The organism is Nonlabens ponticola (assembly GCF_003966335.1).
In the GTDB taxonomy this organism is placed as follows: domain Bacteria; phylum Bacteroidota; class Bacteroidia; order Flavobacteriales; family Flavobacteriaceae; genus Nonlabens; species Nonlabens ponticola.
Window position 1 is genome coordinate 2,284,019 of sequence record NZ_CP034549.1, and the last position, 57,671, is coordinate 2,341,689.

The 57,671-nt window shown below is 39.9% G+C and carries 53 protein-coding genes and 2 tRNA genes (2 of these 55 running past the window's edge); 33 read left to right on the plus strand and 22 right to left on the minus strand.

Annotation, left to right across the window (positions count from 1 at the left end):
- From EJ995_RS10415 to EJ995_RS10435, 5 genes are all read right to left on the minus strand, one after another.
- Positions 1 to 107, minus strand: the start of a protein-coding gene (locus EJ995_RS10415) for a SixA phosphatase family protein (RefSeq protein ID WP_126448259.1). The gene continues 379 nt to the left of window position 1, outside the view; the window shows 107 of its 486 coding nt (coding positions 1-107); it begins with the start codon at positions 105 to 107; its stop codon lies off the left edge, out of view.
- Positions 104 to 748: a pyridoxamine 5'-phosphate oxidase gene (gene pdxH / locus EJ995_RS10420; RefSeq protein WP_126448261.1), complete on the minus strand. Its 645-nt coding sequence runs from the start codon at positions 746 to 748 to the stop codon at positions 104 to 106. Before pdxH ends, EJ995_RS10415 begins: the two co-directional genes overlap by 4 nt.
- Before the next feature lie 233 nt (positions 749 to 981).
- A tRNA-Pro gene (locus tag EJ995_RS10425) sits at positions 982 to 1,056 on the minus strand.
- Between the two features lie 75 nt (positions 1,057 to 1,131).
- A tRNA-Ser gene (locus EJ995_RS10430) sits at positions 1,132 to 1,215 on the minus strand.
- An 89-nt stretch (positions 1,216 to 1,304) separates the two neighbouring features.
- Positions 1,305 to 3,350 (minus strand): HD family phosphohydrolase, encoded by a 2,046-nt coding sequence (locus EJ995_RS10435; RefSeq protein ID WP_126448263.1) that lies wholly within the window; start codon positions 3,348 to 3,350, stop codon positions 1,305 to 1,307.
- A 120-nt stretch (positions 3,351 to 3,470) separates the two neighbouring features.
- Here EJ995_RS10435 and EJ995_RS10440 point away from each other — a divergent pair, with 120 nt between their 5' ends.
- Together EJ995_RS10440 and EJ995_RS10445 are read left to right on the plus strand one after the other, a co-directional pair.
- On the plus strand, positions 3,471 to 4,646 hold the full coding sequence (locus tag EJ995_RS10440) for a thiolase family protein (RefSeq protein WP_126448265.1): 1,176 nt from the start codon (positions 3,471 to 3,473) through the stop codon (positions 4,644 to 4,646).
- A gap of 9 nt (positions 4,647 to 4,655) precedes the next feature.
- Positions 4,656 to 5,411: a C40 family peptidase gene (locus EJ995_RS10445; RefSeq protein WP_126448267.1), complete on the plus strand. Its 756-nt coding sequence runs from the start codon at positions 4,656 to 4,658 to the stop codon at positions 5,409 to 5,411.
- 61 nt (positions 5,412 to 5,472) lie between these two features.
- Here the strand turns inward: EJ995_RS10445 and EJ995_RS10450 are convergent, their stop codons facing one another.
- Both EJ995_RS10450 and gyrA read right to left on the minus strand, forming a co-directional pair.
- Positions 5,473 to 6,648: a tetratricopeptide repeat protein gene (locus tag EJ995_RS10450; protein WP_126448269.1), complete on the minus strand. Its 1,176-nt coding sequence runs from the start codon at positions 6,646 to 6,648 to the stop codon at positions 5,473 to 5,475.
- A 12-nt stretch (positions 6,649 to 6,660) separates the two neighbouring features.
- Complete coding sequence (gene gyrA, locus EJ995_RS10455) at positions 6,661 to 9,180, minus strand: DNA gyrase subunit A (protein WP_126448271.1); 2,520 nt, start codon at positions 9,178 to 9,180, stop codon at positions 6,661 to 6,663.
- A 266-nt stretch (positions 9,181 to 9,446) separates the two neighbouring features.
- Here gyrA and EJ995_RS10460 point away from each other — a divergent pair, with 266 nt between their 5' ends.
- From EJ995_RS10460 to EJ995_RS10470, 3 genes are all read left to right on the plus strand, one after another.
- Positions 9,447 to 11,996 (plus strand): ATP-dependent Clp protease ATP-binding subunit, encoded by a 2,550-nt coding sequence (locus EJ995_RS10460; RefSeq protein ID WP_126448273.1) that lies wholly within the window; start codon positions 9,447 to 9,449, stop codon positions 11,994 to 11,996.
- Positions 11,997 to 12,187: 191 nt separating this feature from the next.
- A complete protein-coding gene (locus EJ995_RS10465; RefSeq protein WP_126448275.1) occupies positions 12,188 to 12,580 on the plus strand; it encodes a hypothetical protein in 393 nt (130 codons plus the stop codon).
- A 33-nt stretch (positions 12,581 to 12,613) separates the two neighbouring features.
- On the plus strand, positions 12,614 to 13,006 hold the full coding sequence (locus tag EJ995_RS10470; RefSeq protein WP_126448277.1) for a hypothetical protein: 393 nt from the start codon (positions 12,614 to 12,616) through the stop codon (positions 13,004 to 13,006).
- A gap of 48 nt (positions 13,007 to 13,054) precedes the next feature.
- Here EJ995_RS10470 and EJ995_RS10475 read toward each other — a convergent pair whose 3' ends face one another.
- Positions 13,055 to 14,584 (minus strand): NAD(P)H-hydrate dehydratase, encoded by a 1,530-nt coding sequence (locus tag EJ995_RS10475; RefSeq protein ID WP_126448279.1) that lies wholly within the window; start codon positions 14,582 to 14,584, stop codon positions 13,055 to 13,057.
- Positions 14,585 to 14,718: 134 nt separating this feature from the next.
- Between EJ995_RS10475 and gcvT the strand changes: the two genes are divergently transcribed.
- Both gcvT and EJ995_RS10485 read left to right on the plus strand, forming a co-directional pair.
- On the plus strand, positions 14,719 to 15,804 hold the full coding sequence (gene gcvT / locus EJ995_RS10480; protein ID WP_126448280.1) for a glycine cleavage system aminomethyltransferase GcvT: 1,086 nt from the start codon (positions 14,719 to 14,721) through the stop codon (positions 15,802 to 15,804).
- A gap of 3 nt (positions 15,805 to 15,807) precedes the next feature.
- The gene (locus EJ995_RS10485) at positions 15,808 to 16,623 is read left to right on the plus strand and encodes a sugar nucleotide-binding protein (protein ID WP_126448282.1); all 816 of its coding nucleotides are present in this window, start codon (positions 15,808 to 15,810) and stop codon (positions 16,621 to 16,623) included.
- On the opposite strand, the gene EJ995_RS10490 is transcribed toward EJ995_RS10485, so the two are convergent.
- The 3 genes from EJ995_RS10490 to EJ995_RS10500 all read right to left on the minus strand — a co-directional run bounded on the left by EJ995_RS10490 (position 16,620) and on the right by EJ995_RS10500 (position 20,048).
- Complete coding sequence (locus tag EJ995_RS10490) at positions 16,620 to 18,827, minus strand: PAS domain-containing sensor histidine kinase (RefSeq protein ID WP_126448284.1); 2,208 nt, start codon at positions 18,825 to 18,827, stop codon at positions 16,620 to 16,622. The genes EJ995_RS10485 and EJ995_RS10490 overlap by 4 nt on opposite strands.
- A gap of 71 nt (positions 18,828 to 18,898) precedes the next feature.
- Entirely contained in the window at positions 18,899 to 19,741 is an 843-nt protein-coding gene (locus EJ995_RS10495) for a 1,4-dihydroxy-2-naphthoyl-CoA synthase (protein WP_126448286.1), read from the minus strand.
- Positions 19,742 to 19,772: 31 nt separating this feature from the next.
- Entirely contained in the window at positions 19,773 to 20,048 is a 276-nt protein-coding gene (locus EJ995_RS10500; RefSeq protein WP_126448288.1) for a hypothetical protein, read from the minus strand.
- Positions 20,049 to 20,178: 130 nt separating this feature from the next.
- Here EJ995_RS10500 and EJ995_RS10505 point away from each other — a divergent pair, with 130 nt between their 5' ends.
- The 5 genes from EJ995_RS10505 (at position 20,179) to EJ995_RS10525 (ending at position 25,071) form a co-directional block, all read left to right on the plus strand.
- Positions 20,179 to 20,580, plus strand: coding sequence for a DUF2452 domain-containing protein (locus EJ995_RS10505; RefSeq protein ID WP_126448290.1), 402 nt, complete (start codon positions 20,179 to 20,181; stop codon positions 20,578 to 20,580).
- Between the two features lie 296 nt (positions 20,581 to 20,876).
- Positions 20,877 to 21,236 carry a BlaI/MecI/CopY family transcriptional regulator gene (locus EJ995_RS10510; RefSeq protein WP_126448292.1) on the plus strand — a complete coding sequence of 120 codons (360 nt, stop codon included), beginning with the start codon at positions 20,877 to 20,879 and terminating at the stop codon, positions 21,234 to 21,236.
- A 2-nt stretch (positions 21,237 to 21,238) separates the two neighbouring features.
- Positions 21,239 to 23,014 (plus strand): M56 family metallopeptidase, encoded by a 1,776-nt coding sequence (locus EJ995_RS10515; RefSeq protein ID WP_126448294.1) that lies wholly within the window; start codon positions 21,239 to 21,241, stop codon positions 23,012 to 23,014.
- Positions 23,015 to 23,431: 417 nt separating this feature from the next.
- Positions 23,432 to 24,628 (plus strand): PQQ-dependent sugar dehydrogenase, encoded by a 1,197-nt coding sequence (locus tag EJ995_RS10520; protein WP_126448296.1) that lies wholly within the window; start codon positions 23,432 to 23,434, stop codon positions 24,626 to 24,628.
- On the plus strand, positions 24,625 to 25,071 hold the full coding sequence (locus EJ995_RS10525; protein WP_126448299.1) for a c-type cytochrome: 447 nt from the start codon (positions 24,625 to 24,627) through the stop codon (positions 25,069 to 25,071). The genes EJ995_RS10520 and EJ995_RS10525 overlap by 4 nt, the downstream gene beginning before the upstream one ends.
- Positions 25,072 to 25,334: 263 nt before the next feature.
- Here the strand turns inward: EJ995_RS10525 and EJ995_RS10530 are convergent, their stop codons facing one another.
- The 4 genes from EJ995_RS10530 to EJ995_RS10545 form a co-directional block, all read right to left on the minus strand.
- A complete protein-coding gene (locus EJ995_RS10530; RefSeq protein ID WP_126448301.1) occupies positions 25,335 to 25,673 on the minus strand; it encodes a DUF2853 family protein in 339 nt (112 codons plus the stop codon).
- A 64-nt stretch (positions 25,674 to 25,737) separates the two neighbouring features.
- Positions 25,738 to 27,408: a 2-succinyl-5-enolpyruvyl-6-hydroxy-3-cyclohexene-1-carboxylic-acid synthase gene (menD, locus tag EJ995_RS10535; protein ID WP_126448303.1), complete on the minus strand. Its 1,671-nt coding sequence runs from the start codon at positions 27,406 to 27,408 to the stop codon at positions 25,738 to 25,740.
- A gap of 314 nt (positions 27,409 to 27,722) precedes the next feature.
- Positions 27,723 to 28,760 (minus strand): isochorismate synthase, encoded by a 1,038-nt coding sequence (locus tag EJ995_RS10540; protein WP_126448305.1) that lies wholly within the window; start codon positions 28,758 to 28,760, stop codon positions 27,723 to 27,725.
- 11 nt (positions 28,761 to 28,771) lie between these two features.
- The gene (locus EJ995_RS10545) at positions 28,772 to 29,191 is read right to left on the minus strand and encodes a hotdog fold thioesterase (protein WP_126448307.1); all 420 of its coding nucleotides are present in this window, start codon (positions 29,189 to 29,191) and stop codon (positions 28,772 to 28,774) included.
- Positions 29,192 to 29,227: 36 nt separating this feature from the next.
- Between EJ995_RS10545 and EJ995_RS10550 the strand changes: the two genes are divergently transcribed.
- From EJ995_RS10550 to EJ995_RS10565, 4 genes are read left to right on the plus strand one after another with little or no spacing between them, the layout of a single operon-like run.
- Positions 29,228 to 29,872: an alpha/beta hydrolase gene (locus EJ995_RS10550; protein ID WP_126448310.1), complete on the plus strand. Its 645-nt coding sequence runs from the start codon at positions 29,228 to 29,230 to the stop codon at positions 29,870 to 29,872.
- Complete coding sequence (locus EJ995_RS10555; protein WP_126448312.1) at positions 29,872 to 30,453, plus strand: non-canonical purine NTP diphosphatase; 582 nt, start codon at positions 29,872 to 29,874, stop codon at positions 30,451 to 30,453. Before EJ995_RS10550 ends, EJ995_RS10555 begins: the two co-directional genes overlap by 1 nt.
- A 47-nt stretch (positions 30,454 to 30,500) precedes the next feature.
- Positions 30,501 to 31,283: a carboxypeptidase-like regulatory domain-containing protein gene (locus EJ995_RS10560; RefSeq protein WP_126448314.1), complete on the plus strand. Its 783-nt coding sequence runs from the start codon at positions 30,501 to 30,503 to the stop codon at positions 31,281 to 31,283.
- A 15-nt stretch (positions 31,284 to 31,298) separates the two neighbouring features.
- A complete protein-coding gene (locus tag EJ995_RS10565; protein WP_126448316.1) occupies positions 31,299 to 32,375 on the plus strand; it encodes a M28 family metallopeptidase in 1,077 nt (358 codons plus the stop codon).
- A 122-nt stretch (positions 32,376 to 32,497) separates the two neighbouring features.
- On the opposite strand, the gene EJ995_RS10570 is transcribed toward EJ995_RS10565, so the two are convergent.
- Positions 32,498 to 34,012, minus strand: a complete 1,515-nt coding sequence (locus tag EJ995_RS10570; protein ID WP_126448318.1) for a DEAD/DEAH box helicase — start codon at positions 34,010 to 34,012, stop codon at positions 32,498 to 32,500.
- Positions 34,013 to 34,165: 153 nt separating this feature from the next.
- On the opposite strand from EJ995_RS10570, the gene EJ995_RS10575 reads away from it, so the two are divergent.
- Complete coding sequence (locus EJ995_RS10575; protein WP_126448320.1) at positions 34,166 to 34,780, plus strand: YqaA family protein; 615 nt, start codon at positions 34,166 to 34,168, stop codon at positions 34,778 to 34,780.
- A gap of 207 nt (positions 34,781 to 34,987) precedes the next feature.
- Here EJ995_RS10575 and EJ995_RS10580 read toward each other — a convergent pair whose 3' ends face one another.
- From EJ995_RS10580 to EJ995_RS10590, 3 genes are all read right to left on the minus strand, one after another.
- The gene (locus EJ995_RS10580) at positions 34,988 to 35,860 is read right to left on the minus strand and encodes an OmpA/MotB family protein (protein ID WP_126448322.1); all 873 of its coding nucleotides are present in this window, start codon (positions 35,858 to 35,860) and stop codon (positions 34,988 to 34,990) included.
- A gap of 82 nt (positions 35,861 to 35,942) precedes the next feature.
- Positions 35,943 to 36,947 (minus strand): glycosyltransferase family 2 protein, encoded by a 1,005-nt coding sequence (locus tag EJ995_RS10585; protein WP_126448324.1) that lies wholly within the window; start codon positions 36,945 to 36,947, stop codon positions 35,943 to 35,945.
- Positions 36,944 to 37,390, minus strand: a complete 447-nt coding sequence (locus tag EJ995_RS10590; RefSeq protein ID WP_126448326.1) for a type I restriction enzyme HsdR N-terminal domain-containing protein — start codon at positions 37,388 to 37,390, stop codon at positions 36,944 to 36,946. The genes EJ995_RS10585 and EJ995_RS10590 overlap by 4 nt, the downstream gene beginning before the upstream one ends.
- Positions 37,391 to 37,423: 33 nt before the next feature.
- Here EJ995_RS10590 and holA point away from each other — a divergent pair, with 33 nt between their 5' ends.
- From holA to EJ995_RS10605, 3 genes are all read left to right on the plus strand, one after another.
- Positions 37,424 to 38,431, plus strand: coding sequence for a DNA polymerase III subunit delta (holA, locus tag EJ995_RS10595; RefSeq protein ID WP_126448328.1), 1,008 nt, complete (start codon positions 37,424 to 37,426; stop codon positions 38,429 to 38,431).
- Positions 38,428 to 39,435, plus strand: a complete 1,008-nt coding sequence (gene menA / locus EJ995_RS10600; protein ID WP_126448330.1) for a 1,4-dihydroxy-2-naphthoate octaprenyltransferase — start codon at positions 38,428 to 38,430, stop codon at positions 39,433 to 39,435. Before holA ends, menA begins: the two co-directional genes overlap by 4 nt.
- Before the next feature lie 180 nt (positions 39,436 to 39,615).
- Positions 39,616 to 39,819, plus strand: coding sequence for a hypothetical protein (locus tag EJ995_RS10605; protein WP_126448332.1), 204 nt, complete (start codon positions 39,616 to 39,618; stop codon positions 39,817 to 39,819).
- A 250-nt stretch (positions 39,820 to 40,069) separates the two neighbouring features.
- Here EJ995_RS10605 and EJ995_RS10610 read toward each other — a convergent pair whose 3' ends face one another.
- On the minus strand, positions 40,070 to 41,008 hold the full coding sequence (locus tag EJ995_RS10610) for a hydrogen peroxide-inducible genes activator (protein WP_126448334.1): 939 nt from the start codon (positions 41,006 to 41,008) through the stop codon (positions 40,070 to 40,072).
- Positions 41,009 to 41,163: 155 nt separating this feature from the next.
- Here EJ995_RS10610 and tpx point away from each other — a divergent pair, with 155 nt between their 5' ends.
- The 13 genes from tpx (at position 41,164) to EJ995_RS10675 (ending at position 54,884) form a co-directional block, all read left to right on the plus strand.
- On the plus strand, positions 41,164 to 41,664 hold the full coding sequence (gene tpx / locus EJ995_RS10615) for a thiol peroxidase (protein WP_126448336.1): 501 nt from the start codon (positions 41,164 to 41,166) through the stop codon (positions 41,662 to 41,664).
- 1 nt (position 41,665) lies between these two features.
- Positions 41,666 to 42,043, plus strand: coding sequence for a diacylglycerol kinase family protein (locus EJ995_RS10620; RefSeq protein WP_126448338.1), 378 nt, complete (start codon positions 41,666 to 41,668; stop codon positions 42,041 to 42,043).
- A 74-nt stretch (positions 42,044 to 42,117) separates the two neighbouring features.
- The gene (locus EJ995_RS10625; protein WP_126448340.1) at positions 42,118 to 44,529 is read left to right on the plus strand and encodes an FtsK/SpoIIIE family DNA translocase; all 2,412 of its coding nucleotides are present in this window, start codon (positions 42,118 to 42,120) and stop codon (positions 44,527 to 44,529) included.
- A gap of 7 nt (positions 44,530 to 44,536) precedes the next feature.
- Complete coding sequence (locus EJ995_RS10630; RefSeq protein ID WP_126448342.1) at positions 44,537 to 45,181, plus strand: LolA family protein; 645 nt, start codon at positions 44,537 to 44,539, stop codon at positions 45,179 to 45,181.
- Between the two features lie 70 nt (positions 45,182 to 45,251).
- Complete coding sequence (locus EJ995_RS10635) at positions 45,252 to 46,628, plus strand: LptF/LptG family permease (protein ID WP_241234630.1); 1,377 nt, start codon at positions 45,252 to 45,254, stop codon at positions 46,626 to 46,628.
- A gap of 34 nt (positions 46,629 to 46,662) precedes the next feature.
- Positions 46,663 to 47,808: a 3,4-dihydroxy-2-butanone-4-phosphate synthase gene (ribB, locus tag EJ995_RS10640; RefSeq protein ID WP_126448346.1), complete on the plus strand. Its 1,146-nt coding sequence runs from the start codon at positions 46,663 to 46,665 to the stop codon at positions 47,806 to 47,808.
- Positions 47,809 to 47,851: 43 nt separating this feature from the next.
- Positions 47,852 to 48,667: an N-acetylmuramic acid 6-phosphate etherase gene (murQ, locus tag EJ995_RS10645; protein ID WP_126448347.1), complete on the plus strand. Its 816-nt coding sequence runs from the start codon at positions 47,852 to 47,854 to the stop codon at positions 48,665 to 48,667.
- The gene (locus EJ995_RS10650) at positions 48,667 to 48,900 is read left to right on the plus strand and encodes a DUF6095 family protein (RefSeq protein ID WP_126448349.1); all 234 of its coding nucleotides are present in this window, start codon (positions 48,667 to 48,669) and stop codon (positions 48,898 to 48,900) included. Before murQ ends, EJ995_RS10650 begins: the two co-directional genes overlap by 1 nt.
- Entirely contained in the window at positions 48,900 to 49,703 is an 804-nt protein-coding gene (locus tag EJ995_RS10655; RefSeq protein WP_126448351.1) for a hypothetical protein, read from the plus strand. The genes EJ995_RS10650 and EJ995_RS10655 overlap by 1 nt, the downstream gene beginning before the upstream one ends.
- A gap of 78 nt (positions 49,704 to 49,781) precedes the next feature.
- Positions 49,782 to 51,473, plus strand: coding sequence for an OstA-like protein (locus EJ995_RS10660; RefSeq protein ID WP_241234631.1), 1,692 nt, complete (start codon positions 49,782 to 49,784; stop codon positions 51,471 to 51,473).
- Positions 51,470 to 52,651, plus strand: coding sequence for an aspartate aminotransferase family protein (locus tag EJ995_RS10665; RefSeq protein ID WP_126448353.1), 1,182 nt, complete (start codon positions 51,470 to 51,472; stop codon positions 52,649 to 52,651). Before EJ995_RS10660 ends, EJ995_RS10665 begins: the two co-directional genes overlap by 4 nt.
- A 113-nt stretch (positions 52,652 to 52,764) precedes the next feature.
- Positions 52,765 to 54,153, plus strand: a complete 1,389-nt coding sequence (locus tag EJ995_RS10670; protein WP_126448928.1) for a tetratricopeptide repeat protein — start codon at positions 52,765 to 52,767, stop codon at positions 54,151 to 54,153.
- Positions 54,154 to 54,209: 56 nt separating this feature from the next.
- Positions 54,210 to 54,884 carry a tyrosine-protein phosphatase gene (locus tag EJ995_RS10675; RefSeq protein ID WP_241234632.1) on the plus strand — a complete coding sequence of 225 codons (675 nt, stop codon included), beginning with the start codon at positions 54,210 to 54,212 and terminating at the stop codon, positions 54,882 to 54,884.
- Between the two features lie 6 nt (positions 54,885 to 54,890).
- On the opposite strand, the gene EJ995_RS10680 is transcribed toward EJ995_RS10675, so the two are convergent.
- Complete coding sequence (locus tag EJ995_RS10680) at positions 54,891 to 57,308, minus strand: GumC family protein (RefSeq protein WP_126448357.1); 2,418 nt, start codon at positions 57,306 to 57,308, stop codon at positions 54,891 to 54,893.
- Positions 57,308 to 57,671, minus strand: partial view of a polysaccharide biosynthesis/export family protein gene (locus tag EJ995_RS10685; protein ID WP_164549905.1) — the final stretch only. Its footprint extends 410 nt past the window's final position; only the last 364 of its 774 coding nucleotides appear in the window; its start codon lies off the right edge, out of view — the gene reads right to left on this strand; it ends in the stop codon at positions 57,308 to 57,310. Before EJ995_RS10685 ends, EJ995_RS10680 begins: the two co-directional genes overlap by 1 nt.

Genomic DNA, 57,671 nt, shown 5'->3' on the forward strand with positions numbered 1-57,671 from the left:
ATTAAATGACCATCTTCAACGCCGCGCTGTTGTAGGACACGATCGTAATCACGCACATTAAGATCCCAAGAAGACTTGCCATGACGTATGAGGATCAACTTCTTCATGGTGCCAATCTTTTTGCTTGCCATTGATTATCAACTTTTTCAAACAAGAATCTATCATGCAAACGATTGGGCCTACCCTGCCAGAATTCATAACTCACAGCTTTACATTCATATCCACCCCAAAAATCTGGTCGTGGAACATCAGTTCCCTCAAACTTTTTAGTATAAAATTGTTCAAGCGTTTCTAATTCTTCCCGAGAGCTAATGACAGAGCTTTGATGACTTGTCCATGCTCCTAGCTGACTTCCTCGTGGCCTCGAGTTAAAGTAATTAATGGACTGTTCATCTGGAACCTTGGCTGCCATGGCTTTTATAATAATCTGTCTCTCTAATGCGGGCCAGAAAAAATGGATAGCCACATGAGAGTTTGCATCAATCGCTTGTGCCTTTTCAGAGGTGTAATTTGTGTAAAAAACAAAACTGTCTTCTTGTTTTTCTTTAAGCAGGACAATTCGTGATTTAGGAAAACCATCGTCGCCTATCGTTACTATACCCATGGCATTTGCTTCTTCTATCTGATCATTAGAACGAGTTTCTTCAAACCATCGCTCGAACAATTCATATGGCTTACCGGGTAAACTACTTTCTAGAAGCGCGCTTTTTTCATAGGATTTGCGCAATTCATTCAATTGTTTCTCCATGATCAATCTTTACTGCAATTTAAGGATTTGGCTTTACAATTATACCGCTTGCAGTAATAGCCTTTACTAGAAAAAGAAAGATGTTCTAGGGCAGTATTAGTCGGTATCTCGCTTTCGCGAAAGCGGAATCAAGAAAAACAACTCTGCTATCGATTATCAGAAAACTCGAAAACTAAAAAAGCCTATCAAACAAGGTTTGATAGGCTTTATGACTCAATCCATACAGATTTTTGTCGGGGTGGCAGGATTCGAACCTGCGACCTCCTCGTCCCAAACGAGGCGCGATGACCGGGCTACGCTACACCCCGAATTTTATTATAATCAGTTCGGGTACTGAGTGAGTCTTTTCTGGTTAAAAACTTCTTCCTGAAAAGGTCTCTTTGCGGAGAGACAGGGATTCGAACCCTGGCGACGGTTGCCCGTCGACAGATTAGCAATCTGCTCCATTACCACTCTGGCACCTCTCCTAAATATTTAAAGAACTATGCTTATTTCTCAAAGCGGTTGCAAATGTAATCTATGTTTATGACCTGCCAAACATAAATTTATCTTTTTTCTATTCTGGATATTCAATGCGTAAATGATACATCCCAGCGAGCTTTTTCTTTATCACCGCCTTGAGCAACTCAATTTGTTTAAAAGTAATATCTGCATTTAAAAATTGTCCGGCTGCAATCTGGCTATCAATAATACTATCGACTAGTTTATCAATAGCAGCACTGGTAGGCGTTTTCAAACTTTTGGAAGCGGCCTCGACACTATCTGAAATCATTAGAATTGCCGTCTCAGGACTGAATGGTCGTGGGCCTGGATACTGATAGTCTGCGGTATCAATATCTGGGTTGATATTTTGAGCCTTTTTAAGAAAATAATATACCGTGTTGTCGCCGTGGTGTGTTCTTATAAAATCAATGATACGATCAGGTAACTTATACTTTTTGGCGATTTCTATACCATTAATGACATGATCAATGATGATCTCTGCACTTTCCTCAGGATCGAGATCATCGTGCGGATTGATTCCACTGCCTTGATTTTCGGTAAAGTAGGTTGGATTTCTCATCTTACCTATATCGTGATATAAGGCTCCTACCCTAACTAACATCGCATTTGCTCCTATTTCATTAGCAGCCGTCTCTGCAATATTTGCCACATTTAATGAGTGATGAAATGTTCCAGGTGCATTATTTGAGAGTTCTTTCAACAATTTAGAATTAGTATCAGACAGCTCTAGCAAACTTACATCGCTAACCATATTGAACATTTTTTCAAACACATAAATCAATGGCCATACAAATAGCATTGCCAGACCACACAGGACAAAATAAAGCACTCTATCCCATTCCCAGCCGCTTACACCACCTTGATAAATAGCGTAAAACGCAAAGTAAGACACAAAGTAAACGCCCACAATCTGGCTTACCGTTACAAACAGATTTGCTCGTTTATAAATCTCTTTACCCGATAAAATAGTAACGATACCTGCCATCATTTGTAAAAACAAATATTCACCACTAGAGGGCACCACAAAACTCAAGATAAAAATGATAATCACATGGCTGAACAATCCTAATCGCGCATCAAAAAAGGCTTTAAGAATCAAAGGCAACATACAAACCGGTACGATATATATATAATCAATGTTAAGCTTGAGAACCACTGATGTCAACACAGCAAATAAGCACAAGTTAAAATAAATGAATGCCAGCTTCTTATTGGTAGCGTACACAGCTGGTCTGTATTTATAAACAAATAGTAATAACATGGTGTACGCCATACCTACAAGAACCAGATAACCGGTAAGCTTCCAATTATACTGAGACTCTGTCCATGTTTGAGACTCATAACTACTGTTCAATGTTTCTAGGATACGCAATTTGCGTCCTTCCACAATTTCGCCTTGAGCGATAATCCTAGCATTTTGAGCAACCAGTCCTTGAGTGGGCAAGATCTTATCAAGCTCGCTTTGAATGTTTAAGTCCGTAAGCTGTTGATCAAAAAACACATTGGGTTTAAGTACCAGCAGTAACCGTTTTCTCAATCTATCTTGTAGTGCAATGTTTGAGATAGACAGTAAATCTTGACGTATGATTTCTTGTAATTCCTCAGGAATTATGAGATCATCATAGGCCAGCTGCGTGGAATTATCCTCATTCTTGAGTACAATCGGACTAATCCCTTCAAGATCCTGAGTATCCTCAAGATAACCACGCTCGTATACCTGCTTTAAGGATCTCTCAAGATTCTTGATGACTGGTCTCACTTCCTTTTTATATGTACTATCAGGAAGACTTGTTCTTATCGCTTCCTGCCATCCTTCAAAAGCTGTATTATATTTAAAAGGTTCCTTGTAAAAATGTCGTGGCGTTTGTGCAATTATCTCGGCCCTATCTTCTTTTAATTGTTGCTCACTCTTGAGTATAGGGAATTTGTAGGGTGCATAAAGTGTCTCATATTCCCATGGCTCACCTTCTACATAATCATATTTGAAACGATCACTTTTTGGAAAAAAGTAAACTGTTACCGCAGTAGAAAACATGACCAGCAAAATCTTGATGATTAAATCCTGCTGGGCGTACCATTTGATATTATTCAACTTCATTATTGCAAAGTAACTACATACTATTCATAATCAGGATGTTTTATTATTGGAAGTTTGACATTGTCCCATCCTTAGTAATAAAGAGGTATAATCCTTATTTTCGCAGTAAAAATAAGATTGATGAAAAAAGTAGTAATTGTTTCATATGCTAGAACACCAATAGGCTCATTTATGGGCGCTCTATCAGGCGTTCCTGCGACTCAATTAGGTTCTCATGCGATTAAAGGAGCTCTAGATAAAATTGATCTTGATCCTAGTGAGGTTCAAGAGGTTCTCATGGGCCACGTGGTACAGGCTGATACAGGGCAAGCACCTGCAAGGCAAGCTGCACTAGGTGCAGGTATTCATAAGAATGTACCATGTACTACGGTTAATAAGGTGTGCGCAAGTGGGATGAAAACCATCACCATGGCAGCTCAAGCAATTGCAGCAGGCGATTGCGAGGTAGTCGTCGCAGGTGGTATGGAAAATATGAGCCTGATACCTCATTATTCTTATATGAGAAAAGGGATCAAATTTGGTCCAGCTACTTTGACTGATGGTATGCAACGCGATGGACTAGTCGATGCCTATGATAAACAAGCCATGGGAACTTGTGCCGACCTCTGCGCTACAGAAAATGGTTTTTCTCGAGAAGATCAAGATGCATTTGCCATCCAATCTTATGAGCGTTCTAGAAAAGCTTGGGAATCGGGCAAATTTAATAATGAAGTTATCGCTGTTAACGTTCCACAAAGACGTGGTGATGATCTCGTTGTTGATACTGATGAAGAATTTAGCAATGTAAGGATGGAGAAAATCCCAGCACTGCGACCAGCATTTACTAAAGACGGTACTGTTACCGCTGCCAATGCCAGTACCATTAATGATGGTGCGGCAGCCGTCGTTCTTATGAGTGAAGAAAAGGCTCAGGAATTAGGTCTTAAACCACTTGCAAGAGTGATAGCTTATGCAGATGCTGCTCTGGAACCAGAGCGTTTTACCATGGCTCCATCACTCGCAATACCCAAAGCTCTCAAAAAAGCAAATTTATCTCTGGAAGACATTGATTATTTTGAGCTCAATGAGGCTTTTGCCGTTGTAGGTCTTGCTAATATGAAAGCACTAGGTATTAATGATTCTAATGTCAACGTTTATGGTGGCGCCGTTTCACTAGGCCATCCACTAGGTTGTAGTGGTACCCGCATCGTCAATACGCTACTTAGCACTCTTAAAAATGAGAACGGCAAGTACGGTGTCGCGGGAATTTGTAATGGTGGCGGTGGCGCGACTGCAATAGTTCTTGAAGCCTTATAAATAGCGCTCATGAAATACGGCATTTGTCCCATTTCCCTTGCACCATTGCGTTTACAAGCTGCTGACGCTAGTGAGATGGTGTCGCAAGTACTTTACGGTGAGTTATTTAAAGTAATCGAACATCGCAAGAAGTGGTCTAGAATTAGACTACACCTAGATGGTTATGAAGGCTGGATCGACAACAAGCAATATCAAGAAATTGACTCTATAGATTACCATAAATTGATAGATGATAATTTTGCTTTCGCGAAAGATCCCATCTCAATAGTCACTCATAGCGATGAAACATTAAGCACCTTAACCATAGGTGCACAAGTAAGCAGTGCTGCTTATTTCCAAGATTCTGTGGCTAATCAGCAATCTATTGATGAAGAAGATATTGCCAAATCAAATTTGATCAACACCGCACTCTTATTTTTAAATGCTCCTTATTTATGGGGCGGCAAATCTCCATTGGGTGTAGATTGTAGTGGATTTACACAACTCGTCTATCGACTCAATGACTTTCATTTAAAGAGAGATGCAAGCGAGCAAGCAACTCAAGGAGAAGTTCTCAGTTTTATAGAAGAGTCAGAGCCTGGTGATCTTGCCTTTTTTGACAATGCCGATGGTGATATCACTCACGTAGGCATTATTATGCAAGACAATCATATCATACATGCCCATGGCAAGGTGCGCATTGATAGACTAGATCAATCTGGTATATATAATGCTCAACTTAACACACATACCCATAAACTAAGAGTCATTAAAAAGATGATATAAAAAAACCGCAGAAATGATTTCTGCGGTTAGTATTATTTGCGAATTTATTTCAGATATAAGCCTACTTTAATTTCTCTGCTTTTTCAGTCATTCCCAAAGCGTTATACAAACTGATTAAAGTTCCTTTTGCCGAATCTAAATCTGGCTTTAATTCTAGTACCTTTTCTAGGTGAACAGTTGCATTTGTGTAAAGCTCAGTCTGTTCATCAACTGTGGTAGTTTCAAGATTACCTTTGTTGATATAAGCCGTTGCTAGATTGTTTTGGGTGAAAAAATCATTTGGCTCAATTGCTATACTTTTCTTATAGTAATCAATCGCTTGATCCCAGTTCTCCTTACTAGCGGCTGCTACAGCAAGATTCTTAAATACCGTTGGGTCTGTTATCTCTTTACTCAAGTTTTTTACAGCAGCCTCGTACTCATCTTGCATGTCTAGTGTTAGATAGATGTCTGCTTTGGCGATCTTGAAAGAATCATCGTTGCCGTATTTAGATTCTGCTTGAGTAAATAACGCTTTGGCAGCATCCAGGTCTTCCGTATTTCTAGTCAACCATATCAGGTTAGTAACGATAGACCCAGCGTCAGATGGAGTTTTTTCCATTCTCACATCCTTATAAGAACCAGAAAGTACAGCAAGATCAGCCGACTTTTTACTTGGGAATCTGGTCGTCTGCCCAGATGCAACATCTGTTGCTACAATTGATTCTGTGACGCCGGTATAACTCTTATCAAAAAGCACTAAGTAATTAGCCTTTGCGCCATCAAAATCTTGAACCTGATATGCAAGATTTGCTGCGTTAAAGCGCATTCTATCATTATCTGGACTTTGTGTCAAAAGATAGTTCACGATTTCCAGCGCTCCTGCTTTATCGTCTGCCGCTAGTTTATCTTGTGCCTTTTTGAATACAGCATTGACCGCTGCTTGCTTATAAACACCTAATTGATCATCATCATAGCCTTTTGACTCAACCTCGTTAAGTGTTTCAATAGCAGCCATTAAATCCTTTTCATCGGCTTTGATACTAGCTGTGTTACCTATCTTGAGAACAGCATCATAGTAATCATACTTGAGCCTGTAATCTTCTTCAACACTGCTTTCATCTATCTCATTAAATAAAGACCTAGCATCTGCTATTTTACCTTTACCAACTGCCTTTTCAACTTTTTTCAATTCCTTTTTCTGGGCAAAACCTATGGCGGCTACTGCTAGAAATAGTACTGTTAATTTTATTTTCATGATTATTTAGTTTTATTCTTCGCTGTCATCCTTTGCAAGGTCCGTACCACGATCTGTTAATTCGTCTGTTACTATGTCTGCTGCCTCGTCATCATCATCGTTTGCAACTTTCGCGACAGCGGCAATACTATCATTTCCTTTGAGATTGATCAATCGTACACCTTGTGTCGCACGACCCATGACTCTCATGTCACTCACATCGATACGTATGGCAACTCCAGATTTGTTGATAATCATAAGACCATCGCCGTCTTGGACGTTTTTAAGAGCAACCAGACCACCAGTTTTCTCAGTCACTGATATGGTTTTAACTCCTTTACCACCACGATTTGTTTCGCGATAATCTTCAAGACTGGATCGCTTACCATAACCTTTTTCAGAAACGACCAGGATATTTGATTCTGGATCATTCACGGCAACCATTCCTATCACCTCGTCATTATCATCTGCCAGTCTGATACCACGCACACCGCTGGCATTACGACCCATTGATCTAGTTTTCTTCTCATCAAAACGTATCGCTTTACCACTGCGTAATCCTAACATGATCTGGCTATCACCGGTTGTCAATTTTGCTTCTAGCAATGTATCGCCATCCTTGATGGTGATGGCATTGATACCATTGGTTCGTGGTCGAGAGTATTGCTCTAGTGACGTTTTCTTAACGGTACCTTTCTTAGTACACATAATCACATAATGAGAATTGATGTATTCCTCGTCCTTAATATCCTGCGTACAGATCACAGCTTTCACGCTATCGTCCGGCTCAATGTTGATCAAGTTTTGAATAGCTCGTCCTTTAGAAGTTCGGCTACCTTCTGGTATTTCATAAACCCGCATCCAGAAACACTTTCCTTTCTCTGTAAAGAAGAGCATGTACTGGTGATTAGTTCCCACAAAAATATCTTCAAGGAAATCTTCATCACGTGTGGTACTCGCCTTTTGACCTACACCACCGCGATTTTGGGTCTTATATTCGGTAAGACTTGTTCTTTTAATATAACCAGCATGCGAGATAGTAATGACAACTTGCTCATCTGGAATCATATCTTCAATGCTCAAATCACCACCAGCGTACTCAATCTGCGAGCGACGCTCATCGCCATACTTCTCACGTACCTCTTCTAGTTCTTCCTTGATGATCGCCATACGACGCTCCTTTTTGTCGAGGATATCTTTGAGATCAGCAATGGTTTTGATAAGCTCGTCATACTCGCTGCGCAGTTTATCCTGCTCAAGACCTGTCAATTGTCTTAAACGCATCTCAACGATCGCTCGTGCTTGAATTTCAGATAGATCAAATCGCTCGATTAATTTCTCACGAGCTTCTTCACCATTTGAACTAGCACGTATGAGCTTAATTACCTCATCGATATTATCACTGGCAATGATCAATCCTTCTAGGATATGGGCGCGCTCTTCTGCCTTGCGCAACTCATAAGTCGTACGTCTTACAACGACTTCATGTCTATGTTCCACAAAATGGTGGATCATATCTTTAACATTGAGCATCTCAGGACGACCGTTTACTAGCGCAATATTATTAACGCTAAACGACGATTGCAGCGCAGTATGCTTGTACAGTTTATTGATGACGATGTTAGGAATCGCATCACGTTTCAAAACGTAAACGATGCGCATTCCCTTTCTATCAGACTCATCACGTATGGATGAGATACCTTCTAGCTTCTTATCATTAATAAGGTCTGCCGTTTTCTTAATCATATCTGCCTTATTGACTTGATATGGCAGTTCATCTACAAGAATACACTCGCGACCTTTAACCTCTTCAATTCTTACACGACCGCGTATCTTGACACGACCGCGACCTGTATGCATGGCATCCTTTACACCATCATAACCATAGATAATACCACCAGTAGGAAAATCTGGAGCCTTGATATGCTGGATCAATTCATCGATCTCAATATCATTATTATCGATGTAAGCGATAGTTCCATCCACGACCTCAGTCAAATTGTGTGGTGGCATATTAGTCGCCATACCTACCGCTATACCGCTGGCGCCGTTGACTAGTAGATTAGGAATTTTAGTTGGAAGAACAGTTGGTTCAGATAACGTGTCGTCAAAATTGAGTTGCGTATCAACTGTTTCCTTATCAATATCCGCAAGCATCTCTTCAGATATTTTGCGCATTCTAGCCTCTGTATAACGCATGGCAGCTGGTGGATCACCATCTACACTACCAAAGTTTCCCTGACCATCAACGAGCATGTAGCGCAACGACCATTCCTGGGCCATACGCACCATGGTGTCATAGACTGATGTATCACCATGCGGGTGATATTTACCCAGTACCTCACCTACAATTCTCGCACTCTTTTTATATCCACGATTAGACAGTACGCCCAGCTCATACATTCCATAAAGGACACGTCTGTGCACAGGCTTGAGACCATCTCGCACATCTGGCAGTGCTCGTGACACTATGACCGACATCGAGTAATCGATGTAGGCTGATTTCATCTCATCCTCAATATTGATTGGGATTAACTTTTCTCCATCTGCCATTTAAAATCTTCTTTAGTTACCTTAAAAATTAACAACTAGCAATTTAATGAAATCACTATATATAATAAGGACTTTGGGCGATTTACACGTTGTTTTTATTAACACTTTGCACCTGTTCTTGTGGATAAGTTGTGATGCTCTCAAATCGTTGTTATAATGTGTGTTTTGATTACGCTTTCGCGAAAGCGTGCTCACATTAACGCGACTTTACTATACGGAACGCTTTTTGAATAATACTATTCATTACATTTAGACAAAGAAGTGATATGGACGATAATTTTTCACCACGAGTAAAAGACGTGATTGCCTACAGCAAGGAAGAAGCGCTGCGATTGGGTCACGATTTTATAGGAACTGAACATCTAATGCTAGGACTGTTGCGCGATGGTAGCGGTAAAGCAATTGATATATTAAACAATTTATCTGTTGATCTGGATCATTTGAGGCGCAAGGTTGAAATCTTGAGCCCAGCAAATCCAAGCAACAGTGGTACGGTAAACGAGAAGAAAAATCTGCATTTGACGCGCCAGGCAGAACGTGCTTTAAAGACTACATTTCTAGAAGCCAAACTTTTTCAAAGTACGTCAATCAACACGGCGCACCTACTATTATGCATCCTGCGCAATGAGAATGATCCTACTACAAAGCTGCTTAATAAGCTTAAGGTAGATTATGACAATGTTAAGGAAGAATTCAAACTTATGCTATCGCAGGATGATGGATATGTTGAAGACCCTATGGCGCAATCCTTTAGCGATGAGCCAGAAGACATGAAAGAAGGTGACAACGAGAATCTGTTTTCTCAAAGCGGCGATAAGAAAACCAATAAGAAGTCAAAGACACCGGTGCTGGACAACTTTGGTCGTGATCTAACCCGTATGGCCGAAGATGATAAACTTGATCCAGTAGTAGGTCGTACTGAGGAAATACAGCGCGTGTCGCAGATATTGAGCCGCCGCAAAAAGAATAACCCATTACTTATAGGAGAGCCTGGTGTTGGTAAAAGTGCCATTGCCGAAGGTCTTGCCTTGCGTATCGTACAACGTAAAGTATCGCGCATACTTTATGACAAGCGAGTCATAACACTTGATCTTGCTAGTCTTGTTGCTGGAACTAAATATCGAGGCCAGTTTGAAGAGCGCATGAAAGCTGTGATGAATGAGCTTGAGAAGAACGACGATATCATCCTATTTATAGATGAGATTCACACCATCGTTGGCGCTGGTGGCGCTGCTGGGTCACTAGATGCCAGCAATATGTTCAAACCAGCTCTAGCACGTGGAGAAATTCAATGCGTAGGTGCTACCACACTGGATGAATACCGTAACAGCATTGAGAAAGATGGCGCGCTTGAAAGACGTTTTCAAAAAGTAATGGTAGAACCTACTACGGTAGATGAGACCATTGAAATATTGAATAACATCAAGGAAAAATATGAGGATCACCACAATGTAGCATATACTGATGCTGCTATTGAGGCCTGTGTTAAACTAACTAGTCGCTATATGACTGATCGTTTTTTACCAGATAAGGCCATTGATGCATTAGATGAAGCTGGATCACGTATTCATATTGCCAATATTGAAGTACCTCAACAAATTCTTGATCTAGAAAAGCAACTTGAAGAAGTTAAGAAAGAGAAAAATACGGTGGTCAAAAAGCAGAAGTATGAACAAGCTGCTAAGTTGCGTGACGACGAGAAAAAACTAGAAAAAGCTCTGGCCGAGGCTCAAGAAGCTTGGCAGGAAGCGAGCAAACTGCAACGCGACACAGTGACTGAAGAAAATGTTGCCGAAGTAGTGAGCATGATGACAGGAATTCCTGTCAATCGTATTGCTACCAAGGAAATGAAAAAGCTTAAAGATCTTGATGGTACTATCACCGACCTAGTTATAGGCCAAGATAAAGCGGTAAATCAAGTCGTTAAGGCAATCCAGAGAAACCGTGCTGGTTTGAAAGATCCTAACAAGCCGATTGGTTCATTTATATTCTTGGGTCAAACTGGTGTTGGTAAAACCCAACTCGCCAAAGTGCTTGCCAAAGAACTCTTTGACTCTGATAGCTCATTGATACGTGTTGATATGAGTGAATACATGGAGAAATTTGCCATCTCACGATTGATAGGTGCGCCTCCAGGATATGTAGGTTATGAAGAAGGTGGCCAACTTACTGAGAAAGTGAGACGTAAGCCGTATGCTGTCATCCTACTTGATGAGATTGAAAAGGCGCATCCAGATGTGTTTAACATGTTGCTGCAGGTTCTTGATGATGGTTATTTGACGGATAGTTTGGGTCGCAAGATTGACTTCCGCAATACTATTATTATCATGACGTCAAATGTTGGTGCTAGAAAGCTTAAGGACTTTGGTTCTGGAGTAGGTTTTGGAACCAGTGCTCGTAAGATGGCCGAAGGCGACAATGCCCGTGGCGTTATTGAGGCTGCTTTGAAAAAAACCTTTGCACCAGAATTCTTGAATAGAATAGATGATGTAATCGTGTTTAATGCGCTAGAACGTGAGGATATACATAAAATCATTGACATTGAATTGAGTAAACTATTTGCTCGTATTGACGATCTAGGATACAAATTGACCTTAAGTACCGAAGCCAAAGATTATATAGCCGACAAAGGATTTGATAAGCAATATGGCGCCAGACCACTCAAGAGAGCTATTCAAAAATATATTGAGGACGCACTAGCAGAGGAAATCGTGAACAGTCAATTAACTGAAGGCGATAAAATCTTCATGGATCTCGATAAGGAGTCTAATGAGTTGATTGTCAAGATTGAAAAATCAGTCGAGTCCACGGAATAATACTTTTAAATAATTAATTTGAAACCATCCAGCTGCTTTTTAACGAGCAACTGGATGGTTTTTTCATTTACGAAAACGTTGGATTAAAACAGAAACAGGCAATTCATCGATTTATATTCTCAGTTCAAAACATTTCATGACCCAACACTTGTATAGGTCTAATTTTGTGTCAGTTATGTAAAAATACTGTCATGAAACTATTAGAATTAGAATTTGGTACATTCCTATTAGATGATAACTATGTTATTGGCGAGATCAATGAGGGCGTGCATGTGGACCTTCAGATCAATGCAATTATAGACAACTTGATACGTGAACATTATGGCAATCAACCTATAGGTTATATAAGTAGACGTATCAATGATTACAGTGTTGATCCTCTAGTTCATCAATCAAATCTTGAGAATAGTATTATTCAAACCTTTGCCGTAGTAGATGGAAAAAAAGAGGATCCTGCTGTTTATGAAAGTGAGACCCGATTCCTAGATTCTGATCAAGTGCGATTCTTTTCTAAGACCAGACAAGCTATCGCCTGGACACGCACTACAAGTCGTTTTCCTATTGACGTCGCTCAACTTAATTAGTGAATATTTCAATAGTAACTTCAAACTAATCTTATGAAATTAATACACTTAGAATTCGGAAGATTCGAGCTTCACGATCATTATGTAGTAGGTGAAATTTTTGAGGGTGTACATTTTGACCATGACCTCAATCAAATAGTAAAAGATCTTGCTATGGAAAATTATGGCCCCATTAAAAAAGTAGGCTACATAAGTGTGAGGCGTCATAATTATAGTGTTGATCCATTGGTGCATTTTGAGAATAAACGCTTCCAAATACTCAATAGTGTGGCCGTGGTAAATGTTAGAGAAAACTCTAGACCTACTCACGATATCGAGGCATGTTTTTACTGGAAGAATAGATTAAAAGGCTTTGATGATCAACAAGTAGCACTTAACTGGACGCAAAGAATGCTAGATCAATCACAAAAAACATTGCTTAATTAGATTTTAATTCAACCTTTTCCTCATCCAACTATTTTCAGGACCTACCTACTAGGAGTTACTAGCCTCAGGATTTCTAAATAGTTGTAGGATCGCTGCGCCTATGAAGTTAGAAATCAAGCTTGCCTTCAAGCCTTCATGAGCATAACTCTGCGCCACTAGGTCACCTGCCGCACCATGAATGTACACGCCAAAAACTGCTGCCATTAACGGCTCATAACCTTGAGCGATAAGGCTGGAAATCATACCTGCCAGCACGTCACCACTACCAGCCGTCGCCATTCCTGGATTACCAGAATCATTTATGTACACGTGATCACCAGATACTGTCATCGTGTGAGCGCCTTTTAACACCAGTATTACATCATATTTTTTAGAAAGTTCTTTGGCTTTTTCAAGTCGCTCCGTACTGTTATTCCACTTACCGACCAATCTTTCTAATTCACCATCATGCGGTGTTAAAATGGATTGTGCTGGGACTTCCTTTAAGAATGCTCGCTTGTTGGCCAATATATTGAGTCCATCGGCGTCTATGACTATGGGTGATGATTGATATTTTATAGCTTTCGCGAAAGCTGAAACAGTAACGTCATCCTGCCCTATACCTGGTCCAATACACATCACATAATCTTTAACAGGAATCCTGATGTCACTTAAAGCATGGTCATCATCGTCCAACAATGTCATTACCTCTGGCAAGCTAGTCTGCATAATGATATCGCCATCATTTGGGATATAAGCCGTGACCTTACCAGCACCAGCATTAATGGCAGCACCAGCACACAGTACCGCAGCACCCATGGTGCTTTCATGACCAGCGACACAAACAACATGACCGTAATCTCCTTTATGGGTGAATTTCTTTCTAGGCTTATAAATGTTTTGTGCAGCTTCTCTAGTTATCAACGTAGCAATAGGTTGCGCCTGATTGATATATGCCGGATCCAATCCTATATCGATGACTTCAAAAGTCCCAACAAAATCACCTGTATCTACCTGAAAAAAGCTCAGTTTGGGAGTTTGAAAAGTGAACGTGTGATCTGCCTTGATAATCGCAGAGTTTTCTGGTTGTGCTGTATCTGCCAATAGACCGCTGGGCATATCGACCGCTACGGTAAATGCTTGGGTGGCGTTGATGGCTTCAAATAAATCTGCCATCCATCCATCAACTGGCCTGTTGAGTCCAGTGCCAAAAATCGCGTCAACAACAATATCGCCATTATCAATAGCAGGAATGTCATCCTTACAATCTAGAAGTATCGGCCAATCTTTAGTAATATCTTTAATACGTTCATAATTCTTAAGAAAATCATCTGATCTATGCTTGCTACAATTTGTAATGTAGGTGGTTACATGATATCCATGTTGTATCATATGCCTTGCTATAGCAAGACCATCACCACCATTATTCCCAATACCACAAAATATTTTAATAGGTACGGGTGCGCCATTAAGTCGCTGATGCATGCGCTCAAAAACTAATTGCGCAACGCGCTCCATGAGTTCATCGCTGGTAATGTTTTGCGATTTGAGTGTGGCTTGATCTGCTTGAGCTAATTGCTGTGCACTTAATATTTTCAAGATTCAGTATTTTGAGATGCAAGTTAACACATAAGTTTCATGCTCATTTAGCGTACTAGTTCTTAGAATTAAAGGGTTGGTGGCTGTGATAACCTGTTTCTTAATTTATACATTTGCCGCTCAAAATTGACCTTATGAAAAATACGGCTCTAACAGCAATACATAAATCTTTAGGTGCTAAAATGGTTCCCTTTGCAGGCTTCTACATGCCAGTTCAATATGAAGGCGTGACGATTGAACATCATACCGTACGCAATGATGTAGGAGTTTTTGATGTATCACATATGGGTGAGTTTTTAATCAGCGGCCCTAATGCACTAGAGCTTATACAGAAAGTATCGTCAAATGATGCCGCCGTACTTTTTCCTGGTCGTGCCCAATACGCTTATTTACCTAATGATAGCGATGGTATTGTTGATGACATGCTGGTTTATCAAATTAAAGATGAGCAATACCTACTAGTAGTCAACGCATCTAATATTGACAAAGACTGGAGTCACATTGAAAAGGCTAATACTATGGGCGCCGACATGCGCAACTTGAGCGATGATTACTCCTTACTTGCCATTCAAGGCCCTAAAGCAGTTGAGGCGATGCAGTCATTAACATCGGTCGATCTAGCTTCTATCAAATATTATCATTTTAAAGTTGCAGATTTTGCTGGTATCGACAATGTGATTATAAGCGCCACTGGATATACTGGTAGTGGTGGATTTGAAATTTATTGCAAAAATGACGAAGTAGAACAAATATGGAATAAAGTATTTGAGGCTGGAGCATCTTTTAATATCAAACCTATTGGACTTGCCGCAAGAGACACTTTAAGATTAGAAATGGGCTTCAACCTATACGGCAATGATATAGACGAGACCACGAATCCTATTGAAGCTGGTCTAGGTTGGGTTACTAAATTCAATAAAGATTTCATCAATAAAGAGTCCATCGAACAGAGTAAACTCAAAGGTGTACCGCGCAAACTGGTAGGTTTTACCATGGATGAAAAAGCAATACCTAGAGGTGGTTATATAATCAATAATGAAGAAGGTGAAGAAATGGGTATTGTCACCAGCGGCACCATGTCACCTTCTATGACTATTGGGATTGGCTTAGGATATGTTCCTGTAGCAGCAGCAGTTCCTGGTTCAAAAATCCATATTCAAATACGTAAGAAATCTGTTCCTGCAACTGTTGTTAAATTACCTTTCTACAAGAAATCCTAATATTTGAATAGAGTACTCATCATAGGTGGTAGTGGATTTATAGGCAATGCGATCTATAAAGAACTAGCACCATTTTATAACGTACACGCTACCTATCTTACTGATAATAGTGTCTTTGAGAAGAACAAGCATTATCATCAATTTGATATGGAGCTTGAGATGGTTCATGGGTTACTCAACGATCTTAAACCTAATTTTATCATTAGCGCATTGCGAGGCAATGTAAATGGTCAAGTGCATCTGCATGATCAACTTATTTCATGGGTTAAAAAGCATAATGATTCTAGGGTCATATTTCTTTCAAGTGCCAATGTTTTTGATCGTTTCTCCAATTTTCCAAGTTATGAATACGACAAGACGTTCTCTGAAAGTATTTATGGTAGATTCAAGATCAAAATAGAGAACAACCTATTGCGCATGGCCGCCAACAAGTTTGTGATATGTCGCATACCTATGATCTTTGGTGCAGCTAGTCCGCGAGTTCAAGAACTACACAAGCAAATCAAATCTCAAGAAGCGATTGAAGTATTTCCTAACGTGGTCTTGAATGCGACCTACATTGATAAGCTAGTTCAACAAATACATTACATCATCAATAGAAGACGTCGTGGTATTTTTCATTTGGGAAGTAAGGATCTAGTTCATCATAGCGAACTCATTGAGGATATTTGTACTCTTATCTCGCCTGAAGAGGCGAAATTCAAACAGGTTTTTGACTCTAATGAGGATCGACAGTTGAGCGTATTGCCTAAGGATAATATGCTACCCAAACATCTACAATTAACGATCGACGAGGTGGTGCAAAGTTGTTTTGTTTAATCAACAAGATTATACACAAGAGGTATACTTAAACTCACGGTGGTTCCTTGACCTACCTCACTACTTATATCGATATTACCGTCAATAAGCGGTAGATATTTCGCCACAAAACTCAACCCCAAACCTAGACCTTCAAATTCTCTAGTCAAGCCTTCGCTAGCCTGTTCAAATGGTCTTAATATTTTTTGGATCTTAAATTCTGGGATACCGATACCAGTATCTCTAATAACCAACTTTAAATTGTTTCCTACTGTCAAGGCATTCACGTGTATGTATCCTTGATGGGTAAACTTAACGGCATTACGCAATAGATTGTTGACAGTTTGCTGTAAACACAGAAGATCTGCCTTTACATAAACATCCTCATTAAAATTATCAAACCTCAAGTCTAATCCTTTATTATCAGCGGTAGTTTTGATCGTGATAATAGAGTCCTCGATGAGCTTATTAAAATGAATTGTTGTACTCACATGCTTAAACTTCTCAAGGTTTGAAGTGCTGTTAATTATATTATCTACGGTATTTGTCAATCGATCTGCACTTTCCTTTTGAGCCTTTACCAACAGGTCTTTTTCTTGATCAGTGACCTTTCCTTCTAACAACAATTTTGAGGATTGCAATAATCCATGTAATGGTGTCTTTATCTCATGCCCTATCTTGTTGATAAGCTCGCTTTTATACTGATTGACATGGGTAAGTTGATCTCGATAATCTTCCAATTGCTCTTGTACATTTTTCTGTTCAGTCAAATCAAATAGATAGAAAACGTACCCATCTACTAGTCTCTCGTAGTTCAAGACTGGTTTACACATGGCATCATATGAAGTTTCCTGCGATGTAAAAGAATCCAGTTTAATCTCCTTTCGGTAATCGTTACCGCTGTCAAGAGTACGCTTTATAATATTGACCTTCAAGCCATCATGATCAGAAAGTAACTCAGTAAATGAGGTTTTCTTAAGAATAGGATTATAGCCTAATTTCTCCATGAAATGTTCCAAAGATCTAGCATCCATGCCCATAACACGCCAATCTTTATCCAACATAAAACTGCGGACAAAGGTGTTATCAAGCAGCGTGCGCATGTAATAATTATGCTTATCCTGTAGTTGCGTGATACGGTATTTATCTTCTACATCAATAAGATTACCTACAAGTTTGATAGGATTACAATCGTTATCCAGCACTTTAAAGCCATGAACCTCAAAGTGTTTATATTGACCAGCGCCGTTACGCAGTCTGTAAGCATTGACATAATATTGACTATCGTTGTTAAGCTCCTTTAAATGTTGGGCTACTGCCTCTACTCGATCCTCAGGATGTATGAATTGTCTAAAAACTTCTTCTGGAAGATCGTCCGGTAACAGCATATGATCACGGAAGGCATCACTATAAAAAACCTTGTCAGTCACTAGATCATGTGTAAAGTAACCAGAATTAATAGCTCTCAAGGCTAGATCCATATTTGCTTTAGTCTCTTCTAGCTCTAGCGCCTGCTCATGACGCACTGTGATATCCTGCATGGTTCCATAAACAAATACTACTTGATCGTGGCGTATTTCTGGTTGAGCAGTAACTCTTACCCATTTTTTAGCACCTTTAAAAGTGCGCACCTCAACCACTACATCATAGGATTGTTGTTGTAGATAAAAGTTGTCCAAAGTCTGATTGAAAAAATCAACGCTACCAGGCGCGATGAAATCCCATATCGTATCACGACTTACCGGTATTTTTTCTGGAATATCCAGTATATCAAAAATCACATCAGTCCAGTGAGCGACATCTAGTTCTGGATTATATGTCCATCCACCTAGACTTACCGTATCGTTTACCTTTTTCAAGGTTTTGAACTGCTCATGATCGCTGGTAACATCAAGTGCAATTACATAAATAAGACCATTGCGCAATCCAGCATTGCAATTAAGATAGACAGGTGATCCATTGGGCTTAAAAAGCTTCACAGTATGGTTACAAACATCACCATCATCCTTGAGACTGCCCACAAGTTTATGCCAGTCCTCTTGATCAGCGAGAAGTGAAGTCAAGAAACCTTTTTCAAATTTTTCCTCGCTTACCTGCGCGACGTTATAAAATTCTCCATTTGCCTGCTCAACGCGAGAATCACGGCTCAACACTAGCGATAAAACGCAGGTATTTACAATAAGATCTTTATAAGGGAAAGCGCTCTCGTCTATTTTGGCATTCATAATTACTGCGTAAAAGTGCCTTAATATACAAAAACCGCTAATCTCTTGAAGAAAAACGAGTTACAATACCGTTATGGCAACCATTTATCACTGCCAAAGTCAGGTTTGCGCTTCTGTAAAAATGCATCTCGACCTTCCTTTGCCTCGTCAGTCATGTAGATAAGCCTGGTCATCTCGCCAGCAAACACTTGCTGTCCTACCATTCCATCATCCACGGCATTCATGGCAAACTTTGCCATCTTGATCGCGGTAGGTGATTTTTCCATGATTTCCTGTGCCCAGTCATAAGCTGTTTGATCTAACTCATCGTGTGGAACCACGGCGTTGACCATACCCATTTCCATGGCTTCTTGTGCATTGTAATTGCAGCCTAAAAAGAAAATCTCTCTCGCTTTCTTCTGTCCTACCATTTTTGCTAGGTAGGCACTACCATAACCAGCATCGACGCTCGCGACATCAAGGTCAGTTTGCTTAAATATGGCGTGTTCTTTACTAGCAATTGTCATATCACATACTACGTGCAGACTGTGTCCACCACCTACTGCCCAACCAGGCACAGCACAAATCACAACTTTGGGCATGAACCGTATCATGCGTTGCACCTCAAGGATATTCAATCTACCAGTACCAGCGCTATCCTTGTAACCATCCTTACCACGAGCATTCTGGTCACCACCACTGCAAAATGCCCAGCCACCATCCTTAGGACTGGGACCTTCACCAGTCAAAATGACCACACCTATGGATAGGTCCTCTTGCGCATCATAAAAAGCGTCAATAAGCTCGCTTACCGTTTGCGGGCGGAAGGCGTTGCGCACCTCTGGTCTATTGAACGCGATGCGCGCGACGCCATTGGCTTTTTTGTAGGTAAGGTCTTTGTATTCCTTGGCTGTTTTCCAGTCGATAACACTCATAAAATCTGTTTATGCTCAAAGATAGAACGCTCTACCCTTTATACCATATCCTGATGATCTGGAAATTACTCACCGTATGGCCGCCTGTATAATATTGAATTGTACCATCCGTAAACGCTTGTTTATTCTTATAGATATTAGGAAGAACCACCGTTTCTACGTTCACAATCTCCTTATTATAATTCTTTCTCACCCATTCATTGGCACGGCTCAGAACAGCTTCTAGATTCTCATAAGTAGTTGAACCCCAAAAACTCTTTTCTAATGCTTTTGGCTCAAAGTCGATGTAGTTGATTTCGTTTATCATGTCTATAAGTTGCAGTATGATTGTGGTTGTTACGCTTTCGCGAAAGCAAAATTCTCATAAATCAATTTACCAAAAACAAAAATCTCGTTAACTACCGTAGTTACTGCAAGCTAGCCACTAAATTTGCCATATGGCACAGGAAAAGAAACCAGACGCAATTGTATTTGACGAAGAAAGTGGCACCTATAATGCCGCATTGTTACCGTATGCCAGCGGTGTAGGCGCACCCAAAATCACAACGCCAGACATCACTTCCTGGAAGCAAAACAATATAAATAAAGTCAATCACGAGATCAAATCGCAGTTTGACCAACTAAAGGCGCAATATGACGCCATGGTGAAAAAATATGAGGACAATCAAGTGGTCTATGGTGCCAAATTCTCTTTTGAACCCATAGTTGGCGAGACCTATCATCTATATCGAGGCCGCAAGAATGATTTCCTATCTGTGATTTCACCATCCGAGTGTACCTGGGAACACATAGGTAGTTACCGCTTGTCCAGCGAGAAATTGTGGGTAGAAATAGACTAGTATTCAGTATTCAGTATTCAGTATTCAGTATTCAGTATTCAAGAAAAATCTTTTTAAGTGAATATGCATCTTATGTTAAGCTTCAATTTGAATACATCAAGTTTACTTGACTTGCTTCAAAGTTTGAACCACTTGTTTCCCTTGAGGGAAATGTCGAAGACAATGGGTGTTTTTTCAGTATTCATGTTTTGGTTCAAGACATCAAATTCAGCTTACGTTTCTTTCTAGCACGTTTATAACTAAAATATTAGTTTAACTAAATAATTAGTTTATATTTGAACTAAAGATTTAGTTTCATGAAGACACTTACCCAAGCTGAAGAAGAGATCATGCAGATTCTATGGCAACTCAACGAGGCAAATGTTGCCAGCATTATCGAGCAGATGCCAGAGCCCAAACCTGCCTATAATACGGTGTCGACCATCACACGAATACTAGAAAGTAAGAAGTTTGTGAATTATCGCAAACAAGGCCGTGGTCACATCTACTACCCTATCGTGAGTAAAAAGGACTATACGCGAGCGACGGCAGGTAAACTGGCGAGCAATTATTTTAAGGGTTCTTATAAGAGTATGGTGTCTTTTTTCATGCAGCAAGAACAATTAAGTGTGCAGGATCTCGAGGACATCTTGAAGGAAATGAATAAAAAATCATAGACATGACACATCTATTACACAGCTGCGTGCTTGCACTCCTTTTATATGGTCTTTATAAGCTATTGCTTAAAAATAGCGGTGGTTTTCAAATACATCGCGCTTATCTGCTATTGATACCAGTGCTAGCGGCTGTTCTACCGTTTGTGGTATTACCGTTTGCTTTTGGCATCGATTATCAAGAAACAACAGCAACCTTATCTCAGCCTGCAATCGTTGTACAGGAGTCTGTAATTCAAACCAGTTCTACATTGCTAATTGAACAAGAGCCAAGGATCACGTGGCCGCAATTATTATTAGCGATTTATGCAGCTGGATTTCTGGTGGCTGCCATACTTTTTATCATCAAGCTAGCGCGACTTAATGAATGGATCGATAATGGTAAAACGACTTATCGCGACGATATTTGCATTACTCAGGTGGATAATTTACCTGCAGCATTTTCATTTTTAAATCGTGTTTACATAGGTAGTGACCTCGATGATAAAGATTACCAGCACATTCTCACGCATGAGTTAACTCATATTAAACAACGTCACAGCTGGGATCTACTGTTTTATGAAATCCTGAGAATTGCTTTTTGGTTTCATCCTGTTGTTTATCTAGCTCAAAGAGATTTGAAAATGGTCCACGAGTACATCGCAGATGAGCAAACAATACAAATACATGGCAAGCAATCCTATTATGAGAATTTATTGAGGCAAGTAATGGATTGTCCCGATTACTCTTTTGCAAACTCCTTCTATAAACTTAACACTATTAAAAACCGAATTAAAATGATACACCACACACAAAAACACAGATTCCCATACCGTAAACTCTTATGGGTATTACCTATTCTATTTACCAGTTTGATCTATACGGCTTGTACATCGGATAATGAAGAAGCCGAAAATGCCAACAACGATGTTCTGGAAAAAATTGAGCAAACTAATTTTCTAGAAGGTTTAGATTTCAATCAAGTAGATTACTATTCTGGTGTAAGTGAAGAAGGTAAAAAGCTGGTTGAACGCCTTATCAAGGAGAACAACGGAAAACTGCAAATGGATGGTAAAGATTTATCGGACACTGAATATGAACTTTTTGTCAAATCCACTCGAAGAGTGTTGCAAAACGGAGCTTCAGTATATAAAAATGACGATAAATCAACAACAGTTGAAGTCTATCAGGTACCAGGAAAGGATCCAGAGTTTATCATTAACCATGACGGTAAAACTTTATCACCAAAGGAATTTTTAGGTTTTAGTCGAGGTTTTATGGATGCGTCTGGTAATTCCTTGAATATTGCTGATGGAAAGGTTTCGAAATCCTACAGTACTTTTAATGATGAAAAGGAATTGATTGAAATTATAGAAGTCGTTGAAGTCGTTGAAATAGATGAAGATGTGTCGGTAAGACAACCAACTGATGATGATATCATAGAAGTACCTATCGCCACAGTTCCTTTTGCTATTATTGAAGAATTTCCTACTTACCCTGGCTGCGCTGGTTCCAATCAGGAACGTAAAGACTGTATGCAAGAGAACATTTCTCAGTTTATTAATAATAACTACAACACCTCAGTAGCTAGCGACATGAAAGGTTCGCAAAAAATAAGGGTGCAATTTACGGTTGGTATTGATGGTCAGGTAAGTGACATTAAGACTAGAGCAGCAAATTCAAAACTGGAGCAAGAAGCCGCTCGTGTAATAAAAATGCTACCAGTAATGAAACCAGGACTGCAACGCGGCAAAGAAGTCAATGTGCTTTATAGCCTACCTATCATCATTGAAGGAGCATAATAGATCAGTCCTAAGTATTGTATTAGAAAAATCCAGATCCATCCGATCTGGATTTTTACTTTTAAACCGATTAAACGTTCAGTTTATCGATTTAATTACTTTGTATAACATAGTACTGTAACAAATTAATAAATCGGTCGTCTTTTAGATATAACCTTAAACTTTATATTATGAAAGCTTCAACAACATTACACGAGACAAGAGAATTGATCAACAAGAGATTCCGTCCAGAGCGTACGTTCTCAGAGAATTGGAATACTCGTAGAAGATATAGATTGGCTTAAACCATGTTTATCTTCAAGATCATTCAAATGATCAACTTTCGTTAGAATCCTTTGTTACACTGACAAAGGATTTTTTTATTGCTTTTAACTTGACTATTAGAGGATACGAGTACTTTTGTTAAAACACTTTATCATGAAGCATTTACCTCTAGTTGCCGCACTCGCTGCGCTACTTATTACTTCCTGTAAATCGGAACTAGAAAGTCGCGAGATCATAGCTTTAGAAGACTCACAGGACAGCACTTTCACGGCGACTGACGTCAATCAACGCGTACCAGATGTTTCTGATGTTGTACTTATCGATGATCAGGAAGATTATACCATCACACCTATCGTCGAGGATTTAAGCGTTCCTTGGGGTATGGATTGGCTACCTAACGGTGATTTGCTTTACACAGAAAAACAAGGTGATCTCTACAGGTTTGACGGCACCACTTCTCATAAAATTGCAAACGTTCCTGAAGTTTATGTACGTGGTCAAGGCGGTTTGCTAGATGTCATTGTTCATCCGGACTTTTTTGCTAATAACACGATCTATATTTCTTATGCGAGCCAAGAAGGCGCTGGTTCTGGTGGTCATACCGCAATAGCGTCTGCTGTTCTTGACAGCGATCGATTGACTAATCTTAAAGTGCTCTACAAAGGAACTCCTAATACTACCAGAGGTCAGCACTTTGGAAGCAGATTTGCCTTTGGCGATGATGGCAAGCTTTATTTTTCAATTGGTGAGCGTGGTGATCGCGATACAAACCCACAGGATATAACTCGTGATGGCGGTAAGATCTATCGTATAAATGATGATGGCAGTATTCCTGATGATAATCCGTTTGTCGACGCAACCGGTGCTAAAACAGCAATTTATACCTACGGTAATCGCAATCCACAAGGTTTGTTGAGGCATCCAGTTACGGGCGAGATTATTGCTAACGAACATGGCCCTAAAGGCGGTGACGAGATTAATTACATCAAGAAAGGTGTGAACTACGGCTGGCCTGTGATAAGTTATGGTATCAACTATGACGGCTCAGAATTTACCGACATTACTCAAAAGGAAGGAATGGCTCAACCTTTTTTCTATTGGGATCCTAGTATTGCTCCATCAGGATTTGCAGTGATTGATAATGACTCCTATCGCGACTGGAATGGTAATTTTCTGGTAGGCAGTCTCAAGTTTCAATATCTAGAAATGCTTTATTTTGATGAAGATGGTGTAACAAAAAGAGAGAAGCTAGTGGATGGTATCGGTCGTTTACGCAATGTCAAGATGAGTCCCGATGGTGAGATCTACATAGGTGTTGAAGGAAAAGGAATTTATAAAATTACTAGATGAGAAACTTTTTTACCGTGAGCGCAATATGCGTGATTCTATTAATTAGCTGTAATACAGCAAAAGATGAATCTGATAAGATAACTTCTCAAAAAGAAATAAAACAAACACCTCAAGACCCATTGAAGCAGAGTGTTGCACGCGGTCGCGAAATCTACATGGAATTGTGTGCGACTTGCCATTTACCTAGCGGCAAAGGAGTCTCAGGAGCGTTTCCACCGCTTCATCCATCAGACTGGTTGACAGATAAACGTACGGAAAGTATTCACGCAGTCAAGTATGGATTGAAAGGTGAGATCATAGTCAACGGTCAACCTTACAATAATATCATGTTACCATTAGGATTGAGTGATGATGAAGTGCGCGATGTCATGAATTTCACCATCCAAACCTGGAATGAAGGAGAAATGGTAACGCTGGAAGAAGTTCAAGCGGTCACCAAGTAGTATGCATGTGCGGTATGCGGTAAATTATAATAGCTGGCATAAAAGCAAAAACTTCTTTCTCTCACTAACTAGTCCTTTGACTAGCGTTGCCCTCATCACATAGAAATCACTGTTTCTGGAATATGTTTAGAAATAGGCATTTCAGCTCTGCCGTCACTTTAGAATTATCTTGATGTAGAAACATACTGTGATGTGTGTTTCGCTATAAAACAACGCAAAAAAGCCCGAATAAATCGGGCTTCTTTGATATCTGTTACATACGACTACTCGTACACTTTCTCCTTACCGTGGTGCTTACATAACATGTAGTAAATTACCGCTCGGTACTTTTTATTATTGCTCTTACCGTATTTCTCTACAACGGCCTCTACAGAATCCATTAGATTGTCTCCAGACAAACCTAGCTTTTTCTTCAAATAATTGTCTACTACACGTTGCATCTCAGATTTCTCCGCGCTAATTGTTTCGGCATCTTGCTTGTAAATTGATGGACCTAGACCTTGCGTTACTTTTCTCAATAATCCTACATCTAGATCATCTCCTACATTAGTTTTATAAGCATCTATGTACTTACCAACTTTTTCGTCTAATTTGCTACTCATAATAAATCGGGTTTTTGCTTGATTAATTACCTAAAAATAAAGAAAATACCATAGAATCAAAACTTTATTTGAGGTATTGGAAATACTTTAAGAGTATCTCATCATTGACGGTACGTGGTGTGAATATTTCAAGCAACTGTGGTCGATTGTTGCAGGATGATAGTGATTTGTAAGCTTTCGCGAAAGCTAACTCATTATCAACACTATGGTAGTCAAGTCCATGCATGTCACACAATTGCCTCGCAGTAAGCTGGTGCACCGTTTCAAAATAAGTATTGAAGTAATCCTCGTTTTTCTCACCTGGCAAAATTCTAAAAATGCCGCCACCACTATTATTAATGACGATAATTTTCATGTCTCGCGGTATGTAGTTATTCCATAGAGCGTTTGAATCGTAAAAAAAGCTCAAATCTCCTGTGATTAAAAAGGTCCTATTCTTAACAGCTGTTGCCGCACCTATGGCTGTACTGGTACTACCATCGATACCACTCGTACCGCGATTTGAAAATACCGTATGACTTGCATTCATTGGAAAAAGCTGTGCATACCTGATGGTGCTGCTATTACCCAATTGCAAAGTGATATCGTCAGGTAGCGCATTGAATAAAAGTTCAAAAACCTTAAGATCACTCCACGGTATCTGTGCCAGATAATCAGGGCGCTTACTCAAATATGTGCGGAATTTGCCTAACCACTGCTGCTGGTAGTCACTAGAAATAGTATTCTCTGGTAATTTATGAATCCACTCACTAGGAGCTATCTTGATGTGTGCGGCTAGTTTGAAGAAGGTATCGTAAGCACGACGACGACCTATATGATAATGTATCCTCGTCTCAAACCTGCGCAAATACTGTTTAACCTTTTTGCTCACGATCATGCCTCCTATGGTAATCACAAGGTCTGGTTGTAGCGCAGCAATCTCACCATCGTCAAATTCTATAGGCGCGATAAGTGTATCAATTCCCCAAACCAGCTTATCATGTACCACGTTGCTACTTACCTCACTCATAACGAGAACGCTAGGATCTGCCGTAAGTTTATCTAAATCTTCTTTTGTAAACACTGGTGGATTTAAGGTAGAAAGTATTACTAGTTTGCGGCTGGCACTACTCCACTGTTCATAAAATTCATCTGGAATAACCGTACGTTCCTGCTTGAGAACGTCCATTACTTTTACATCAAGATTATAATCCTTTATCGTATTATAAAGCGGTTCCTCAAATGGCACATTGATATGCACTGGACCGTATTTTGACAAGCAATTATTGAGAGCTCTATTGATTTTTCGCTCGTTTGTCACAAGATGTTCTTGATTGCTGGGATCGTTGATGATCTCTAGTTGCGTGTCATAAATGATGTGTTTGCCGTAAACGTTCTTTTGCTGGATAGTCTGCCCATCACCTATATCAATTTTATGCGGTGGCCTATCGGCGCTTAAAATAATGAGTTGAATCTCACTGTAATAAGCCTCTGCAACTGCTGGGTAATAATTGAGTAATGCGCTACCGCTGGTGCATAAACAAGCCACTAGCTCTTGCAGCTGTTGAGCAATACCTAAAGCAAAATGTGCAGCGCAGCGCTCGTCAACAATACTGTAACAGGTGAAAAAATCATCTGATGTAAAACCTATCGTTAGCGGCGCGTTGCGAGATCCAGGTGATATCACGATGTGCTTGACGCCACGTTTCTTGAATAATAAGAGAATTTGTTGGGCGTGCGGTATGCTAGTAGTCATTGTGTAAAAATAGTCGAGCCACCTAGAGCAAACGAGCTTTTTATGAAATGACTAACGATTTGAATATTGCAGCTTTAAGATAATCTTTAGAAGTTTATACATGCTTTTTAGAAAACAATAAGGTTTGTAAGAGATTAAATACATTAGCTTAGTAAGAAAAATCACATGCTTCTTCCATTCAAATTTATTGCGTTCTATACCGTGATAGGTTTATTGAGATTAGGCTATGGTATTGCTAAGGTTAAAGGATATTTGGGGCACTTATTAATGATTATCAAAATATGATCTGAACATTACTTGGTCATCAGTTCCCTTCACAATAATCTGGACATAATACGTAGTTTATTTTCAGTTTCCTGGTATTCCGCTATCGGATCACTCATCGCGGTGATGCCGCCACCTGCATATAGCGATATTTGATTCGCTTCAATTTTCATACAGCGCAAATTGACAAAGTATTTTGCTTCTTGCCCTTTGGGCTGTACTATACCTAAATAGCCTGTATAGAAGGAACGATCATAATTTTCATGATCTCTTATAAAATCCAGAGCAAGATCTCGAGGAACTCCACAAACAGCTGGAGTTGGATGTAGTAACGCTAGACATTTATCCAGATCCTCATTTCGTACTCGAGCTGTAATATCGGTTTTCAGGTGGTACAATTCACCAGCTTTTATAGTTTCTACCTTTGATGTTTCAATCTGATCTGTGACTTTGGACAACTGTGATGAAATAAATCTAGTCACCAATTCCTGCTCTTCTTGCTCCTTGATCGTCCATTGAACAGCTTCTTTATTTTGAGCACTCATAGTACCAGCAAGCGACATCGTTTTGACCATTCCATCCTTGTAGGAAAGAAGTATTTCTGGTGTCGCACCTAACCAGGTTCCCACGGCTGGATGATGAAATAAATAACAGTTTGCATCAGGATAGTTGTCAAGCAGTCTAGAGAGAATATCCATGATGGAAGATTCTTGCTGGACAGTCACTTTTCGTGATAATACGACTTTCTGTAATTCACTATTTTGAATGTGCTGTACGGCTCGATTTACCAGCTTTATATGGCTGTGCTTGTCCTCAACATCAAGTTTTACTGTGGTACTTGTGTCAATCACACCACTTAAACTCCACCTAAACTCCTGAATGACATCACCTCTAATTATGATCTGGTTTTCAGTATTTTGAAATTTTGAAAAAACCGCATAAGACATTGTGTCAGTAGCTGTTTTATGAAGCTTTTTGTCGTTCTGACTTAGAATCTTCACGCGTGGCTCGCCTTGTTGACGTAACAGTAAGAAAGGTAAATCCTGTTCGAGTAATTCCTGAGTATATGAGAGTAAGTTTTCGCGCAAGCGGTATAATTTTAAGACCCTTTTTTAAGAGCAATGGTAGTCAGTTTACAAATGGAAATCAGTCTGTTTTCCTCATCAGTAATTCTGATTTCCCAGAGCTGTGTAGTTCGTCCTTTGTGTAGGAATCGAGCAGTCGCATTTACAAATCCGTCAGCTTTTGATCGGGTATGATTTGCACTAATCTCAAGACCACGAATGGCGAAATTATCGGTATCCAGAAAGATATAACTAGCCGCGCTTCCTACAGATTCTGCAAGGGCAACACTGGCGCCTCCATGTAGTACTCCATCGGGTTGATGCACTCTTGAGGTAACTGGCATTTGGGCTGTGAGATAGTCATCGCCTACATCTACAAATTCAATGGCTAGCGTTTCCATTAACGTGCCTTTACTTATGGCGTTGCACTGCTGTAGTATCTTTTCTTTGTCCATATCTTTATCAAAAATAAGCCATCAACCCCTAAATAAATGACAAAATCAGTCACCTACCAGCATACCAATACCTATGAAGTAGTCAATGCAATTACCGACCAGACTAAGAATATTTGGATTTGTGCTCATGGCTTAGGCTATCTCGCCACTTATTTTAAAAAGTATTTTTTACATCTTGACAACAGAGAAAACAGCTTTATCGTGCTACAAGCACCATCCAAATACTATCAGGGAAAAGATTTTAAACATGTAGGAGCTAGCTGGCTTACGCGCGTGGATACGCAGCAAGAAATAGGCAATAACGTCAACTATATCTATGAGGTCATGCGTGCTGAAAATCTTATGGGCGACCCGCGACTAGTATTTTTTGGTTACTCACAAGGCGTGTCAATAATGACCAGACTTATGGCCTTGTACAATCAGCGCATACAAGCTTTAATCATGCATAGCGGCAGCATTCCTGCCGAACTTAATAGTAGCCATGCTTCCATTTTCAGGCAACAATGTGATCGTATCATACATATCTCAGGAACCCAAGATGAGTACGTTGATGAGCAGGTAATCAAACGTGAAAACAAGCAAATTGATACACTTTTTGGAACTATGGTAGAGATTCATCGTCCCGATATCAATCATAAAGTAGATACTGACCTACTACTACAAATTTCAAAAACATTGTAATGGAATTACTATTTGCCACGCACAATCCCAACAAGCTCATTGAGGTGCAAGCCATGATGCCTGCGCACGTTAAACTATTGAGTCTTGCCGATGTCCTATTACATGATGACATTCCAGAGACAGCAGACACTATTGAAGGCAACGCTATTCTTAAAACAGATTACATTACGGCACGCATGAATTATCCTGTTTTTGCAGATGATACAGGACTCATCGTTCCTGCACTTAATGGCGAGCCTGGTGTTTACAGCGCGCGATACGCTGGAGATCACAAGAACAGTGACGACAATATGAATAAATTGTTGGAGCAATTGCAAGGCAAGGATCGCGCGGCCTATTTCCAGACGGTCATATCTTTTAATCAAGAAGGACAACAACATCTTTTTACTGGCGAGTGCCACGGCACGATTTTAGAAGATAAGCGTGGTGACGGCGGTTTTGGCTACGATCCTATTTTTAAACCAAAAGGTTATGAATTATCATTTGCTCAAATGCCACTAGATGAAAAAGCACGCATTTCCCATCGTGGGAAAGCGCTTGCCCAACTAATTGATTTCCTAGATCGTCAAGTTAATAAATAGTAAAACAAGAGTCCAGCCTTTAGACTTGGCTTATTTTAGTACACTTTATGAAATTTAAAAACACACTTCTCGTTTTTCTTATTGGTTTTTGCATGGCTTTAGGTAGCGCTCAAGGCGAAAGCGATGAAATCAACACCTACGTCAATGGTAAAGTCCTCAATGCGTCAAATGATGATATTCTGGACAACGTTAACATCGTGAACCTCAACAAAGTCATAGGAACCATTACTAGAGAAGATGGTAGCTTTACCATTAGAGCGTCGGTTAATGACACTCTATATTTCTCTTACATAGGTTATCAAACAATCAACGTGCGTGTCACAGAAGATTGGATCAAGTACGGCAATGTAACTGTTGCCATGACAGAGAAAGGTATCGCTTTAGAAGAAGTAACTGTTGTAGATAATGGATTGACTGGATATCTAGAAATAGATGCCAAACGTGCTCCTATTTATGCCAGTCGCAGATTTAGCATTAGTGGATTACCAGAGGCCTATGAAGGTGGTAATGCTGGACCAGGCGCAGTGAGCAAAGTTCTCAACTCTATTTTCAATCCTGCCGATTTTCTTTATAACGTCTTTAGTAAAGAAGGGAAATCTTTACGCAAGGTGCGACAGATCAAGGAACAAGATGAAATACGCAATCTGCTGCAAAGCAAGTACGATCGTGAAACGCTCGTGAACTTGTTGCAGATAGATAAGATTAGCATTGATGCCATCTTGCGTAACTGTCAGTACTCCAAGGAATTTATAAAAACAGCCAACGATTTACAGATTCTGGATGCCATCAGTGAATGTTATGAAGAATACAAAGTGCTTAATAAAAACTAATTAAAAGTCAACCCAATGAATTACATAAAACTAACAGCTGCAAGTTTGCTATTAGCCGCAACGGTAAGTAGTTGCAACAGCGTTAAAAACAACAAACAAGATCAACCCAATACATCGACATCAACTGATAATACCCAGATGATGGTAAAAGATGCAGATGTGATGAAGTACGCAAATACAATTACAGAAGCGGAACTTAAAGAACAATTGTACTACTACGCATCTGACGAGATGGAAGGTCGTATGACTGGAACTCCAGGGCAGCGTAGAGCGGTTGACTATCTAATAGGTCAATATAAAGCGATGGGTGTTGATGGTGGTAACACAGGTGGCACCTACCTTCAAGCCATTCCAGAAGAATTTTTTGGTAGACGTAAAATTACCAGCGAGAATGTCCTAGCCTTTATAGAAGGATCTGAAAAGCCAGAAGAAATTCTAGTACTGAGTGCTCATCTAGACCATGTAGGTCAAGAAGACGGCGAGATATACAATGGTGCAGATGACGATGGTAGTGGTACCATCGCGCTACTAGAAATTGCAGAAGCATTCCAACAAGCTAAAAAAGATGGAAAAGGACCTAAAAGATCTATACTATTCTTACATGTAACTGCTGAGGAAATAGGATTGCAAGGAAGCAGATATTATTCGGAAAATCCAATATATCCACTTGCAAACACCGTTGCAGATCTTAATGTAGATATGATAGGACGTATTGATCCAAAGAGAGAGAAAAAGTCAAATTATGTTTACCTGATCGGTTCAGATATGTTAAGCCAGGACTTGCACAATATGAGCGAGATGGCAAACAAAAAGTATATGAACCTTGATCTTGATTATACTTACAATGGTAAGGATGATCCTAATAGATTCTACTACAGATCTGATCACTACAATTTTGCCAAAAACAACGTGCCTGTAATCTTCTATTTCAATGGAACACATGAAGACTATCACAAACCAACAGATACTCCAGATAAGATCGAGTATGATTTATACAAGCAACGTACACAACTCATTTTTGTAACGGCTTGGGAAATTGCTAATGCTGATAAACGCCCAGCCTTGATTGCAGAGGTAGAGAGCGAAGATTAATAAAGGCTCAAAATGTTTAAACAAAAAAACGCACCCGATTGGGTGCGTTTTTCTTTCTATAAATTATCGTCATCAAGTTTAGCTTCTTTTGAGCTGACTCAACGAGGCATGAGAACATGATTCTAACTATCCACGCCAGCAAATTCCTGCTGTATAGCAACGCGCAGCCTGCGGTAGTAATCTTCTTCTAGCCAGTCCTTGTAATTGTTGGTATTGTTGATGATACAATATGAATACCTGCGTATCCGGTCGGCGATGTCGTCCTTGAGCAATTTTGCTAGAATACGAGCATCAAAAACATCCTCGCTGTTCTCGACACACCATTGCACATGTTGGGCAATAGACTCATCAAGTACTTCCTTTGATTTCCTGTTTTCCTTGGTAATTCGTTTGTAAGCACCGCGTATGTCAAATGTAAAGTCTGTGGTATTTGGGAATTCCGCTTTGACACTAGCGGGCATTTTGTACACAAAATTGCGTTCTATCTCTTCATCAGACACAATATTCTCAACATAGAAATCTGGAGATCTAAATACTTGCTGCCAGTCCACAGGCTCATTCCATAATCCAAAACGGGCAACATTATTACCCAAATCAATAATCTGGAATTCCTCTTTATTATCAAGTATGCGTGATCCACGACCTATCATTTGATAGTATAAGGTCAACGATTTTGTAGCACGATTGAGGATGATAGACTCTACGGTAGGTTCATCAAAACCAGTTGTCAAGATACTTACTGATGTTAAAACGGCGTCTGGTTTTTTCTTGAACCAGCGCAAAATCTCCTTTCGCTCTTCTTTAGAATTAGTATTGTCCAGATGGCGTATCTCTATTCCTGCACGACGAAAGGTATCCTCTACCTCAATACTAGTGCGGATACCGTTATTAAAGATGAGAGTTTTCTTTCCTTTACTCGTTTCTAGGTAAGCCTGTAAAAGCTTGTCCTGCATGGAGTGATCGGTATATAGTTTCTCACTTGATTTCACCGTGTAGTCACCATTCATTCCAATGGTTAATCCGCTCAATCCTACATCATATGTGTGTGTCACTGCTTTCGCAAGAAAACCCTTTTCTACCAATGACGTGATACTGTCACCAACTATAAGCTCGTCATAGTTATCCTTCATGGGCAACTTAAAGTTTGAGCTCAGTGGTGTTGCCGTTACACCCAACATAAAACAGTGCTCAAAATATTTAAACAGTTTGCGGAAGCTGTTATAATGCGCCTCATCCACTATTACCAGCCCAATATCCTCTAGCTTGAACTTATCGTCCTGAATACGATTGTTGAGCGTCTCTACCATGGCTACGAAACATTGATAATCCTTCTGATCATCCAGCTCTTTCACCTTGCTATTGACAACCATATTCTTAACGTCAAAGCCAGTAAGCATCTTTGATGTTTGTTTGCACAACTCAATTCGGTGGGTTAAGATGACAACCTTCTTCTTTTTCTCTTTGAGATAGCGACGCACAATCTCAGAAAAAATCACTGTTTTACCACCACCAGTAGGCAGTTGATATAGCAATTTGTAGTCGTCTGCCTGATGATTGATACGCTCAAAAATATCTTTGAGATCACGATCCTGATAGTCATAAAGGGATTTGATATCAGTGGCTTTTACGTCTGTCATTTGTGGAATTTTCTGATTTTGAGATTTGCAAAAATAGGCATTTTAAATGCTTTGATCGCTAGCCAGGTCAGGGCTTTGGTTAATTTTTATTGTTTAGAATTTAACAGGGTACAGCTATCGATATTCCTAATTTTGTAATCCCAGAATTCAATCATGCCCTTGTTTAAAGAAAAATTTCAGCCAAAAAGAGCTCACCGCTACTACAAAGTCACTGGTTTCTACTCCTTTATATTCGAGAGCATCAAGAAATCCATGCCACCTGTGCTTGTTGTTGTGGCTTTACTTGCGGTACTACATTTTACCTATGATGGTGGCATTCCTGCGTTATTGGATCTTGCTGTAGAGAGTTTACCTGGATACGGCGTACTCGCTTTTTTCTTTTTATCAGAGTCAATTCTGGGTCTTATCCCACCAGAATTATTTATCGCCTGGGCAGGAAAAACCGCTCATCCAGAACTCAACCTATTCATGATAGCGCTATTGTCCTATCTAGGTGGTATGTGTTCTTATTTTTTGGGTCGCTGGTCGCTGTCTATTCCTAGCGTCCATGAATACCTAGAAGTAAAGATGGCCAAACAATTGATCATGGCTCGCAAATACGGTGGTATCCTTATTGCTGTGGGCGCATTGTTGCCACTGCCCTTTTCAGTAGGTAGTCTGGTGGCTGGTATGCTGCGTTACCCGTTTAAATCCTGGGTAATTATTGGTTTACTGCGCTTTTTGCGTTTTGCCATCTATGGCGCTGCAATCTTCTCGGTAGTTTCCTAAATTCAACTTGTTTACATCAATTATAGTAACTATAGTGCCTTTAATTAATGGCAATGATTGTTGTGTTTCAGCTTTCGCGAAAGCGTAATCACGACCATCTAATAAAAATATAGCAGGTAGCTTATCATGATAAGGTCTCACGCATGAGTTACGCGCAATAAAAAAGCCTCCTAAAACTAGGAGGCTTTCTATTATTTATTTCAGGAATTACTTGCCTGCTTTAGCGTTTTGCTTTGCCTGCTCCATTCCTTTCTCTACCATATCAAAGAATTGATCTAGCTTAGGAAGAACGATGATGCGTGTACGTCTGTTTTTTGCGCGACCTTCGGCAGTATCGTTACTCGCTACAGGAATGTAGTAGCTTCTACCTGCTGCCGTCATGCGTGATGGTGCCACGTCAAAGTCTTCTTGTAGGATGCGAGTAACCGCAAGTGCACGAGCTGTACTCAATGCCCAGTTGTCCTTGAATTGTGGCGTATTGATAGGCTGATTGTCCGTGTGACCTTCTACCATGATCTCAATCTCTGGCTTGTCGTTCACCACTTTGGCAACTTTACCTAGTACGTTTTTAGCATTATTGTTTACCGTCGCGCTACCGCTAGGGAATAACAACTTGTCACTGATGGATACATAAACAACACCTTTCTCAACATTGATGCTTATGTCCTCATCGTTCAAGTTACCCAATGAACTCTTCAAACTAGTAACGAGTGCTAGTGTCACACTGTCTTTTCTAGTGATCGCATCGTTAAGTGTCTTGATTTGTAAATCTTTCTCGCGTAGGCTTTCTAGAGACTTCTCTAGATTTTCAGCACCTTTTTTAGAAAGTGTTGTCAACTCTCCAGTATTATTGATCAATGACTGGTTGTTCGCGCGCAAGTCTGCTACTTGAGCTTGAAGTGCTTGCAATCTTGCCTCGTTAGCTTTTTCTTCAGCCTCACAAGCATTGAGTCTTACGGTTGCTGTATCAAGTAACTCTTGAGTACGTTGTTGTTTTTCTAGAGCTGCGTCTAGATCTTTTTTTGATGCACATGACACTGCAAGTAGTGCAGATAGTGCGATAAAACCAAGTTTTTTCATTGTAGAATATTAATTAAAATATGAGCCAAAAGTATGAAGATTGCAACAGGTGAATGGCATATTAACAGATTTTTTTATCACATCACAGTTGCTCAAACTTCTTGTTACCCTTGATATAGTATTGATATACGATGGATGTGACTTCTCTAGAACGAGATGGTTTAAGATATAGTGCTTTGAGATGTTCCCGCTTTTTTAGAGATGCTCCCAACCTATTATAAAAATGAAAATGTGCTTTTAAGACGGCTGCAAGTTGTGCCGGCTGCGCAGCAATTAAAAATCTTAGGCCAGCTATACCATCAAGTATCATGCGCAAGAATAAGCGCAGCCATACATAATTGCCATAGTCATTCTTTACAATGGTGGTCAAACTGTTTCTAAAGTTCAAATAAGTTTTCCTAGGACTGCTCGCGGCAAGCGTTGCAGCACCTAGATGATAAACGATGGATGACGGTATGACCTTAATATCATGACCTTGATTGCGCAGTCGCCAGCACAGATCAATCTCTTCTTGATGGGCAAAAAAACTCTCGTCAAAGCCTTGTAGATTTATAAAAAGCTCTCTTCTTATAAATAAAGCCGCACCAGTTGCCCAATCGATAGACAACTCATCATCATACTGACCTTGATCTTTTTCTACCGTGTCAAAAATGCGACCTCGACAGTAAGGATAGCCTAATTTATCAAGAAAGCCACCGCTAGCGCCTGCGTATTCAAACATGGACTTATCACGATCTGACAAAATTTTGGGCTGGCAAGCCGTCATAGATCTATTCCGTGCAAATGCCTCAAGAACAGGCTCACACCAGTTTGAGGTAACCGCAACATCGTTATTTAATAGACAAACGATATCTTCCTCGCAATGCTCCATCGCATAATTGTAACCACCTGCATATCCTAAGTTCTGCGGAATCTCGATAATTTTCACTGCTGGATAATTGGATCGCAACCATTCCAGACTGTTGTCTTTCGAGGCATTGTCTGCGACGTAAATTCTATGTGGCGTACTATGCTCCACCACACTAGGTAAATATTCTTCCAGCAGTTGCCTGCCATTCCAGTTAAGTATGACGATACCTAGATTCATAGTACGTATTCAGGTAAATCTTCTATGAAACTATATTTCTCATTCTTGTAATCCATCTGGCAGTAGTAATGCGACAAGCCGTTTGTGATCATGAGATAGTTTGCTTGGGTAATAAGATTGTATCTCGCGATTTGATCAAAAACTTCTTGAGAAATATTGATGCTAGGTGCTTTACACTCTACTATTGTGTCAATACTGCCGTCCTTATTATATACCACAATATCGTATCGCTTTATGGTTCCTGCGACTATCAACTGTTTCTCGATATTTATGAGACTTAGCGGTACTCTTTTATATTCTTGCAGCCAATTAATTACATGTTGACGTACCCATTCTTCTGGTGATAAATGCACGAACTTTTTGCGCACCTTATCAAAGATTAAGCGCCCTTTTTCTGTACTTTTAACCCTGAATTGCGCAGACGGTAGTCGCAGTGCCTCCATACGGCAATATTACAAAAACCACCACGGCTCTACATGAGTGATCTCCAGAATATTCTATCAGATATCAAGAGCAAGAAGTTTGCTCCTATATATTTCCTGCATGGTGATGAACCCTATTTCATAGATCAGATAAGCAACTTGATCCAAGAAGAAGTCCTGACCGAGGCTGAGCGTGGATTCAATCAAATGGTATTGTACGGCAAGGACGTCACCGTTGATGAGATTGTGGAGAATGCCAAACGTTTCCCGATGATGGCGCAATATCAGGTCATCATTGTTAAAGAGGCACAACATCTTGCTGCAAAGTTATCTGCCATGGAACAGTATGCTGCTGCACCATTGGAAAGCACGATACTTGTCCTCAATTTTAAATACAAGAAACCAGACGGCAGGAAAAAGGTTTTTAAACATATCAAGAAAAATGGTGTTGTATTTGACAGCAAACCCATCTATGATAACAAGATGCCTGCATGGATAACCAATTATCTTAAGGTAAAAAAGTACAGCATTGATCCTAAAGCCGTCCAGATGCTGGTGGAATTTCTAGGGAATGATCTGGGTCGAGTAAGTAACGAGCTAGAAAAACTGATGATTGTCCACAAACCAGAATCGCCTATCACACCACAAGTTATTGAGGACAATATAGGAATCTCAAAAGATTACAACAATTTTGAATTACGAAAGGCCCTAGGCATGCGTGATGTGGTCAAGGTGCATCGCATCATCAATTATTTTGCTGATAATCCCAAGGAAAATCCGCTGGTATTGACCACGGCACAAATGCACAACTTTTTTGTACAGCTGCTCAAAGTACATGCACTCAAGGATCGGTCACCACGCAGCGTTGCTAAGGCTGCTGGCATCAATCCGTTTTTTGTGCAAGAACTATTGACTGCCGTGCGCAATTATCCCATGAAATATTGCAGTCGTGCGATCAAATTGATACGCGAGATGGATGTTAAGTCAAAAGGTGTCGATGCCATCAACATAAGTCAAGCTGATTTACTCAAAGAAACTATGGTAAAAATCATGGCTACATGAGCAATTTTAAAGCATGGATCAGCGCGGCACGACCACGCACACTGCCGTTGAGCATTAGCGGTATCATACTGGGTAGTTGTTATGCTTATGGTTACAACGCTTTCGCGAAAGCGGTATTATTACTAGGTTCTCCGCAAACAAACGACGTCATAAATCAACCCATTTTATTTGTAAAATTCAACTGGTGGATACCTGTACTAGCTTTGATTACCACTCTAGGTTTTCAGGTGCTGTCCAATTTTGCAAACGATTATGGCGATGGCGTTAAAGGTACCGACAATGATGACCGTATTGGACCAATGCGTGCCATTCAAAGCGGCTTGATAAGCGCAGTACAAATGAAAAGAGCTATGATTATCACGGCTTGCCTTACAGCTGTGAGCGCTATTAGTTTGATTTATGTGAGTTTAGGGTTGGAACAATTGATCACATCGCTGTTCTTTCTTGTGCTAGGCGTTGCCGCAATATGGGCCGCCATAAAATATACGGTAGGCGATAATGCTTATGGCTATCGTGGATTGGGTGATGTATTTGTTTTTATCTTTTTTGGCCCGGTAAGCGTGATCGGTGTTTATTACTTAATCGCGAGCCAACTTGAATGGTTGTTGTTGTTGCCATCATTGACCATTGGTTTGTTGAGTGTTGCCGTGCTCAACCTGAACAACATGCGTGATATCGAGAGCGATCGCAAGGCAGGAAAGAATACCATTCCCGTAAAAATAGGTATCACAAATGCCAAAAGGCTTCACTACTCATTCATAGCCATCGCGCTGATTTCAATTATTGCATACATTTTTATAATAATTAAAACTTTAGGCAATGTGGTTGGTGATACAGAATGGCTATGGCTTCCTATCCTGGTTTTACCCATGTTGCTTGTTCACATCATCACAGTTTATCGCAATAAAGTTCCAGCACTACTCGACCCAGAACTTAAAAAAGTTGCACTCTCCACCTTCTTTATCGCGATCCTAACAATTATCGCAACAGCGAGAGTTTACTAGCTTTTAAAGAATTAAGTAATTATCATATTCTCAGTATTATGCACGCATAATGAATTATTATTGATATTAGGATAATATATTCATGATTTGTTAGGTTATCTGCATTTAAAATCATTATATTTAAATTCACTAAAATCATTCTTATTGCAACAAATTACTCTACAATAAACTTATCGTACTATGGCTAGAGCAATGTTTGAATACACCCTAACGGTGCTGGAAAAAATGACTTTTGACACCAATTTATTTTGCAAGGAATTGCAAAAAGCGATGGATCGTCTACTTCCATTTGAAATATCAGAACTACAGATATGGCTGCAAGGAATCGTTTTGCAACATCCACAATTAAATGTGTGTTTACCTGAGTATAAAATGACACAATAGTAGTCACTAGTAGTGATTAAAACCTCACCTTCATTAACAGTAATATGAAGTTCATTACCATCATCGGTTTCGTAATCATTATCACCATACTGATGATCATATTCACATACTTATATAAAAAACGCCATCCTGAAAAGAGATGGCGTTTGAGTATTATCAATATTTATAATTGGCAGGCAATAACTCTAGGAGTTATGTGTGTTATCGCCGGTCTTATTTTGATATTTAAGATCTTAATTTAGTTCAGTTACTATTTCTTAGAGAGCGGACTTATTATTTCCACATTACTAAAAGTAATAGCACCTTTTATCACGCCTGCGATAACTTCTTGCAGCGCGTCAATAATCTGCATCTTTAGACCAGACTTGTGATAGATTAAACTTATCTCTCGTGCTGGTGATGGATCTTCAAAATGTCTGAGGTTTTTAGCTTTTGCCTCACTTAAATCTAGCGTATTCAAGTAAGGCAACAACGTGGTGCCCAGACCTTCATCAGACAGTTTGATAAGCGTTTCAAAACTACCGCTTTCTAGCATAAATCGTTCCTCGTCAGCATCTCTTGAGCTGCGACATAGGTTAAGCACACTATCCTTAAAGCAATGACCATCTTCTAATAACAACAGTTCATCTGTATTGAGGTCATCTACCTTGATCTTGCCTTTACCATTCAATGAGTTTTTAGGATCATAACTCACAAAAGGCTCAAAGTACAATACGCGTTCCTTGATAAAATCATTTTCTAGCGGTGTCGCTGCAATCGCGGCATCAATACTGCCTTCCATCAGGCCGTCTACAATATTTTCTGTAGTTAGTTCCTCGATGCGCAGACGCACTTTAGGATAACGGTTGATAAAATTGGTCAAGAACATAGGCAACAGTGTTGGCATCACCGTAGGTATCACGCCTATTTTAAAATCACCTCCAATAAATCCTTTCTCCTGATCTACTATATCTTGAATACGGTCACTCTCATTAACTATATTATGCGCTTGCTGTACGATCTTGCGACCAGTTTCTGTCAACTCAATCGGCTTTTTAGTACGATCAAATATTTGCACATCCAGCTCGTCTTCTAGCTTCTGGATTTGCATGCTTAATGTAGGCTGGGTAACAAAAACCTTGTTAGCCGCCTTAGTAAAATTTTGATATTGTGCTACCGCAAGAACATATTTAAGTTGCGTGATGGTCATGATAGATATTTTCTTCAAAATTAATTAATAGTATCGATTGGACTTATACCATTGCAAAGTCTTTATGATATATTCTTCCTTTTTAATTTAACATTATTCCAACTTAAAGGCAGGTGCTGTATGATACTTTAGTAAACAACCACAAAACAAACGACATGGCAACTATTACATTAGGAGGCAACGAGATACATACTAGCGGCGATTTACCCAAAGTGGGCAATAAAGCACCTGACTTTGAATTGACCACCGCAGATTTGAAATCAAAAACACTCGAGGACTTTAAAGGCAAACGAGTGATCATGAATATCTTTCCTAGTATTGACACAGATACTTGTGCGACATCTGTACGCAATTTCAACAAGCGCGCTACCGAGCTTGATAATACCACGGTACTTTGTATTTCTCGAGACACACCTTTTGCACAAAAGAGATTTGCCAATGACGAGGAAATCAATAACATAGTGAATTTGAGTGACGTGCGCGATGGTTCTTTTGGTAAAACTTATGGACTAGACATGGTAGATGGCGCGATGAAAGGTTTTCACTCACGAGCAGTCGTGGTTTTGGATACAGATGGTACCGTCATATATAATGAGCAAGTTCCAGAAATAGCTGATGAGCCTAATTATCTAGAAGCGCTCAAATCGCTGTTGTAGATTGAGTTTCCTTAAATTTTCATCTGGCAGAGTACGAGCGGTAGGCTATGCCTTCAAAGGAATGGTTGCACTAATCAGGCGAGAACCTAGTGTAAAGGTTCAGGTCTTTTTAACCGTTCTCGTCATCGCTGCTGGATTTTATTTTGAAATTACCGCAACTCAATGGATGTTTCAACTGTTGGCAGCTGGCTTGGTATTATCTGCCGAAGGTTTAAACAGCGCAGTAGAAGCTATTGCAGATTTCATCCATCCAGATTATCATTTGAAGATTGGACATATTAAAGACATCGCCGCTGGCGCTGTCTTTTTTGCTGCCATTTTTTCAACCATCATCGGCTTGATCATCTATGTCCCGTACATCCTAGCCCTATTTGATTAGTCTGTCGATAACCTATTACCAATGCAATAGATTCTCGGTGCAATATTCCTATTTTTGTCCGTTCACTTACCAGTATGGCTCGTAAAAAATCAACCAAATCCAAAACGGTCAAAAAGAAGTCGCCTATCAAGGCGGTTACCTCTTTTAAATTGACTCGATTGCAAGAGGTCATTGCTGGTAGCTTCCTAATTATATTAGGGCTTATTCTTGCACTTAGTTTTACTTCTTTTTTACTCACATGGCGCGAGGATCAAAGCATTTTAGGTCGTTTAGGTGAACGAGAACTAGTTGCTGGCAATTGGCTCAGCAAGTTGGGTGCATGGTTGGGCGATGTCTTTGTTTATGACGGTTTTGGTATTGCTGCCTACTCCATTGCAATCTTGACGATTATTACCGGACTCTACTTATTTGCAGCAAAGAGTGAGGTGATCTCGCTTTCGCGAAAGCGGATATCCAAATTATGGATTTGGGGACTGTTACTCATGGTTTGGGTAAGTGTCTTTCTAGGTTTCTTTCATGAGCGCAACGCATTATTGGGCGGCAAGGTAGGATACGAACTCAATGACTTTTTACAGGACTACATAGGACTGATAGGCGCAATACTGGTGATGGCGCTGACTGCCATCATATATATGGTGATGCGATTAAAGTTGACACCAGAAAAAATAAGCAACTATTTCAAATCAAAAGCTGCCGACATAAAAAGTGATTTTAAAGATGATGAGGCACCAGCTACAGAGATTACTGAGCTGGAAGAAGACTGGAAGTCAAACACCGTAGAAGGTAAGGAAACACCACTTACAGTAGAGCCCGCAGATGAACCAACTGTGGTAGAGACACCAAAGCCACCTCAACCAATCATAAAATCCATCCCAGCAACAGATGATGATCTAGGCATGGAAATCCAGCAAATTGCTGATGAAGAAGAAGTGATAGACAGTAAATCAAGCAAGCTAGTAGAGGATTTTGGTGAATTTGATCCAACGTTGGAACTGAGTAATTTTCAATTTCCGCCTATTGATTTATTGAAGGATTACACTCAAGGTCGCACGCTCACGATTAATGAGGAAGAACTACAGGCAAATAAGGACCGCATTGTCGAGACGCTTAAAAATTATAAAATTGGAATTGCCAAGATCACAGCAACCATTGGCCCAACCGTGACATTGTACGAGATTGTTCCTGAAGCTGGTGTACGTATTTCCAAAATCAAAAATCTTGAAGACGATATTGCCTTATCGCTGGCCGCGCTAGGAATCAGGATCATCGCGCCTATTCCAGGTAAAGGAACCATAGGTATCGAGGTGCCTAACCAGAATCCATCGATCGTGTCCATGCGATCTGTCATTGCTTCGCCTAAATTTCAAAAAGCGGAAATGGCACTGCCTATCGCTTTTGGTAAAACTATAAGTAATGAGACGTTTGTCGTCGATCTAGCCAAAATGCCTCACCTACTCATGGCTGGTGCTACCGGACAAGGTAAATCGGTAGGTTTGAACGCCGTGCTCACCTCACTACTCTATTCAAAACATCCCGCTGAAGTCAAGTTTGTACTCGTAGATCCCAAAAAAGTAGAGCTTACCTTATTCAACAAAATTGAACGTCATTATCTAGCCAAGTTACCTGACAGCGAGGACGCGATTATCACAGATAATTCCAAAGTGATCAACACGCTCAACAGCTTGTGTATCGAGATGGACCAACGATACGATATTCTCAAGGAAGCGATGTGTCGCAATATTAAGGAGTATAATGCCAAGTTTAAGGCACGCAAACTCAATCCAGCAAACGGCCATAAATTCCTACCATATATCGTGCTGGTTGTTGATGAATTTGCAGACCTCATCATGACTGCTGGTAAAGAGGTAGAAACACCTATCGCGCGACTGGCGCAGCTGGCTCGTGCCATAGGTATTCATTTGATCATCGCCACGCAGCGACCATCTGTTAATGTGATTACGGGTATGATTAAGGCAAACTTTCCTGCGCGTGTGTCCTTCAGAGTGCAACAAAAGGTGGATTCTCGCACCATACTTGACAGTGGTGGCGCAGACCAATTGATAGGACGTGGTGACATGCTTTACACGGCTGGTAATGAGATTATCAGGATACAATGTGCATTTGTGGACACGCCCGAGGTTGAAAAGATTACAGACTTTATTGGCTCTCAAAAAGCTTATCCAGATGCACACCTTTTACCAGAGTACGTGGGTGAAGAAGGTGGCACAGCAATTGATAATATTATAGAGGAGCGCGATGCAAAATTCCGTGAGGCGGCAGATATCATCGTGATTGCACAGCAAGGAAGTGCCTCGTTGTTGCAACGCAAGCTCAAGTTAGGTTACAATCGTGCTGGTAGAATTATCGACCAGTTAGAGGCCGCAGGAATTGTAGGCGGTTTTGAAGGCAGTAAGGCACGACAGGTGCTTATTCCAGATTTGGCCTCGCTAGAAGTATTTTTAAATGAAGAAAAGAACAGACCATAAAATGATAATGACAAGAATCTACTTAATGATGTTTATGTGTTTTGCTTTCGCGAAAGCGGTATCAGCACAATCCTCGACTGCAGATAAATTGCTCAACGAGGTAGCAACCAAGTATAAGGCTTATGACAACGTAGTATTCACCTACAAAGGCAATCTCAAAAATGAGCGAGCCAAATTTGATACCGACATCCAAGGCGAGGCAAAATTGAGCGGCAATATGTACAATGCCACCTATAACGGTACTACCTATATGTATGACGGTTCAAAATTATATACAATCAATCGCGAGGACGAGCAAGTAACCATCACAAAACAAGTAAGCGACGGTTCACAGATGATCAATCCATCGAATATTATGACGTTTTATGAAAAGGGTTATACTAGAGAAATGGACATCATCCAGAATGTAAAAGGTCGCAAGATCCAGTACGTTAAACTGACGCCCATCAAATCTGATAGTGAATACAAGAATATTTTACTAGGTGTTGATGCAAATACCAAGCATATCTATAACGCTATTATTACAGAGCGCAGTGGTACCATCATCACGTTTACTCTAAAGTCTTTCAAGCCTAATGAGACACTGCCTAAAAACAGTTTTATCTTTGATGCGTCTCAATATGATAATTGGGATATAGAAGAGATGGACTAGATTGAAAATACTGGATAGATACATATTGACACAATTTATAAAGACGTTCTTGAGCGTCTTTATTGTGTTAATGTTTATTCTCATCCTGCAAGCCATATGGCTTTACATTAAGGATATTGCTGGTAAGGATATTGATACGGTTACCATCTTGAAGTTCATGATGTACACGATACCTGTCATCGTGCCGCTAGCGTTGCCTCTTAGTATATTATTAGCATCCATCATGGTTTTTGGTAACATGGCAGAAAACTATGAGTTTGCCGCTATGAAGTCTAATGGTATCTCACTACAACGTGCGATGCGATCCTTGACCATCGTCATTTTCTCATTGGGAATTACATCGTTTGTTTTTGCAAATACGGTAATTCCTTGGGGAAATCTCAAACAAAGAAACCTGCGTAGAAATATTGCTAAAGTCAAACCAGCAATGGCGATAAGTAAGGGCTCTTTTAATCAATTAGGTGATATCAACATCAAAGTAGCTGACAAGACTGGTGATGTAGGACAATACTTGACTGATGTTATTATACACAAGAAAAACCCGAAACGCTCGGGTAATTTTACTACGATAAAAAGTGCCACAGGTGAATTAAAAAGTTCACTAAAGTCAGACATTATCCAGTTAGTGCTGGAAGATGGTAATTACTATGAGGATCTTTTTGTTACTGATAATAAAAAACGAGCCAGCTCGCCATTTTTAAGAACTGAGTTTGATACCTATACGCTTAATGTGGATGTCTCAGAACTTAATGATGTGGATATGGATAACGAGAGCGTTACCGATGATCATCAAATGCTTAAAATCAATGAGCTGAAAACACAAATCGATTCTTTCTCATCAGATTATAATGAGAACTTAAAGGTCTATCATTCAAACCAGCATGAAAAATGGTCGCCAGGTGGACTTGATGATACAATTTCAAAATACCTTGACAGCACAGAGACTACAGAGCCTATTTTTGAACGATTAACAGTCTATGACCAGCGACGCACCGTCGATGGAGCTTCCAATAAAGTAAAGCAACAGCAGGCAGCGTTGGTAACTAGAGGAAAACAGTTGCAACGGGAACGGGTACGACTCAATAAATATGAGATTGAGATTCATAAAAAATATGTGCTGGGCGTTGCCTGTATCATATTGTTCTTTATTGGTGCACCGTTAGGAGCAATCATACGTAAAGGTGGTATGGGCTTACCACTAGTAGTTGCAACCATCTTCTTTCTTTCGTACCATTTTATAGGGATTTTTGCAGAAAAAGCCGCTGCCGAAGGTGCTTTTCCTGCCTGGATTGGCGCCTGGATGAGTACGGCTATTATTTTCCCGATAGGAATCTTCCTTACCTATCGAGCCACTACTGATCAAGGCTTCTTTGACTTAGGTGGAGCCATCAATGGACTCATGGATAGGTTTAAAAAGAAACCAAAATCCGTAGCGACCATTTCATAATCCATATCTTTGTAATTCAACGCAAAGTAAGGTAATGACAACAGCTACAGCAGGTGCGGCCATCAAGTTAGACCGCATCGAAGACGCTATTCAAGATATTAAGGACGGTAAGGTAATCATCGTGGTAGATGATGAAAATCGTGAGAATGAAGGTGATTTTCTCGCCAGTGCACAAAGTGTAACGCCACAAATGATCAATTTTATGGCAACGCATGGTCGTGGATTGATCTGTTGTCCTATCACGCCACAGCGAGTCAAGGAACTGGACTTGAACATGATGGTCAATAACAATTCTGACCCTATGGAGACGGCGTTTACCGTATCTGTGGATTTGCGAGGTCATGGTGTCACTACCGGTATTAGTGCCAGTGATAGAGCACTTACCATACAGGCAATGATAAATCCAGAGACGCAACCGCACGACCTGAGTAAACCTGGACACATATTCCCACTCAAGGCAAAAGATGGTGGCGTGCTAAGACGCACTGGCCATACTGAAGCTGCAATTGATTTTGCACGATTGGCAGGACACAAACCAGCTGGTGTTATTGTCGAGATCATGAATGAGGACGGCACCATGGCGAGATTGCCGCAATTAATTGAAGTTGCCAGAAAACATGATCTCAAACTGGTAAGCATCGAGGATCTCGTGGCCTATCGCATGAAACACGATAGTCTCATTGTAAAAAAAGAGGACTTTGAACTCAAGACGCGCTTTGGAACATATAGATTGAGAGCCTATCAACAAACTACTAACGATCAGATACATCTAGCTTTGACATTGGGCGACTGGAACAAAGAAGACACGGTTTTAACAAGAATGAATAGCACCCAAGTGAACAATGACCTCTTCTCTACCCTAACGAGTGAAGCTGATCGCAAGCTGGATGCCATGTTTGAGCGTTTAAATCAAGAAGGTAAAGGAGCCATCGTATTCATCAACCAGCAGTTTGAACCAGAAAATATGCTGGGTAGATTAGAAGAATTAAAGGATCTGCAACTCAATGGCAAGGTAAAAGCGCCACGCCGCAATCTTGATAACAAGGACTATGGTATTGGCGCACAAATTCTGCATGACTTGGATATTACCAAGCTCAAATTGATGACTAATAGCGAGCAAAGTAAACGCATAGGCATGATAGGCTATGACCTTGAAATAAAGGAGATTGTTAGTTATTGAGGATTATAATTTTTTAGCTTTCGCGAAAGCGTAACATATATAAATGTCACAGCACAACTACACAGAACAGGATTCCAGACATCATGATCTCGAATTGAAGTCTACTGGCGAGCTATTGGAAGCTATCAATGCCGAAGATCAAGTTGTCGCTAAAGCCATTCAAAAAATCCTTCCTGAGATTGAAAAGCTAGTAGACGCGATTGTGTTAAGAATGAGAGATGGCGGCAGATTGTTTTACATAGGTGCAGGCACGAGCGGTCGATTGGGAATACTAGATGCTAGTGAGTGCCCACCGACTTTTGGCGTTTCGCCAGACAAGGTCATTGGGATTATTGCAGGTGGTGATCAAGCGATTAGAAATGCCGTAGAAAATGCAGAAGATGATCAAACCCAAGCACTAAAAGATCTTGAAAAGCACGACATTAACACGAAGGATATTGTCATAGGCATTGCCGCGAGCGGTCGCACACCTTATGTACTTGCAGGAATTAAGGCTTGTAAGGACCGCAAGATTCTTACTGGCGGTATAACCTGTAATCCTGAAAGTCCACTTGATCTCGCAGCCCAGCATTCTCTAGTTGCTGTCGTCGGCCCAGAATTTGTTACCGGTAGCAGCCGCATGAAAGCTGGAACAGCCCAAAAAATGATATTGAATATGATATCTACTAGCGTCATGATAAAATTGGGACATGTTAAAGGTAATAAGATGGTGGATATGCAATTGAGCAATGACAAGCTGGTTGATCGCGGTGCTCGTATGATCATGCAAGCCACAAAAATGGATTATGAAACCTCGCAGAAAATGCTCAAAAAATACGGTAGCGTGCGAGGAGTCCTGGATCATATAGATTTGTGCTAATGAAACAAGCATCAACAGACCGTGAGATTTTGGGTAAAGGTGTCAAACGTTTATTACTGGCACTACCCTTTTTCATTTTGGGACCAACGCTGATCTTTATAGGAGCTGGAAGTGAGCATCCCATTATTTTTTTAATGCCTGGAATAGCCTTTGCAATTCTGGCTGTCTATTTTATGTTTTCGGGAATCAATACGATTCTAGACTCCATGTTCAAAACCAAAAAAACTAGATAATGAAATCGACCTACCTACTACTTTGCCTACTGTGTATCGTGACCGCATGTAAGACTGAAAATAAAAAGGAATCAGATAATTCCATTGAGACTACCCAGCAAGTCACAGCATCGATGAGCCCTGCTAGAGAATTAGTGAATAACATTGAGAGAGCTCACGGCGCAAATGCCTTTGCAGATCAAGAGATGGTTTCTTTTGATATCAACCTAGACTTTGGCGGTAAGGATCGACTGGACGGCACCATCTATATGACGACAGATTCAAAATATGCGCGTATTGAAAAAACTAATGGTGATGTGTTACTGTATGATGGCAATAAGGTGTGGTTATCGCCTAAAGATGCTAATCAGCAAGGCGCGAGATTTGATATATTTACCTGGACTTACTTTTTTGCCTTGCCGTTCAAATTATCAGATGATGGTGCTCAAGTTGAAATGATGGAACCGCAGGATGAGATGAAACGCGTGCATCTAAGCTTTGAAAGTGGTACTGGCGATGCACCTGATGATTGGTACGATCTATACGTGGACGATCAAAACATATTACAATATGCAGGTTACATCGTCACCTATGGCGGCACACCAGCTGAAAAAGCTGTGGAAAACGCACACGCCATAGGCTATCAGAGTTACAAAAATATTGAAGGTGTGCAGATAGCTCATGATTGGAAATTTTATAATTATGATGATAATGTTGATACTTCAAACATCATTGGTGAAGCAAGTCTTAAGAATGTAGAATTCCGTCCAGTAGCACCTAGCTTGTTTAAGAAACCCGACAACGCCGTAGAAATAAGTTTGTAACTACTTGAGTGCATAAGTATCAATAGCATTGCTGGCAATAAGCAAATCAAAAATGAGTTTTTATAGCAACTCTATCACATGAATAAATTCTTAGCTTTTATAATATGTCTGATACTATCAGCTAATGTATTTGCACAGACTGAGCAGCCGCAAGACTCGTTGATCAAAATAAGCTCTGGTTTTACAACTATTAATGAGAAACTTTTCCCAGGTGCTGTAGTGTACTTGCGTAATGATGCAAAACAAGTCTATGCAAAACATCAAGGAATAGAGATGTACTGCGATCGCGCTGTGTTCTATGAGAAGAGCAACTTTATAAAAGCCATTGGGAATGTACGTATGATTCAAGGTGACAGCATACGCATGAACTCTAAATATGCGGAGTACAACGGTAATTCAAAACTTGCCTATGCCGCTGGACAGGTAAATATGAAAAGTCCAGAATCAACTTTATCTACTGATACCCTATATTTTGATCGCGCGAGACAGCAAGCCTTTTATCGCAGCGGCGGCACAGTAAAAGATACAGCAAGCACATTAAAAAGTCGTGTAGGTCGATACTATTTGAACGACAAAAAGTATGTTTTTCTAGATGATGTAGTCGTAACTAATCCGGAATATGTCATCAATTCCAACCATCTCAATTTTTATAGTGAAACAGGTCACACTTATATGTATGGTCCATCAACTATCACAGGCGCTACGAGTAAGGTCTATTGTGAGCGAGGATTTTATGATACCAGAGCCGATGAGGGCTATTTTGTCAAGAACAGTAGCATTGATTATAATGATAGAAATGTAAAAGGCGATAGCCTTTATTTCAATCGCAACAACAGTTTTGCCAGCGCTACCAATAATATTGAAATAACTGATACCATCAACAACAGTGTCATACGTGGCCACTATGCAGAGGTCTATAGGGCTAAAGATTCGGTTTTCATCACAAAAAGAGCCGTCGCCATATCAGTTCAAGAAGCTGATAGTGTCTATATACACGCAGACACCTTACTAGTAACAGGTAAAGAAAATGATAGGCTTGTTAGAGCCTATCCAGACGCTCGATTTTATAAAAGTGACTTGAGCGGCAAGGCAGATAGCATCGCGTCCAAGCAAATTACTGGATTGACTAAGATGATTAGAAAACCAATTATGTGGAGCGGCCTAAGCCAAATAACAGGTGACAGCATACATCTGCAATCTAACACTGTGACAGAGCAGATTGACTCCTTGCGAGTATTCTATAATGCCTTTATTGTCGATCAGGATTCTAGCGGTGGCTTTAATCAAATAAAGGGTAAGGAACTTATCGGTTTGTTTGAAAACAATGAGATGACCGTAGTCAATATCGACAAGAATGTTGAGAATTTGATCTATGTACGCAACGATACAGATGAATTAATAGGTATCAATAAAGGCACCAGTGGTAGAATGCAGATAGAGTTTGAAGAAAGCGAAATGGTCGTCATCACTAACTTTGATCAACCGCGAGACATCACTTATCCATTAGAGGAAATCGCAGAAAATGCCCGAACGTTACGCGGTCTTGATTGGCGTGGCGATGAGATGCTCAGGAGCAAGGAAGATCTTTTTAAAGGCAAGCCTTTACCGCAACTAATACAAATTCAAGGATTGCCATTGCCCGAGGTTGAAGAGGCGTTTTTCACCAAAGAAAATCAAGAGCAGCTCAACAAGAACTCGTCGCTCTCAAAAGAAGATCTTGAGAACCGCGAGGAAGATGAGTTAGAAAACATTCAGGATCCAGATAATTGAAGGAAGATTTCTTTAAATATCAAGCACCTACTACTCCATTTGCCAGCGGTCTAGAAATAAGTCATGCTAGCGGCAGCAAGATTTATGACAAGCACGGCAAGGAATACATAGACATGGTAGCTGGTGTTAGTGCCTTACCACTAGGTCATAGCCATCATGCAGTCGTCAAAGCTATACAACAGCAAGCAGAGAAGTATCTTCATGTAATGGTTTATGGCGAGTTTGCGCAAGAACCAGCCGTACGTTTGTGCAAGATGCTTAGCAATAGTATGCCCGATCCATTAGAAATGACCTATCTGGTCAACAGTGGTACTGAGGCGATTGAAGCTTCCTTAAAACTCGCTCGCAGGATTACAGGTAGATCTCAAATCGTGGCCATGCACAATGCATATCATGGCAACACGATGGGATCTTTAAGCTTGATGGATTATGAGGAACGCAAGGCGCCGTTCAGACCTTTGATTCCTAATATTAAGCACATAAATTATAATTGCCTGGCACATATTAATCAAATTACCACAAGTACAGCAGCGGTAATTGTAGAGGCAATTCAAGGTGGTGCAGGATTTATAAAGGGTGACAAACGCTGGTTCCAGCAGCTCGCAGCCCGTTGTAAAGAGGTGGGCGCCATGCTCATTCTTGACGAGATACAAACAGGTGTTGGACGCACAGGTACTTTCTGGTATTTTGAACAAATGGACATTGTTCCTGATATGGTCGTTAGCGGTAAAGGACTAGCTGGTGGCTTACCCATCGGCGCCTTAACGGCAAGCACACAGCATATGGAGCATTTTAAGGTCGCACCCATGTTAGGTCATATCACAACTTTTGGTGGTAATCCAGTGATCGCGGCTGCAGCCTGTGCAACCGTGCAGGAAATTATTTCACGTGATTTGATGAATGCTGTTATGGATAAAGAATTACGCTTTCGCGAAAGCTTACAATCCAAACACATCAAGGAAATACGAGGAACTGGTCTCATGCTAGCCATCATATTGCACGACGACCGATTCACTTCTCAAATAGTTGACGAGTGTAGAGAAAGAGGTGCCATATTCTTCCTGCTGCTATTTGAAAAACGAGCTATAAGAATCACTCCAGCTTATACAGTAGGTGATGAAGATTCTACTAAAGCAATCAATATTTTGCTAGAAGTGATTCACAAATTTTACGACTAAAGGCGGCAATTTTAAGCTGTTTATAAAATGTTGACAAGAGAATTGCGTGAATCGTCGAGACTTTGGCAAATATTTTGACCTTAGTAACAAGCAGTATTCAAAATATGGCAAGTATGGACTTTGACTTAAATAATGAAGGCGGCTATAGCATCGAGAAGTTTGAGTCTATGCTCAAAACTAACGAGGTTGGCTTTTTTGACAGTGATGAATTTGAGCAAATTATCGAGCATTATTTAGAGTCTGGAAAAATGGCCAATGCCCGTAAAGCCATACACCTGGCGCTGGCACAGCATCCATCATCTATGAACATTCAATTGCTTCATGCAGAGATGTTGGTGTTTGACAACAGGTTTGATGATGCTCATGAAGTTTTGAATACATTACACGAGGTACAGCCAACCAATTCAGAAATATTTATTCAAAAAGCAAACATATTCTCTAAGACAGAGCGTCATGATCTAGCCATTGATTTATTGAAAAAAGCCTTAGATCTGACTGACGACAAGGCAGATGTTTATAATCTCATAGGTATGGAATTTCTTTTTATAGAAGATTATTCTAACGCCAAGGTCAATTTTATGCAGTGTCTAGAGATTGATGACACAGACTATAGCGCGCTCTATAATATTATGTATTGCTTTGATTTTCTAGGTGAACACCAGCAGGCGATTGATTTCCTCAACATGTTTCTTAATGAAAATCCTTATAGTGAAGTGGCATGGCATCAAGTAGGCAAACAATATTTTGACTTGAAAATGTATGAGAAGTCACTTGCGGCTTTTGAATTTGCTATCATCAGTGACGAGCATTTTGTAGGTGCTTATCTAGAAAAAGGAAAAGTGCTGGAGAAACTAGGGCGATATAATGAAGCCATCGAGAATTATCAAATCACGCTGACACTAGACGATCCTACCTCGTTTGCTTATTTGAGGTTAGGTAAATGCTACCAGAAATTGGGTGTTGATGAGTTGGCGATAAAGTTTTTTAAAAAGACTATTACTGAGGATCCATTATTGGACAAAGGATGGATTAGTATTATAGATTACTACAGCCGTAAACTTAACTATCCAAAGGCACTCACCTACGCTGAAAAAGCAACAGAGGTAGATGCAGAAAATGCCCTGTATTGGATACGTTATGCAGATTTAAACAAGCGTCTTAACTTCTTCGAAGAGGCTGAATATGGTTATAGACGTGCTATTGAGCTAGGTAATTATGAAGAGCAAACCTGGTTATCGCGTGCTGATATATTGCTCGCACTAGGTGAGTATCGAGCAGTGATCTCAAACTTAAACCACGGTCTTGAGTTTTACCCTGATCATGTAGAGATGGTGTATCGACTCGCTGGGATTTACTTTACCTTGAATCAACTTAATGAGGCAAGGTTTCACCTGCAAAATGCGCTAAAGACAGATCCTGAATTTATCATCATCCTTGAGGAACTATATCCAGCAGTGTATGAGATGGACGAAGTTCAAGATCTTATCGCTAGTCTAAAGTAATGTTGTTTTTTTTTAAGAAATATTTTGTCGCAGATCTATTGCATGACGCAGTTGACATGCATAACCACGTTTTGCCGGCAATCGACGATGGTTCACCAGACATTGATACTACTGGCGAGATGCTTGATCTATATGCGCAATTAGGGTTTTCAAAGATCTATGCAACACCACATACGATGGAAGATTATTATTCCAACGACGTGAAAAGTATTAGTGATTGTTATAAAAAAACGATAGACGCTTTGAAAAATCATGAACATGCATCGCTTTTATCCCAACCTGCCTCAGAGTATATGATGGATGCATCGTTTGAGAAGTTGTTAGATCAGGGTAACTATATGACACTGCCTGATGAACATTTACTATTCGAATTCAGCTACTTTCAAAAACCCATACAAGCGGAAGAACTCATCTTCAAAATGCAACAATTAGATCTAAAACCAATATTAGCGCATCCTGAACGATATCGCTATTTGAAGATTCAGGATATAATTGATTTAAAAAATAGAGGCTGTAAACTGCAACTTAACTTGTTGTCTTTATCAGGACATTACGGTAAGGACGCCTTCGAAAAAAGTAAAAACTTACTACAAAACGGCAAGTTTGATCTGGTAGCGACAGATGCTCATAAGCCAGCACATCTAGAAAAGATTAAAGAATTGATGGTTAAGAAGTCTATACACAACGATCTTAAAAGATTGCTTGACGTACAATCAGATGTTTTCAAATAGCATTTTTTATTTCAGCTTTACAGCTTTGAGAAACTTGACCCAAGCACTGTCTTTATCAACTCCATAGCTGTAAGCATACTTGTTACCATACCCAAAGTTGGCCTGCTTAACATTGTTAAGCACCATTGCTACATTATGAAGCTTATTAGCCTTGATAGTGTCTGAGGTATATTCTAATAATGACTTTTCAGTATAATTTGCGCGGGCAACATATACGGTAACATCAGCACGTTCACTAATTAACAAAGTATCCGTCACTAACATGGATGGCGCAGAATCGATAATAACTACATCATAATTATCGCGACCGTATTGCATTAATTCATCTACTCTAGGACTAAGCCATAATTCTGCTGGGTTAGGTGGTATGGCTCCAGACAGCATGATATTTAAATTTTCATTTGCATCACTGGCGTAGACAAGCTCTGAAGCATGGTATTGTTGACTGGATAAATATTCAGTAACGCCTTTTAGACTTTTACTTCCTTTACTAAGGTATCTATGCAATTGAGGATTGCGGATATCACCACCTATCAATAGTACGTTCATTCCAGAATTTGCCATTGTCATAGAAAGATTAAAGGATACTAATGTTTTTCCTTCCCCTTTTACCGTAGACGTGACTATTATGATAGGGGTCTTACCATCTGAACTCATATTTAACGCAGATAGTTTGAACTGTAAGTTAGTACGTAAAATCCTGAAGGATTCTGCTAGAACAGATCTATCATTTTTATTTATGCGGTCTGATTCATCACTAGAAAGCTTAGGGATTTCACCAATGAACGAAGTGTCTGGTAATTTTTTGGTTACATCTTTTCTGTTTTCAATTTTATCATTCAATAAATTAGAGAGATAAATGAATGCAAAAGGTATAACTAGACCTAAAATAACGGCACCGCCTAACACGATTTGAGTTTTAGGCGACACTGGACTATTTGAAACCCAAGCCCTATCAACGATTTTGGCCTTAGGAGCAGTCACGGCAAGCGATATTGCAGTTTCTTCTTTCTTCTGTAATAAAAAAAGATAGATAGACTCCACAATAGTTTGTTCACGCTCAATTCCTCTAGCTATTCGTTCGGTAGTAGGCACTTCACTAATCCTATTGGATATTCTATTTCCTTGAGCATTAAGGCGATTCAGCCTAGTTTCTAATGACCTTATATAATTACTCAATGAAGATTTAATCGCTGTACGCAATTTTTGTATTTCAGCTTGTAAATCCTGAACCACTGGATTCAAGTCTGTTGCAACCTCGCTTGCTCTTATATATTGTAAAACAAGTGTGTTGTACTGATCAATTGTGTTATTGATAGAAGCACTAGAGAGAATCTCATTTGCTGGTAACAACTCTTGATTATCTAGATTTTCTATAAAATTATTTAGATCTGTGGCAATTTGGAGTTGTGTTCTAGCTTCAATTTCGCGTGTCAGGTACTCTGCGTTATTTGTCAAGTTTAAGGCAGTTTCGGCCTGTATATCAGTCAAATTATTAGAATCCTTGAAACTCTCTTTGCGATATTCTACTGAGTCTAGCGAAAGTGCCACGCTGGCCAGACGTTCATCAATAAAATTGACCGTATTACGGGCAACAATATTCTTATCTTCCGTAGCGTCCTTATTATATTCAATAGCCAATTGATTTAAAATATCAGCAGCTTTTGCTGGTACTGGGTCTTGAATACTCAAATTGATTACACTTCCTCGAGCCACTGCTGCCTCAACATTCAACAGACTTGCATACTTTCTTGCGACGTCCTCGACAGATGCTACTTGGACCTTATAAACATCTTCTGGGTAAGATCTAGACTGCGTTACAACTGTATCATTTTCTTTATTATCAATTTTAGATAACGTAGGTACGAAAGCCACTTCAGTTCCTTTATAGTAAAATGATTCACCAAATTTTACACTATTAGAATAGTTGTTTTCCTCGTCGACAAGATTGATAATAGTATCAGATGAAATCTTGGCCTTAAAGCTAAAACTCTTAAAGTTTTTTGGTGATCTTAAATCATTGGCTACAATTAATTGGAACGGTAGATTTCCATAAGCCTCAGACGTTTTAAAATTACCTTCTCTAAAATAGGATACTCTCAAATTGAGTTGTTCAACTACATTTGCCATCATTCTTCTAGATGTCAAAACTTCAATCTCATTTTCTACGGTATTGAAGCTGTTACCTAAAACTCCTAAATCTCCCAAGGCACCTAGTTCTGAAACACCACCTGCTCTAGTATCCTTGATAAGGATAGAAGAGTCAGCCTTATAAATTTCAGTGGTATATCTTAAATAAACAAGAGCAATAGATAATAAGAGTAAAACACATAATAAAAATAACCACCATTTTTGAAGGTAAGGTTTCAATTGTTCCTTCAGGTCTGTATTTTGTTCGCTAGTGATACTACTATAGTTTTCCATTATCGAGTTGTGAACAAGATTACTAGTGATATTACAGTTGAGGCAATAGAAAGATATAAAGCATTATTCTTATCAAATGAAGCAGCATTAGCCTGGGTACGATTTTGACCTACATAAAGAACATCATTTTGTTGCAGATAGAATAAATCACTGTCAAGGACATCAGTTTGAGTAAGGTCAATGGTATGACTCTCTTGCACTCCATTTACATCTCTCAATAAGAGAACATCTTGTCTTTTACCGTATAGGGTAAGATCTCCTGCCAGACCCAAGGCTTGCGGCAATGTCAAACGTTCATCGGTGACAAAAAATGTTCCTGGTTGCGACACTTCTCCCAAAATGGTGATTTTAAAATTTGCAAAC

Bases quoted from the DNA above. Each gene is read 5' to 3' on its own strand.
- pdxH (WP_126448261.1), bottom strand. From the start codon at position 748: ATGGAGAAACAATTGAATGAATTGCGCAAATCCTATGAAAAAAGCGCG.
- EJ995_RS10435 (WP_126448263.1), bottom strand. From the start codon at position 3,350: ATGAAGTTGAATAATATCAAATGGTACGCCCAGCAGGATTTAATCATC.
- EJ995_RS10440 (WP_126448265.1), top strand. From the start codon at position 3,471: ATGAAAAAAGTAGTAATTGTTTCATATGCTAGAACACCAATAGGCTCA.
- EJ995_RS10445 (WP_126448267.1), top strand. From the start codon at position 4,656: ATGAAATACGGCATTTGTCCCATTTCCCTTGCACCATTGCGTTTACAA.
- EJ995_RS10450 (WP_126448269.1), bottom strand. From the start codon at position 6,648: ATGAAAATAAAATTAACAGTACTATTTCTAGCAGTAGCCGCCATAGGT.
- gyrA (WP_126448271.1), bottom strand. From the start codon at position 9,180: ATGGCAGATGGAGAAAAGTTAATCCCAATCAATATTGAGGATGAGATG.
- EJ995_RS10460 (WP_126448273.1), top strand. From the start codon at position 9,447: ATGGACGATAATTTTTCACCACGAGTAAAAGACGTGATTGCCTACAGC.
- EJ995_RS10465 (WP_126448275.1), top strand. From the start codon at position 12,188: ATGAAACTATTAGAATTAGAATTTGGTACATTCCTATTAGATGATAAC.
- EJ995_RS10470 (WP_126448277.1), top strand. From the start codon at position 12,614: ATGAAATTAATACACTTAGAATTCGGAAGATTCGAGCTTCACGATCAT.
- gcvT (WP_126448280.1), top strand. From the start codon at position 14,719: ATGAAAAATACGGCTCTAACAGCAATACATAAATCTTTAGGTGCTAAA.
- EJ995_RS10490 (WP_126448284.1), bottom strand. From the start codon at position 18,827: ATGAATGCCAAAATAGACGAGAGCGCTTTCCCTTATAAAGATCTTATT.
- EJ995_RS10495 (WP_126448286.1), bottom strand. From the start codon at position 19,741: ATGAGTGTTATCGACTGGAAAACAGCCAAGGAATACAAAGACCTTACC.
- EJ995_RS10500 (WP_126448288.1), bottom strand. From the start codon at position 20,048: ATGATAAACGAAATCAACTACATCGACTTTGAGCCAAAAGCATTAGAA.
- EJ995_RS10505 (WP_126448290.1), top strand. From the start codon at position 20,179: ATGGCACAGGAAAAGAAACCAGACGCAATTGTATTTGACGAAGAAAGT.
- EJ995_RS10510 (WP_126448292.1), top strand. From the start codon at position 20,877: ATGAAGACACTTACCCAAGCTGAAGAAGAGATCATGCAGATTCTATGG.
- EJ995_RS10515 (WP_126448294.1), top strand. From the start codon at position 21,239: ATGACACATCTATTACACAGCTGCGTGCTTGCACTCCTTTTATATGGT.
- EJ995_RS10520 (WP_126448296.1), top strand. From the start codon at position 23,432: ATGAAGCATTTACCTCTAGTTGCCGCACTCGCTGCGCTACTTATTACT.
- EJ995_RS10525 (WP_126448299.1), top strand. From the start codon at position 24,625: ATGAGAAACTTTTTTACCGTGAGCGCAATATGCGTGATTCTATTAATT.
- EJ995_RS10530 (WP_126448301.1), bottom strand. From the start codon at position 25,673: ATGAGTAGCAAATTAGACGAAAAAGTTGGTAAGTACATAGATGCTTAT.
- menD (WP_126448303.1), bottom strand. From the start codon at position 27,408: ATGACTACTAGCATACCGCACGCCCAACAAATTCTCTTATTATTCAAG.
- EJ995_RS10545 (WP_126448307.1), bottom strand. From the start codon at position 29,191: ATGGACAAAGAAAAGATACTACAGCAGTGCAACGCCATAAGTAAAGGC.
- EJ995_RS10550 (WP_126448310.1), top strand. From the start codon at position 29,228: ATGACAAAATCAGTCACCTACCAGCATACCAATACCTATGAAGTAGTC.
- EJ995_RS10555 (WP_126448312.1), top strand. From the start codon at position 29,872: ATGGAATTACTATTTGCCACGCACAATCCCAACAAGCTCATTGAGGTG.
- EJ995_RS10560 (WP_126448314.1), top strand. From the start codon at position 30,501: ATGAAATTTAAAAACACACTTCTCGTTTTTCTTATTGGTTTTTGCATG.
- EJ995_RS10565 (WP_126448316.1), top strand. From the start codon at position 31,299: ATGAATTACATAAAACTAACAGCTGCAAGTTTGCTATTAGCCGCAACG.
- EJ995_RS10570 (WP_126448318.1), bottom strand. From the start codon at position 34,012: ATGACAGACGTAAAAGCCACTGATATCAAATCCCTTTATGACTATCAG.
- EJ995_RS10575 (WP_126448320.1), top strand. From the start codon at position 34,166: ATGCCCTTGTTTAAAGAAAAATTTCAGCCAAAAAGAGCTCACCGCTAC.
- EJ995_RS10580 (WP_126448322.1), bottom strand. From the start codon at position 35,860: ATGAAAAAACTTGGTTTTATCGCACTATCTGCACTACTTGCAGTGTCA.
- EJ995_RS10585 (WP_126448324.1), bottom strand. From the start codon at position 36,947: ATGAATCTAGGTATCGTCATACTTAACTGGAATGGCAGGCAACTGCTG.
- EJ995_RS10590 (WP_126448326.1), bottom strand. From the start codon at position 37,390: ATGGAGGCACTGCGACTACCGTCTGCGCAATTCAGGGTTAAAAGTACA.
- holA (WP_126448328.1), top strand. From the start codon at position 37,424: ATGAGTGATCTCCAGAATATTCTATCAGATATCAAGAGCAAGAAGTTT.
- menA (WP_126448330.1), top strand. From the start codon at position 38,428: ATGAGCAATTTTAAAGCATGGATCAGCGCGGCACGACCACGCACACTG.
- EJ995_RS10605 (WP_126448332.1), top strand. From the start codon at position 39,616: ATGGCTAGAGCAATGTTTGAATACACCCTAACGGTGCTGGAAAAAATG.
- EJ995_RS10610 (WP_126448334.1), bottom strand. From the start codon at position 41,008: ATGACCATCACGCAACTTAAATATGTTCTTGCGGTAGCACAATATCAA.
- tpx (WP_126448336.1), top strand. From the start codon at position 41,164: ATGGCAACTATTACATTAGGAGGCAACGAGATACATACTAGCGGCGAT.
- EJ995_RS10625 (WP_126448340.1), top strand. From the start codon at position 42,118: ATGGCTCGTAAAAAATCAACCAAATCCAAAACGGTCAAAAAGAAGTCG.
- EJ995_RS10630 (WP_126448342.1), top strand. From the start codon at position 44,537: ATGACAAGAATCTACTTAATGATGTTTATGTGTTTTGCTTTCGCGAAA.
- EJ995_RS10635 (WP_241234630.1), top strand. From the start codon at position 45,252: ATGTTTATTCTCATCCTGCAAGCCATATGGCTTTACATTAAGGATATT.
- ribB (WP_126448346.1), top strand. From the start codon at position 46,663: ATGACAACAGCTACAGCAGGTGCGGCCATCAAGTTAGACCGCATCGAA.
- murQ (WP_126448347.1), top strand. From the start codon at position 47,852: ATGTCACAGCACAACTACACAGAACAGGATTCCAGACATCATGATCTC.
- EJ995_RS10650 (WP_126448349.1), top strand. From the start codon at position 48,667: ATGAAACAAGCATCAACAGACCGTGAGATTTTGGGTAAAGGTGTCAAA.
- EJ995_RS10655 (WP_126448351.1), top strand. From the start codon at position 48,900: ATGAAATCGACCTACCTACTACTTTGCCTACTGTGTATCGTGACCGCA.
- EJ995_RS10660 (WP_241234631.1), top strand. From the start codon at position 49,782: ATGAATAAATTCTTAGCTTTTATAATATGTCTGATACTATCAGCTAAT.
- EJ995_RS10670 (WP_126448928.1), top strand. From the start codon at position 52,765: ATGGACTTTGACTTAAATAATGAAGGCGGCTATAGCATCGAGAAGTTT.
- EJ995_RS10675 (WP_241234632.1), top strand. From the start codon at position 54,210: ATGCATAACCACGTTTTGCCGGCAATCGACGATGGTTCACCAGACATT.
- EJ995_RS10680 (WP_126448357.1), bottom strand. From the start codon at position 57,308: ATGGAAAACTATAGTAGTATCACTAGCGAACAAAATACAGACCTGAAG.